At 61.4% G+C, this 49,554-nt stretch carries 48 protein-coding genes and 1 pseudogene; 20 read left to right on the forward strand and 29 right to left on the reverse strand.

Annotated features, from left to right (window positions below; all coding sequences use genetic code 11):
* Nucleotides 1-520: pseudogene (locus WA943_RS06915) on the forward strand (ferritin-like domain-containing protein); the annotation flags it as partial.
* Between the two features lie 91 nt (nucleotides 521-611).
* Here WA943_RS06915 and WA943_RS06920 read toward each other — a convergent pair.
* The 9 genes from WA943_RS06920 to WA943_RS06960 all read right to left on the reverse strand — a co-directional run bounded on the left by WA943_RS06920 (nucleotide 612) and on the right by WA943_RS06960 (nucleotide 9,704).
* Nucleotides 612-1,382, reverse strand: coding sequence for an ABC transporter ATP-binding protein (locus WA943_RS06920; RefSeq protein ID WP_424469127.1), 771 nt, complete (start codon nucleotides 1,380-1,382; stop codon nucleotides 612-614).
* Entirely contained in the window at nucleotides 1,382-2,383 is a 1,002-nt protein-coding gene (locus tag WA943_RS06925; RefSeq protein WP_424469128.1) for a FecCD family ABC transporter permease, read from the reverse strand. The genes WA943_RS06920 and WA943_RS06925 overlap by 1 nt, the downstream gene beginning before the upstream one ends.
* Nucleotides 2,383-3,243: an ABC transporter substrate-binding protein gene (locus WA943_RS06930; protein WP_424469129.1), complete on the reverse strand. Its 861-nt coding sequence runs from the start codon at nucleotides 3,241-3,243 to the stop codon at nucleotides 2,383-2,385. The genes WA943_RS06925 and WA943_RS06930 overlap by 1 nt, the downstream gene beginning before the upstream one ends.
* A gap of 57 nt (nucleotides 3,244-3,300) precedes the next feature.
* Nucleotides 3,301-4,614 (reverse strand): MFS transporter, encoded by a 1,314-nt coding sequence (locus WA943_RS06935; protein WP_424469130.1) that lies wholly within the window; start codon nucleotides 4,612-4,614, stop codon nucleotides 3,301-3,303.
* A 66-nt stretch (nucleotides 4,615-4,680) separates the two neighbouring features.
* A complete protein-coding gene (locus WA943_RS06940; RefSeq protein ID WP_424469131.1) occupies nucleotides 4,681-5,646 on the reverse strand; it encodes a hypothetical protein in 966 nt (321 codons plus the stop codon).
* 40 nt (nucleotides 5,647-5,686) lie between these two features.
* Nucleotides 5,687-6,121 carry an EamA family transporter gene (locus tag WA943_RS06945; protein WP_424469132.1) on the reverse strand — a complete coding sequence of 145 codons (435 nt, stop codon included), beginning with the start codon at nucleotides 6,119-6,121 and terminating at the stop codon, nucleotides 5,687-5,689.
* 25 nt (nucleotides 6,122-6,146) lie between these two features.
* Entirely contained in the window at nucleotides 6,147-6,671 is a 525-nt protein-coding gene (locus WA943_RS06950) for a hypothetical protein (protein ID WP_424469133.1), read from the reverse strand.
* Nucleotides 6,672-6,697: 26 nt separating this feature from the next.
* The gene (locus WA943_RS06955) at nucleotides 6,698-7,660 is read right to left on the reverse strand and encodes a ribonucleotide-diphosphate reductase subunit beta (protein ID WP_424469134.1); all 963 of its coding nucleotides are present in this window, start codon (nucleotides 7,658-7,660) and stop codon (nucleotides 6,698-6,700) included.
* 43 nt (nucleotides 7,661-7,703) lie between these two features.
* Entirely contained in the window at nucleotides 7,704-9,704 is a 2,001-nt protein-coding gene (locus WA943_RS06960; RefSeq protein ID WP_424469135.1) for a ribonucleoside-diphosphate reductase subunit alpha, read from the reverse strand.
* A 343-nt stretch (nucleotides 9,705-10,047) separates the two neighbouring features.
* On the opposite strand from WA943_RS06960, the gene pip reads away from it, so the two are divergent.
* A complete protein-coding gene (gene pip / locus WA943_RS06965) occupies nucleotides 10,048-11,013 on the forward strand; it encodes a prolyl aminopeptidase (protein ID WP_424469136.1) in 966 nt (321 codons plus the stop codon).
* Between the two features lie 14 nt (nucleotides 11,014-11,027).
* On the forward strand, nucleotides 11,028-11,744 hold the full coding sequence (locus tag WA943_RS06970; protein ID WP_424469137.1) for a type 1 glutamine amidotransferase: 717 nt from the start codon (nucleotides 11,028-11,030) through the stop codon (nucleotides 11,742-11,744).
* A gap of 54 nt (nucleotides 11,745-11,798) precedes the next feature.
* On the opposite strand, the gene WA943_RS06975 is transcribed toward WA943_RS06970, so the two are convergent.
* On the reverse strand, nucleotides 11,799-12,569 hold the full coding sequence (locus tag WA943_RS06975; protein WP_424469138.1) for an SDR family NAD(P)-dependent oxidoreductase: 771 nt from the start codon (nucleotides 12,567-12,569) through the stop codon (nucleotides 11,799-11,801).
* Between the two features lie 39 nt (nucleotides 12,570-12,608).
* On the reverse strand, nucleotides 12,609-14,435 hold the full coding sequence (locus tag WA943_RS06980) for a potassium/proton antiporter (RefSeq protein WP_424469139.1): 1,827 nt from the start codon (nucleotides 14,433-14,435) through the stop codon (nucleotides 12,609-12,611).
* A 219-nt stretch (nucleotides 14,436-14,654) separates the two neighbouring features.
* Here WA943_RS06980 and WA943_RS06985 point away from each other — a divergent pair, with 219 nt between their 5' ends.
* Nucleotides 14,655-15,863 carry an acyl-CoA dehydrogenase family protein gene (locus tag WA943_RS06985; RefSeq protein WP_424469140.1) on the forward strand — a complete coding sequence of 403 codons (1,209 nt, stop codon included), beginning with the start codon at nucleotides 14,655-14,657 and terminating at the stop codon, nucleotides 15,861-15,863.
* 144 nt (nucleotides 15,864-16,007) lie between these two features.
* The gene (locus WA943_RS06990; protein WP_424469141.1) at nucleotides 16,008-17,210 is read left to right on the forward strand and encodes an acyl-CoA dehydrogenase family protein; all 1,203 of its coding nucleotides are present in this window, start codon (nucleotides 16,008-16,010) and stop codon (nucleotides 17,208-17,210) included.
* A 130-nt stretch (nucleotides 17,211-17,340) separates the two neighbouring features.
* Here the strand turns inward: WA943_RS06990 and WA943_RS06995 are convergent, their stop codons facing one another.
* Together WA943_RS06995 and WA943_RS07000 are read right to left on the reverse strand one after the other, a co-directional pair.
* The gene (locus tag WA943_RS06995; RefSeq protein ID WP_424469142.1) at nucleotides 17,341-17,781 is read right to left on the reverse strand and encodes a MaoC/PaaZ C-terminal domain-containing protein; all 441 of its coding nucleotides are present in this window, start codon (nucleotides 17,779-17,781) and stop codon (nucleotides 17,341-17,343) included.
* Between the two features lie 189 nt (nucleotides 17,782-17,970).
* Complete coding sequence (locus WA943_RS07000; protein ID WP_424469143.1) at nucleotides 17,971-19,173, reverse strand: acetyl-CoA C-acyltransferase; 1,203 nt, start codon at nucleotides 19,171-19,173, stop codon at nucleotides 17,971-17,973.
* Between the two features lie 297 nt (nucleotides 19,174-19,470).
* Here WA943_RS07000 and WA943_RS07005 point away from each other — a divergent pair, with 297 nt between their 5' ends.
* The 3 genes from WA943_RS07005 to WA943_RS07015 are packed head-to-tail and all read left to right on the forward strand — an operon-like array spanning nucleotide 19,471 to nucleotide 20,812.
* Nucleotides 19,471-19,899: a PaaI family thioesterase gene (locus WA943_RS07005; protein ID WP_424469144.1), complete on the forward strand. Its 429-nt coding sequence runs from the start codon at nucleotides 19,471-19,473 to the stop codon at nucleotides 19,897-19,899.
* On the forward strand, nucleotides 19,896-20,363 hold the full coding sequence (locus WA943_RS07010) for a PaaI family thioesterase (protein WP_424469145.1): 468 nt from the start codon (nucleotides 19,896-19,898) through the stop codon (nucleotides 20,361-20,363). The genes WA943_RS07005 and WA943_RS07010 overlap by 4 nt, the downstream gene beginning before the upstream one ends.
* 35 nt (nucleotides 20,364-20,398) lie before the next feature.
* A complete protein-coding gene (locus tag WA943_RS07015) occupies nucleotides 20,399-20,812 on the forward strand; it encodes a GFA family protein (RefSeq protein WP_424469146.1) in 414 nt (137 codons plus the stop codon).
* 57 nt (nucleotides 20,813-20,869) lie between these two features.
* Here the strand turns inward: WA943_RS07015 and WA943_RS07020 are convergent, their stop codons facing one another.
* The gene (locus WA943_RS07020) at nucleotides 20,870-21,736 is read right to left on the reverse strand and encodes a crotonase/enoyl-CoA hydratase family protein (protein WP_424469147.1); all 867 of its coding nucleotides are present in this window, start codon (nucleotides 21,734-21,736) and stop codon (nucleotides 20,870-20,872) included.
* Nucleotides 21,737-21,852: 116 nt separating this feature from the next.
* Between WA943_RS07020 and WA943_RS07025 the strand changes: the two genes are divergently transcribed.
* The 4 genes from WA943_RS07025 to WA943_RS07040 all read left to right on the forward strand — a co-directional run bounded on the left by WA943_RS07025 (nucleotide 21,853) and on the right by WA943_RS07040 (nucleotide 24,961).
* Nucleotides 21,853-22,710, forward strand: coding sequence for a MaoC/PaaZ C-terminal domain-containing protein (locus WA943_RS07025; protein ID WP_424469148.1), 858 nt, complete (start codon nucleotides 21,853-21,855; stop codon nucleotides 22,708-22,710).
* A gap of 66 nt (nucleotides 22,711-22,776) precedes the next feature.
* Entirely contained in the window at nucleotides 22,777-23,226 is a 450-nt protein-coding gene (locus WA943_RS07030; protein WP_424469149.1) for a hypothetical protein, read from the forward strand.
* Nucleotides 23,227-23,310: 84 nt separating this feature from the next.
* A complete protein-coding gene (locus WA943_RS07035; RefSeq protein WP_424469150.1) occupies nucleotides 23,311-24,351 on the forward strand; it encodes a GlxA family transcriptional regulator in 1,041 nt (346 codons plus the stop codon).
* Nucleotides 24,341-24,961 carry a DJ-1/PfpI family protein gene (locus tag WA943_RS07040; RefSeq protein WP_424469151.1) on the forward strand — a complete coding sequence of 207 codons (621 nt, stop codon included), beginning with the start codon at nucleotides 24,341-24,343 and terminating at the stop codon, nucleotides 24,959-24,961. The genes WA943_RS07035 and WA943_RS07040 overlap by 11 nt, the downstream gene beginning before the upstream one ends.
* Nucleotides 24,962-24,981: 20 nt before the next feature.
* On the opposite strand, the gene WA943_RS07045 is transcribed toward WA943_RS07040, so the two are convergent.
* Nucleotides 24,982-25,524: a 2'-5' RNA ligase family protein gene (locus tag WA943_RS07045; RefSeq protein ID WP_424469152.1), complete on the reverse strand. Its 543-nt coding sequence runs from the start codon at nucleotides 25,522-25,524 to the stop codon at nucleotides 24,982-24,984.
* Between the two features lie 88 nt (nucleotides 25,525-25,612).
* Between WA943_RS07045 and WA943_RS07050 the strand changes: the two genes are divergently transcribed.
* Genes WA943_RS07050 through WA943_RS07065 form a run of 4 tightly spaced genes read left to right on the forward strand, consistent with a single transcriptional unit; the run spans nucleotide 25,613 to nucleotide 29,385 of the window.
* The gene (locus WA943_RS07050; protein WP_424469153.1) at nucleotides 25,613-26,590 is read left to right on the forward strand and encodes an alpha/beta hydrolase; all 978 of its coding nucleotides are present in this window, start codon (nucleotides 25,613-25,615) and stop codon (nucleotides 26,588-26,590) included.
* The gene (locus WA943_RS07055; RefSeq protein WP_424469154.1) at nucleotides 26,587-27,528 is read left to right on the forward strand and encodes a thioesterase family protein; all 942 of its coding nucleotides are present in this window, start codon (nucleotides 26,587-26,589) and stop codon (nucleotides 27,526-27,528) included. The genes WA943_RS07050 and WA943_RS07055 overlap by 4 nt, the downstream gene beginning before the upstream one ends.
* Nucleotides 27,525-28,427, forward strand: a complete 903-nt coding sequence (locus tag WA943_RS07060; protein WP_424469155.1) for an acyl-CoA thioesterase — start codon at nucleotides 27,525-27,527, stop codon at nucleotides 28,425-28,427. Before WA943_RS07055 ends, WA943_RS07060 begins: the two co-directional genes overlap by 4 nt.
* Nucleotides 28,428-28,464: 37 nt before the next feature.
* The gene (locus tag WA943_RS07065; RefSeq protein ID WP_424469156.1) at nucleotides 28,465-29,385 is read left to right on the forward strand and encodes an acyl-CoA thioesterase; all 921 of its coding nucleotides are present in this window, start codon (nucleotides 28,465-28,467) and stop codon (nucleotides 29,383-29,385) included.
* Nucleotides 29,386-29,428: 43 nt separating this feature from the next.
* On the opposite strand, the gene WA943_RS07070 is transcribed toward WA943_RS07065, so the two are convergent.
* Complete coding sequence (locus tag WA943_RS07070; protein WP_424469157.1) at nucleotides 29,429-29,677, reverse strand: hypothetical protein; 249 nt, start codon at nucleotides 29,675-29,677, stop codon at nucleotides 29,429-29,431.
* Between the two features lie 65 nt (nucleotides 29,678-29,742).
* Between WA943_RS07070 and WA943_RS07075 the strand changes: the two genes are divergently transcribed.
* Nucleotides 29,743-30,906 (forward strand): acyl-CoA dehydrogenase family protein, encoded by a 1,164-nt coding sequence (locus WA943_RS07075; RefSeq protein WP_424469158.1) that lies wholly within the window; start codon nucleotides 29,743-29,745, stop codon nucleotides 30,904-30,906.
* Here the strand turns inward: WA943_RS07075 and WA943_RS07080 are convergent.
* The 3 genes from WA943_RS07080 to WA943_RS07090 are packed head-to-tail and all read right to left on the reverse strand — an operon-like array spanning nucleotide 30,903 to nucleotide 33,819.
* Complete coding sequence (locus WA943_RS07080) at nucleotides 30,903-31,820, reverse strand: alpha/beta fold hydrolase (protein ID WP_424469159.1); 918 nt, start codon at nucleotides 31,818-31,820, stop codon at nucleotides 30,903-30,905. The two genes, WA943_RS07075 and WA943_RS07080, sit on opposite strands and share 4 nt — an antisense overlap.
* An 11-nt stretch (nucleotides 31,821-31,831) precedes the next feature.
* Complete coding sequence (locus WA943_RS07085; RefSeq protein ID WP_424469160.1) at nucleotides 31,832-33,007, reverse strand: alpha/beta hydrolase; 1,176 nt, start codon at nucleotides 33,005-33,007, stop codon at nucleotides 31,832-31,834.
* Nucleotides 33,007-33,819 carry an enoyl-CoA hydratase/isomerase family protein gene (locus WA943_RS07090; protein ID WP_424469161.1) on the reverse strand — a complete coding sequence of 271 codons (813 nt, stop codon included), beginning with the start codon at nucleotides 33,817-33,819 and terminating at the stop codon, nucleotides 33,007-33,009. Before WA943_RS07090 ends, WA943_RS07085 begins: the two co-directional genes overlap by 1 nt.
* 149 nt (nucleotides 33,820-33,968) lie before the next feature.
* On the opposite strand from WA943_RS07090, the gene WA943_RS07095 reads away from it, so the two are divergent.
* On the forward strand, nucleotides 33,969-34,757 hold the full coding sequence (locus WA943_RS07095; protein ID WP_424469162.1) for an SDR family NAD(P)-dependent oxidoreductase: 789 nt from the start codon (nucleotides 33,969-33,971) through the stop codon (nucleotides 34,755-34,757).
* Nucleotides 34,758-34,887: 130 nt separating this feature from the next.
* Here WA943_RS07095 and WA943_RS07100 read toward each other — a convergent pair whose 3' ends face one another.
* The 10 genes from WA943_RS07100 to WA943_RS07145 form a co-directional block, all read right to left on the reverse strand.
* A complete protein-coding gene (locus tag WA943_RS07100) occupies nucleotides 34,888-35,994 on the reverse strand; it encodes a glutathione S-transferase family protein (RefSeq protein ID WP_424469163.1) in 1,107 nt (368 codons plus the stop codon).
* Nucleotides 35,995-36,153: 159 nt separating this feature from the next.
* Nucleotides 36,154-36,579 (reverse strand): alternative ribosome rescue aminoacyl-tRNA hydrolase ArfB, encoded by a 426-nt coding sequence (arfB, locus tag WA943_RS07105; protein ID WP_424469164.1) that lies wholly within the window; start codon nucleotides 36,577-36,579, stop codon nucleotides 36,154-36,156.
* Nucleotides 36,580-36,586: 7 nt separating this feature from the next.
* The gene (locus WA943_RS07110; protein ID WP_424469165.1) at nucleotides 36,587-37,177 is read right to left on the reverse strand and encodes a hypothetical protein; all 591 of its coding nucleotides are present in this window, start codon (nucleotides 37,175-37,177) and stop codon (nucleotides 36,587-36,589) included.
* A gap of 129 nt (nucleotides 37,178-37,306) precedes the next feature.
* A complete protein-coding gene (locus WA943_RS07115; protein WP_424469166.1) occupies nucleotides 37,307-39,553 on the reverse strand; it encodes a 3-hydroxyacyl-CoA dehydrogenase NAD-binding domain-containing protein in 2,247 nt (748 codons plus the stop codon).
* Between the two features lie 7 nt (nucleotides 39,554-39,560).
* Entirely contained in the window at nucleotides 39,561-40,766 is a 1,206-nt protein-coding gene (locus WA943_RS07120) for an acetyl-CoA C-acetyltransferase (RefSeq protein WP_424469167.1), read from the reverse strand.
* A gap of 131 nt (nucleotides 40,767-40,897) precedes the next feature.
* Nucleotides 40,898-42,055: an acyl-CoA dehydrogenase family protein gene (locus WA943_RS07125; RefSeq protein ID WP_424469168.1), complete on the reverse strand. Its 1,158-nt coding sequence runs from the start codon at nucleotides 42,053-42,055 to the stop codon at nucleotides 40,898-40,900.
* Between the two features lie 76 nt (nucleotides 42,056-42,131).
* Complete coding sequence (locus WA943_RS07130) at nucleotides 42,132-43,919, reverse strand: acyl-CoA dehydrogenase C-terminal domain-containing protein (protein ID WP_424469169.1); 1,788 nt, start codon at nucleotides 43,917-43,919, stop codon at nucleotides 42,132-42,134.
* A 30-nt stretch (nucleotides 43,920-43,949) separates the two neighbouring features.
* Nucleotides 43,950-44,492, reverse strand: coding sequence for a MerR family transcriptional regulator (locus tag WA943_RS07135; protein ID WP_424469170.1), 543 nt, complete (start codon nucleotides 44,490-44,492; stop codon nucleotides 43,950-43,952).
* A gap of 190 nt (nucleotides 44,493-44,682) precedes the next feature.
* A complete protein-coding gene (locus tag WA943_RS07140; RefSeq protein ID WP_424469171.1) occupies nucleotides 44,683-45,681 on the reverse strand; it encodes a hypothetical protein in 999 nt (332 codons plus the stop codon).
* Entirely contained in the window at nucleotides 45,656-47,143 is a 1,488-nt protein-coding gene (locus WA943_RS07145; protein WP_424469172.1) for an MBOAT family O-acyltransferase, read from the reverse strand. Before WA943_RS07145 ends, WA943_RS07140 begins: the two co-directional genes overlap by 26 nt.
* Nucleotides 47,144-47,289: 146 nt before the next feature.
* Here WA943_RS07145 and WA943_RS07150 point away from each other — a divergent pair, with 146 nt between their 5' ends.
* Complete coding sequence (locus WA943_RS07150; protein ID WP_424469173.1) at nucleotides 47,290-47,847, forward strand: CAP domain-containing protein; 558 nt, start codon at nucleotides 47,290-47,292, stop codon at nucleotides 47,845-47,847.
* A gap of 241 nt (nucleotides 47,848-48,088) precedes the next feature.
* On the forward strand, nucleotides 48,089-49,554 hold a 1,466-nt coding region (locus WA943_RS07155; RefSeq protein WP_424469174.1), incomplete at its 3' end, for a hypothetical protein.

Raw genomic sequence — 49,554 nt, forward strand, 5'->3', positions numbered from 1 at the left:
GCTCTACACCCATTCGAACGATCCGCTGCTGAAGCATCTCTGCCAGCTCGTGATGACGGACGAAGCCTTCCATCACAAGTTCGGCAAGATCTGGGCCGACCGCACGATCCCCAAGCTCAACGAGGAAGAGCGCAACCTGATCGAAGACTGGGCGGCGACGTGCTTCCAGACGCTTCTCTTCAATCTCGGTTCGCCTGAGCAGAAGAAATATATGTATGCCCGCTTCGGCCTCAACTGGCAGGAAGTTCAGGACGAGCTCATCAAGGCGCGCACCAATGAAGTGCGCCGCAAGGCGATGGCGAGCAGCACGAATATTTTCCGCGTGCTCATCAAGACGTTGCTCAAGGGCGGCATCATCACCGAACGCACCAAGGCCTTCTACGCCGTCTATGTCGATATGGACGAGTTGAAGGGCGAAGGCGACGAGATGGTCGGCGACGCGATTGCCGAGGAAGGCATCGAATATCTGAAGACGGTGAACTTCGGCCAGAAGGTCGGGAACTACGTCGCGGCTGAATAGTCCGCAATCGGATAAATGATACGTGATGGCCGGGCTTGACCCGGCCATTTTCGTTTCAAGCCCGCGCATGACGGAATGGGCGGCTGAAGACTTACTCAGTGCGCGCGTAAGGCTGCACCTGAAAATCTGCGCCCTCGCCGCTCACCTTCGCTTCAACGCGATAGACCGCGCGGAGGTTTTCGGGCGTCAGCACGTCGCGCGGCGCGCCGTCTGCGTGGATGCGGCCTTCATTCAACAGGACGAGCCTGTCGCAATAATGCGCGGCCAGTGAAAGGTCGTGGAGGACGGCGACGACCATGCGGGTTTTGCCCGCATAGGCACGCAAGACTTCCATGACGCCGATCTGGTGATAGGGATCGAGCGAGGATACCGGCTCGTCAACGAGGAGAAGCGGCGCTTCAACGGCCAGCGCACGAGCGAGCAGCACACGGGCGCGTTCGCCGCCAGACAGAGTCAGCACATCGCGGCTGCGGAATTTTTCTACATCGGCAAGATGCAATGCACGCTCTATCGCATCTTCGTCGGCTGGTCGCGGCGCGCGAAACGGCTCGAGATGCGGCAGGCGGCCAAGCGCCACGAGCCGTTCGACCGTGAGCGGCCAATGGCTTTCGGCACCTTGCGCGAGATAGGCAAGCATGCGCGCGCGGGCACGCGTTTCCATGTCGCCAATCGCGACACCGTCGAGCGTGATCACTCCCTCGAAGGGAATGAGGTTTGCAATGGCGCGCACCAGCGTCGTCTTGCCGACGCCATTCGGGCCGATCAAGCCGATGAAGCCGGGGCTTTCGAGATCGAGCGACAGGCCGTGCAAAATGCGCGCGCCACCAAGCGAGGCTTGAAGATCGGAGACTTGCAGGCGCATCAGTTTGCCTCCCGCCTTGTGCGCAGGATCAGCCACAAGAAGAACGGCGCGCCGATCAGCGAGGTGACGACGCCGAGTTTCGGCTCGGGGCCGATGGTCGGCAGGCGCACGAGAAGGTCGGCGGCGAGGACGAGGGCCGCGCCTGCAAGCGCGCTCGGCAACAGCAATCGCCCCGGCTGATGGCCGACCAATGGCCGCACGAGATGCGGCACGACGAGGCCGACAAAGCCGATGACGCCAGTGACGGAAACGGCGGCGCCGACCGCGAGGCCCGTGCCGAGGATCGAGCGAAGCTTCAGCGACGACTGGTCAAAGCCGAGGCTCGCTGCCGTGTCCTCGCCCAGCGTGAGCGCATCGAGCGCGCGCGCGGTCGATGCAACGAGCACGAGGCCGACCGCGATGAAGGGCGCGGAAAACCAGACCTGATCCATGCTGCGATCAGTGAAGGAGCCAAGCAGCCAGAAGATGATTTCGTAAACGGCGTAAGGCGATGCGGCGAGGCTGAGCGCGAGCGAGGTCAGCGCCGAGGCGAAGGCGGAAATGGCAACGCCTGCCAGAATGATCGTGACGATGGATGGGTTCTTGCCTGCCAGCATGTAAAGCAGGCCGAGGCTGAGCAGCGCGCCCGCAACGCCGCCGAGCGGCACCATCATGGCCGAGCCTGCCGCCCAGCCGAAATAGAAAACCAGCACCGCGCCCAAAGCCGCGCCGCTCGACGCACCGATGAGACCGGGCTCTGCAAGCGGGTTGCGCAGCAAGCCTTGAAGCCCAGCGCCGGTGAGGCCGAGCGTCGCGCCGACGATGAGGCCGAGCAGCGCGCGCGGCAGACGCACCTCTTCAAGGATCAGCCAGGCAAGCGAGCGGTCGATCTCGTCAATGGCGCGCAGTTTCGTGAACAGCAATTCGCCGCCGCGACCGACATAGATGGAGGAGACGAAGAAGATCGCCGCGAGCGCCGCGAGCCCGAGATTGACGAGGAGATAATTCGGCAGACGACGCATCAATGTGTCCCCGCAACGTCGAAAGCGTCGCGAGCAGCGGCGAGCCGATCCGCAATCTCGGTGACGAAAGGCGTGCCGCATGTCCAGAGCTTTGCGGGCAGGTCGATGGCGCGCGCATATTTTGCGACATAGACGCGAAGGGCGGGATGCTCCAGCACTTCATGCGCAAGCGATGGTTCATGCGCGCGATAAATGCCCACGGCAACGAAATCGGGCCGCTTGTCGATCAGTTCTTCAATGGTGAGGTTGACGAAACCGCCGCTGGACGATGCCTTCACGACATTTTCAAAACCGGCATGAGTCAGCAACTCGCCGAGGATTGTGTTTGCCGCCGCCGCACCGCCGAGGTCCTGATAGATGACCGCGCGCGGCGCATGCGCAAGGCTTGGGCGCGCCGATGCCGCAAGACGCGCATCGAAGCGGGCGATCCATGCCTCGCCCTTCTCGATCTGTCCAAGCGCTGCGGCGACGCGGCGGATATTGTCGCGGATCTCGTCAAAGCTTTCGCCCTCGCTCACCTGCACCACGGGCACATGGGCGCGCGCGAGCAGGCTCAGCGTGAAGGGCGAGGAATAACGATGCGCAAGAACGAGGTCCGGCTTGTAGCTCAGGATTTCCTCTGCCGTCGCATTATTGAGCGGCAGATTGCGCGCGAGATCGGCGACGGGCGAATCCTCGGGATCGGCGGCGACACGGAAGACGGATTTGACCGTGCCGGGTTCGGCCAGTTCGAGCGCCAGCACATCCGAACAGAGATTGATCGAGACGACGCGCTGCGGGTGGCGCGTTTCCGCCTGCGCCCCGCTTGCGAAGATCAGCGACATGAGGGCCAGAAGGCCTGTCTTCAAAGCCGCATTCATCTTTCGCTCTCGGTGGGGGCTGGTCGAGCGCAGTCTAGGCGGCACCCGACCATGCGTCTAGTCGGCAGCAAGCCGGACGCGCCGCGCGCTGCGCGCAAGCAGGGCGCGCATCACGATCGTGAGGCCTGCTGCCGCAATAAGCGCGACGGCGAGCGCGAGGATGCCTGCTGTGTAACTCTGCGTCGCCTGCTTGACCCAGCCGACGACATAAGGACCGACAAAGCCGCCGAGATTGCCGGTCGCGTTGATGAGCGCGATGCCGCCCGCCGCCGCCGTACCGGCCAGGAAGGTCGGCGGAATTGCCCAGAAGGGCACGATCGAGACATAGACGCCAATTGCCGCCACGCCGAGCGAGGTGATGACGAGAAGCGGCGAGCCGAACCATGCGCCGCCGATGAAGCCCGCAGCGCCGACGAGACAGGCGATGACGGTGTGCCAGATGCGCTCCTGCGCGCGGTCGCTCGACCAGCCCCAAAGCGGCATGGCGACGGCGGCGAAGGCATAGACGAGCGCAACGATCCAGCCGACCTGAATATTGGTGAAGCCCATCTGCTTGATCATCTGCGGCAACCAGAAGCTGATGCCATAAAGGCCAATGACGATGCTGAAATAGATCGCGCACATCAGCAGCACGCGGGCGTCTTTCAGCGCGGGCCAGAGCGTGTGCTTCGCATCGACATGCGTGTTGGCGCGATCACGCGCGAGGCAATCGGCGATGAGCGCCTTCTCGTCATCGGAAAGCCACCGCGCTTTTTTAGGGCCGTCAGGCAGCAACCAGAGCACGGCAAAGCCCAGAACGAGCGCGGGCACCGCCTCGATGACGAACATCCATTGCCACCCCTTCAGGCCCATATGTCCGTCAAAGCCGAGCAGCCATGAGGAAACCGGCGCGCCGATGACGCTCGCGAGCGGAATGGCGATGAAATAGGAACCATAGAGTTTCGCGCGCAAGTCGGCGGGAAACCAGTAGGTGAGATAGAGGATCATGCCCGGCGCGAAGCCTGCTTCCGCCGCGCCGAGAAGAAAGCGCAGGATGTAGAAGCTCATCGGCGTCGAGACGAAGGCCATGGCGCCGGAGATCAGGCCCCATGTCACCATGATGCGGCAGATCCAGATGCGCGCGCCGATCTTCTCGATGACGACGTTCGAGGGCACTTCGAAGATAAAATAACCGATGAAGAAAATGCCAACGCCCCAGCCGAAAACTTCAGGCGTGAAACCGAGATCGGCATTCATGGTCAGTGCGGCAAAGCCGACATTCACACGGTCGAGAAAGCTCACCATATAGAGCAGGATCATCAGCGGAATGATCCGCCGCGCGGCGCGCGAAAAGAGGCGGCGCTCGTCTGGCGTCAGATTTTGTGCGGTCACTTATGCCCTCCCCCGATGGTGGTCGCGACCATAAGGGAGGCCGATGCTCCGGCATAGGGGCCAGATTTATTTCTTCAGCTTCTCAAGGCCCTGCATGACGAGCTTGGGCGAGCGGTCCTCCGTGAACAGACCCCAAAAGGCTTCCTCGGGATGGACGCCCGCGACGGGGTTGAAGTCGGAGGTGCGCCATGGCGCGTCGAAGGCGGAGAAATAGGAAAAGGCCCTTGCCCGCGAAGGCTTGAACTGCGCTTCCAGCGCGCGCCAGAAGGCCGCCTGTTTCTCGGCGTCGTAACCCAGATTCATCGGCCCGGTCGGCAGGCCGGTTTCCTTGATGAGGATCGGGCCGCAATAAGCATCGGCGAGCTTGTCCGTCGCCTTGACCACGAAGTCGGCCCAATTGACCGGGCCGGCGGTCGCAAACCATTTCTCGAAAATCGGGTGGATATTGACCAGCATGAAATCGAGCTGGCCGCGCACGTCGCGCGCATCGCTGTCGAGGAATTGCGCGAAAGGCTCGCTGACTGTGAGCGGCACGTCCGGCACGCGGGCGCGCATCAGCGCCAGATAGGATTGCAGGTTCGCCCAGGTGCCACGCTTGCCGAAAATGATCTCATTGCCGAGCGATATGCCGACGACGAGCTTCGGATGCGCCTTGACGGCGCGGAGTGCGTTTCGCACTTCCTCGGGATCGGCGGGCGTCCAGAGGCCGATGACGACGGCCTTGTAGCCAAGCTCCTGCGCGATGTCGGCGACATGCTCGTTTCCGTCGCGAGCGGAATAGGTCACGAGGCCGTCGAAGTAAGGCCGCAAGGCCTTCAGGTCTTCGCGGATGCTCTCCGCTGTCGCGGACGTGATGTTGCCGTCGATAATCTTCAGGCCGGTCGGGTTGTAGGTGACGAAGCGCGCCGTCGCCATGGCCGTTTCGAGCCGCGCCAATGCGGGCGCGACGGCCTTGCGCGGCGCGCAGGGCTCGGCGGCGAAGGCCGCGCTGGAGATGAAAACCGACAGGAGGACGACGAGAATTTTGCGCATGGGCAAAGACTAGGCGGGTTTTTACGGCCGCGCCAGTGGCTCAAAAGGCGACGAAAAGTGCGCCCATGGCAATGAGGGCGACGCCTGCCCAGTTGAGCGGCGACAGATGCTCGCCAAGGAAGATGACGCCGAATATGGCGACGAGGACGACGCTGAGCTTGTCGATGGGCGCGACCTGCGCCGCATTGCCGATCTTCAGAGCGCGGAAATAGCAGATCCATGATGCGCCAGTCGCGAGGCCGGAGAGCACCAGAAAAATCATTGTGCGAAGCGAAATCGGCTCGGTGTTGCGATATTGGCCGGTGGCATAGAGGATCAGCCCCAGCGTAACGAGAATGACGATGGTGCGGATGAAGGTCGCGAGATCGGAATTTATGTTCTCGACACCGACCTTGGCGAAGATCGCCGTCAGCGCCGCAAAGACCGCCGAGAGCACGGCCCAGAATTGCCAGGAAGACGCGAGGCCAGATGACATGGAGCGGCTCCCTTGAGGCTGCGCGCTAGAACGGCTTCACAATGGCGAGATAGTAAATCGCGGGAATGAAGATGACCACCAGCGGTGTCGAGACTTTGAAGAAAAGCCAGTGGAACCGCATCATGGCCTCGTGTCGCGCCATGTCGCCGCGGTTCCGCAGGCGCGCCTTGTTGCCGCCGAAATGGGAGATGTAATAGTCGATGGCTTCCATGGGGATGAAGATGGCGGCAACGATGACGAGCTTCACCGCAAGCCATGTGAAGCCGTCAAGCGACCAGCCACCCGCGAAAAACATCGCAAGGCCTGTCACCAGCAACAGCGGAAAGGCGACATGCTCAAGGATCGCCCCGCTGTCGAAGCGCTCCATCGCCCAGTCGCGACGCGCAATGCGCTCGGGATCGGCGGGCGCGCGCGACCATGCGTTGAAGACCGGAACGATATAGTCGCGATAGGCAACCGCCGTGCTGAAGGACCACATGGCCACCGAGATGACATGCAGAAACTTCAGCTGGAAGTACCAGGGCTGCAGAACTTCTCCGAACGCTTCCAAGACCTGCCCCTCGAACAGCCTGCCTGTCAGTCGAAGGCTTCGTCCCAGGTGCCTTTGGTCGAGGCCTTGGAGTATTCGGTGGCGCGGTTTTCAAAGAAGTTCGCGTGCTCGATGCCGTTCAGCATCTCGTCCATCCAGGGCAGCGGATTCTTTTCCGTGCGATAGATGGGCTGGAGATTGAGCTGCACCAGACGACGATCGGCGATGTAGCGGATGTAGCGCTTCACATCGTCAGCCGACATGCCCTCGACGCCGCCCATTTCGAAGGCCAGATCGATGAAGGCGTCTTCGTGATGGATGATCGTCTCGCAGGCCTTGTAGATGTCGCGCCGCAGTTCCTCGTTCCAGATTTCCGGATTCTCGTCGATGAAGGTGCGGAAGAGCTTCACGATTGAATTAGTGTGCAGCGTCTCGTCGCGCACCGACCATGTGATGATCTGGCCCATGCCCTTCATCTTGTTGAAGCGCGGGAAGTTCATCAGAATCGCAAACGACGCAAAGAGCTGCACGCCTTCGGTGAAGGCGCCGAAGACAGCGAGCGTCTTGGCAATGTCTGCCTTCGTCTCCATGCCCCATTCGCGCATATAGTCGAACTTGTCCTTCATCTCCTTGTATTTGAGGAAGGCTTCGTATTCGGCTTCGGGAATGCCGATGGTGTCGAGCAGATGCGAATAGGCGGAGATATGCACCGTCTCCATATTGGAGAAGGCGCTGAGCATCATCGCAACTTCCGTCGGCTTGAAGACGCCGGAATAATGCTTCATGTAGCAATTGTTCACTTCGACGTCGGCCTGCACGAAGAAGCGGAAAATCTGCGTCAGCAGATTGCGCTCGCCGGGCGTCAGCTTCTTCGCCCAATCCTTCACGTCATCCGCAAGCGGAACTTCTTCCGGCAGCCAATGAATGCGCTGCTGCGTCAGCCACGCATCATAGGCCCAAGGATAGCGGAAGGGCTTGTAAACGAGACGTTCTTCGAGAAGTGAGGACATGTGTGGCTCCCGTCGCCTGCGTTTTCTTGCTTTATTCGTCGGATTACTGGCAGGCCAGGCACTCGTCATATTCGACGACTTCGCGGCGAGCTTCGACGACGACCTGATCGAGCGTCTTCACTTCAAGCGTTTTGGAGGGCACGAGCGAGATGACTTCGGCCTTTTCAGCGCGCTGGATCGAAAGCGAGCGGCAGTAATAGAGGCTCTTCACGCCCTGCTTCCAGGCTTGCAGATGCAGCTTGTGCAGGTCGCGCTTGTGGACGTCTGCCGCGAGGAAGAGGTTCACCGACTGCGCCTGATCGATCAGCGGCGCGCGGTCGCCCGCATGCTCGATGACCCAGCGCTGGTCGAGTTCAAACGCGGTCTTGAAGACGGCCTTTTCATCATCCGACAGGAAGTCGAGATGCTGAACCGAGCCGCCGCTCGTGACGATGTTCGACCATGTGTCGTCGTCGTTGCGGCCCTTTTCTTCGAGCAGCTTCGTCAGGTGACGATTGCGGACGTTGAAGGAGCCCGACAGCGTCTTGTGCGTGAAGGAGTTCGCGGCAATCGGCTCGATGCCCGGCGAGGTGCCGCCGGTGATGATCGAGATCGAAGCGGTGGGCGCAATCGCCGTCTTGTTCGAGAAGCGCTCATGGAAGCCAAACTGCTTTGCGTCCGGGCAGGCGCCGCGTTCATCGGCAAGCTTGCGCGATGCGGCATCGACGCCTTCCTTGATCGCCTTGAACATGCGCTTGTTCCAGACCTTCGCCATCACGCCCTCGAAGGGGATCATGTTGGCTTGCAGGAAGGAGTGATAGCCCATGACGCCGAGACCGACGGAACGCTCCTGCGCGGCTGCATATTTCGCGCGGCTCATCTCGTCGGGCGCACGATCGATGAAGTCCTGCAGCACGTTGTCGAGGAAGCGCATCGCGTCTTCGATGATGTTCGGATTGTCCTGCCACTCGAAATAGTTCTCGAGGTTGAGTGAGGACAGGCAGCAAACGGCCGTGCGCTGCTCGCCATGCTGGTCGATGCCGGTGGGCAGCGTGATTTCGGCGCAGAGGTTCGAGGTTTTCACTTCGAGGCCCGCGAGCTTGTGATGCTCGGGACGCGCGTTGTTCACGGTGTCCTTGAAGATGATATAGGGCTCGCCCGTTTCGATGCGCGAGGTGAGCATGCGAATCCAGAGCGAACGCGCGGAAACGGTCTTCTGGACGGTCTTGTCCTTGGGGCTCAGCAGCGCCCAGTCGGCATCGGCCTCGACCGCACGCATGAAAGCGTCGGAAACGAGAATGCCGTGATGGAGGTTCAGCGCCTTGCGGTTCGGATCGCCACCGGTCGGGCGGCGCATTTCCATGAATTCTTCGACTTCGGGATGGTCGACCGGCAGGTAGACCGCCGCCGAGCCGCGGCGCAGCGAGCCCTGGCTGATCGCCAGCGTCAGCGAATCCATGACGCGAATGAAGGGAATGATGCCGCTCGTCTTGCCGTTGCCGCCGACCGTTTCGCCGATGGAGCGCAGATTGCCCCAATAGGAGCCGATGCCGCCGCCCTTGGCCGCGAGCCAGACGTTTTCGTTCCAGAGGCCGAGAATACCTTCAAGGCTGTCGCTGGCTTCGTTGAGGAAGCAGGAAATGGGCAGGCCGCGCTGCGTGCCGCCATTCGACAGGACGGGCGTTGCGGGCATGAACCAGAGCTTGGAAATGTAGTCATAGAGGCGCTGGGCGTGGGCCTCGTCGTCGGCATAGAATGACGCGACGCGGGCAAAAAGGTCCTGAAACGATTCGCCGGGCAGCAAATAGCGGTCGCGCAGCGTCGCCTTGCCGAATTCGGTCAGAAGGGCGTCGCGGGCGTGGTCCACCTTCACGCGATAACCATGGGCGACCTGAACCACCTGATCCATCTCGCCAAACGGCATCTCGGGCTCGGCAGTCGTCGCCATGTCGCCGCGCGGGCGATGCGCGCCCGCACGGCTCGGCGCACGCTCGCCCGTGATGATCGCGGAAAGGGTGGCCTCGACTTCGCTCATATCAACCGCTTTCGACGTATCATTCAGCATAGCAATCCCCTCTTGGCCTCAATTTGCGCTCAAACGGCGCGCAAAACCTCTCCGGGCGAAGCAAACACCTTCGCCGCCGCTCTACCCTTCGATAAGGGCAGAATTTATGTATTCGCTGATAACCTCGCTCCCCCGGGAGCCCCAAATCAGTGCGAGGTGTCCAGATATAGTAGAGCGCGGTGGCAGGAGGTCAATACGTTGTGGCCTCGTCAGGAATGTTTTTTTGGTTAATGGCCGCCGGCGCGGGCCTCTGACATAAAAAGATGTGATATTTCAGAGGCTTGATTTTATTTTGTACCCGCGTTCGCCGCCAGCGAAGGCTTGACAAAGGACAATTCACCCCATGTTCGACACAGCCGCCCGCCGCACCTTTTTTCCCGAAATCGAGCCCTTCAATACGGGCACTTTAAAGGTCTCGGCGCTGCATACGATCTATTATGAGGAATGCGGCAACCCACGGGGAAAACCTGTCATCATCGTTCATGGCGGGCCCGGCGGCGGCTCCAATCCGACGATGCGGCGCACGCATGATCCCCTCGCCTACAGAATCATCCTCTTCGATCAGCGCGGCTGCGGGAAGTCGACGCCCCATGCCGAGCTGCGCGAGAACACGACCTGGGATCTCGTCGCCGACATGGAATTGCTGCGCGAGCATCTGAAGATCGAGCGCTGGCAGCTTTGCGGCGGCTCATGGGGCTCGACGCTGGCGCTCGCCTATGCCGAGACGCATCCCGACCGCGTCACCGAAATTATCCTGCGCGGCATCTTTACGCTGCGGAAGCGTGAACTCGACTGGTTCTATCAGGAGGGAACGGACGCGCTGTTTCCCGATGCATGGGAACATTTCGTCGCGCCGATCCCGCAGGCAGAGCGCGGCAATCTGATGGCGGCCTATTACAAGCGGCTGACGGGCGACAATGAGGCTGAAAAGATCGCCTGCGCCAAGGCCTGGAGCATCTGGGAGGGGACGACGCTGTCGCTTTTCTCCGACGCCGAGCGCGTGGCACGGTTTGCGGACGGGCACTTCGCCCTCGCCTTCGCACGGATCGAGTGCCACTACTTCATGAACAAGGGCTGGTTCGAGCCGCAGGATCAGCTGATCCGCAATGCGGGCAAGCTCACGGGCATTCCCGGCGTGATCGCGCAGGGCCGCTATGACGTGGTGACGCCGATGTTCACGGCCTGGGAATTGTCCAAGGCCTGGCCGGACGCCGAGTTGAACATCGTGCCGGATGCGGGCCATACCGCGACGGAGCCGGGCATCGTCGATGTGATGGTGCGGACGAGCGATCGCTTCGCAAAGGTGTGAGCGCGACACCTTCCATGCGCATTCTCTATCTCATCAACGAGGCCAATTCCGGGCCGGGCGTATTGCTGGAAGAAGCAACGCGCCTCGGCGCGAGCGCCGATCTCATCTTTGCGCCGGAGACGCGTGATTTTGCGACGGGGGCGGTGCGCGATGTGCCGGCGACGAGCGAGGGATATGACGGGCTTGTCGCGCTGGGCGGCATCATGGGCGTCTATGACGAAGCCGATCACCCCTTCATCGACAAGACGCGGGCGCTGATGCGGCGCTTCCATGAAGAGCGCAAGCCAGTGATGGGCGTTTGTCTCGGCGCACAGATGCTTGCCAGCGCCTTTGGCGGGCGCGTTTACAAGATGGGCTATGACGAATGGGGTTTCCTGCCTCAGACATGGACGGCCGAGGCGACGGAAGATCCGCTGCTTGGCGACGCCGAACAGGGCCTTGCAATCATGCAGTGGCATGGCGACACCTTCGAGCTGCCCGAAGGTGCGGTGCGGCTTGCGACGCGCGAGACTTGCGCCAATCAGGCGTTTCGTCTCGGCGAGCGGACTTATGGGTTTCAGTTCCATCTCGAAGTGACGCGAGAGACGACAGATTTCTGGACGCAATTGCGCGCGGAAAATTCGGCACTCCCGCTCGATGAGATCAAAGCGGGTTTGAATGCCGAGGCGCTGCCTGCGCAGCAGGCATTTGCGCGGCGCGTCATGGGGCGCTGGATGGCGCTGGCGGAGTAGCCGCCGATCGTCGCCCCGGAACAAATCCGAGGCGACGATCGATTCAAATATCGTTCAGAAATTCACGCGGCTCGTGATCGCGCCGTCGACCAGCATGTTGATGCCTGTGGTGAAGGACGATGCGGGGCTGACGAGGAAGACAGTCGCATTGGCAATATCCTGCGGGGTCGCCATGCGGCGCATGGGATTGCGGGCCATGGTCGCCTTGAACATGTCGGGCATATTCGTTTCGACCATGTGCCAGACGCCGCCCTTGAAATAGACAGTGCCGGGCGAGACGAGATTGACGCGCACATGCTTGCCCGCATGCTCCTTGGACAGGCCCTTCGCCAGATGAATTTGCGCCGCCTTCATTGCGCCATAGGCATTGCCGTTGGTTGTCTCGGCCGCAGAGACGGACGAGATGATGACGACAGCGGCGTCGCCGGATGCCTTGGCGGATTTTTCAAGAAAAGGAAGCGCCGCGTCGAAGGAGCGTTGCGCGCCCATGACGTCAATGTCGAAGCAGCCCTTCCATGCTTCCTCGGTATTGCCGATCGTCAGCGCGCTGGCATTGGCCACGAGAATATCGATGCCGCCGAGCTGGTTGCCTGCATCGGCAATCCACTTCTTGAGCGCCGGACCATCCGCAATATCGACGACACCGCCGACCGCATTGACGCCTTTTGCCTTCAGGGCGGCGACCGTTTCGTTCACCTGATCCTGATTGCGGGCGCAGATCGCCACATCGGCGCCTTCGGCGGCCAGCGTTTCGGCGATGGCGCGGCCGATGCCGCGCGTGCCGCCGGTGACGATTGCCTTCTTGCCCTTAAGTCCGAGATCCATTTGCCTTCTCCCTGAATTGTGCTTTTAGAGAACCTATCGCTAATTCCCCGGCGCGGCGAGATAGAGTTCGCGGATCGAGCGCAAGATATCGGCAATCCGCAAACGGATCAGCTTGACGGTGCTTTGGGGCGGTGGCGGATCGAGATCAAGACCGATTTTCTTCGGCGAGTTTCCATCATCTGTCGCAAGCGCAACAAGCTCGACAGTGCCTGCGCGAATGCGGGCGCCCGCCGCGATCTCGCGTCCGAGGCGTGCATGCATGAGGCTCGACAGCGTCAGATCGCGTTCATGCGGCGTCACGAGAAATCCATAAATATCGGCCACCTCGCCCGCATTGGCATCGGGACCGAGCGTGAAATCGAAAACGCCGACGCCCTTCGCCTTGGTGCGAGGTTTGCGCGCGGCAAAAAGCCGGTCGAGCGTCGGCAGATCGTCAACATCGCTTACAAGCATGACGACATCGCCGGGCTTGAGGCCGTCGGCAGGCTGTGTTTCGCGCATATGCCCGTCGCGCATGACGGAAAGGATTTGCGTAGCCGCCGGAAGCGGCAGACGGCGCAAGCGACGCAACGCCAGTAGGCTCATCGGATCGACCGTATAGGCGACGACGGAACGACCGACGCCTGCAGGCAGATTGAGTTCGGCGCGAGCCCGCGGGCTTGGCCGCGAGGGAAGCTCCAGCCCGGCAAGTCGCGCAATGCGCGGCACCGTCCATCCTTGCGCGATCAGCGAGATCAGCACCACGACATAGGCGACGGCGAAAATCACATGGGCATTGTGAAGGCCGGACATGACCGGGATCATGGCAAGAAAAATCGGCACGGCGCCGCGCAGCCCGACCCAGGAAATGAAGCCGAGTTCCTTGCGCGCAAATTTGAATGGCGTGAGGCAGAGAAAAACCGCGACGGGCCGGGCAATCAGCATCAAAACGGCCGAGATGGCGAGGGCGGGCAGCAGCACCGGCAGAAGCCGCGCGGGCGTGACGAGAAGCCCCATCATCAGAAACAGGCAAATCTGGGAAAGCCAGGCCATGCCGTCTGAAAAACGCGCGATCTCCGCCGTGGCTCGATGGGGATTATTGCCCAGCCGATAGCCGACGAGATAAATCGCCAGAAAGCCGCTCGCGCCGACAGCCTGAGTGGCCGCGAAAACGACGATGGCGAGCGCGCAGGCCAGAATGGGATAAAGCCCCGCGGAAAGTTGCACCCGATTGACGGCGCGCAGCACGATCTGGCCGCCGATAAGGCCGAACAGAACGCCGCCGACAAGTTGCCAGGCGAAATCGCCGGCGAGCAACAGCGGATTATCCATAAAGCCCTGAGCCGTCGCGCCGCTTGTCGCCACCTGAACCAGAATGAGGGTCAGGAAGATCGCCATCGGATCGTTGATGCCGGATTCGACTTCCAGCGTCGCGGCGACACGCTGCTTGAGCCGCAAACCCTTCAGATGCAGCAGCGAAAAGACGGCGGCGGCATCGGTCGAGCCGACAATGGTGCCGAGCAGCATCGCCTCGACCCATTCGAGCTTCAGAAAATAGCGCGCGGCGAGGCCGGTAATAAGCGCCGTGATGATGACGCCTGCCGTCGCAAGCAAAAGTGCCGGCGCGCCAGCCTGTATGAAGGCTTCGCGACGCGTGCGCGAACCGCCGTCGAAAAGGATCAGCGCCAGCGCGACCGAGCCTGCGAGATAGGCGACCTTGAAGTTGCTGAAGTGAATGCCGCCAAGGCCATCTTCGCCCGCCAGCATGCCCAGACCGAGAAACACGAGCAGAACCGGCGCCCCGATGCGGGACGAAAGGACACTGGCAAAAATCGCAAAAGTTATCAGGGCCGCCGCGATCAGAATGATGTGGTTGGCAGATTCCATGAGGGCCAGGCGGCTTGGGATACAAGATGGTTAGGCCGACCGTTCACCCATGAACAGGGCAGGTCGGCAAACAGGATGGACCGGGTTCAGCCCGAGGTTGTACTGTAGAGCATGATCCGGAATGTTGCAGATTTTCTGGGTCTTGTTCCAGATTCAATAGCTGCCCCGCCCGGACGACGAAAAAACAAGAAGCCCGGCGGCACAAAATGGGAGGACGTGATGGATTTGGCTATGCGGCCCGAAGATGTGGCCTTTCGCGATGAAGTGCGAGCGTTCCTGAACGAGAACCTCACCGACGACCTCAAGGCGCATGCGCGCCTGACGCCCGGCATTCTCGCCGATCACGACCTGCGGGTCGAATGGCTGAAGCGGCTTTACAAGCGCGGCTGGTCGGCACCCTCCTGGCCGAAGGAATATGGCGGTACGGGCTGGAACGTCATACAGCGCTTCATCTATGCGTCAGAATGTGCCGCTGCCGGCGCGCCGATCGGCTCCAACATGGGTCTCAGCATGGTCGGACCGACGCTGATGGGCCATGGCCGTCCTGACCAGAAGGCGCATTACCTGCCGCGCATCCTGTCGGGCGAAGACTGGTGGTGCCAGGGCTATTCGGAGCCGGGTTCGGGTTCCGACCTCGCCTCGCTTCAATGCAAGGCCGTCTCCGACGGCGACGACTACATCATTAATGGCACGAAGCTCTGGACGACCGGCGCGCATATCGCCAACAAGATGTTCTGTCTCGTGCGCACCGATCCCAACGCCAAGAAGCAGGAAGGCATTTCCTTCATTCTGATCGACGAGTTCGACGCGCCGGGCATCAAGGTCGAGCCGATCATCACGCTGGCGGGCGACCATGAAGTGAACCAGGTGTTCTTCGACGATGTGCGCGTGCCCAAGGCCAATCGCGTCGGCGCGGAAAACAATGGCTGGACGGTTGCCAAATATCTCCTCGAGTTTGAGCGCGGCGGCGCGGCGCATGGCGCGAACCTCCGCAACTCGCTGAACAAGCTCAAGGTGATTGCCGGCACCGAACATAGCGATGACGGCACGAAGCTCATCGACGATCCAGCTTTCCGCCGCAAGATCGACGAGACCGATGTGGAGGTGACGGCTGTCGAGTTCACCGAGCACCGCATCATGTCGCAGCTTTCCAACGGGCAAAACCCCGGTGCGGCGGCCTCGATCATCAAGCTGCGCGGTGCCGATACGAGCCAGCGCATTACAGAGCTGGCGATGGAAGCGATCGGCTATTATGCCGAGCCGCATGTGCTGGAAGCGCGCAACTGGGGCTCGAACGTGCCGCCGGTTGGCCCCGACCATGCGCTGATGGTCATGCCGAAATATCTGAATACGCGCGCCTCATCGATCTATGGCGGATCGAACGAGGTTCAGCGCGGCATCATGGCGAAGGCGGTGCTGGGGCTTTAAGCCCCGGCCCGTCCGGGCTGCCTCGCCCGATCTTCCGTGGCATGAGGGCCTCGACAGACTGCCTGAAAAGCTGACAGATAAAGCTTCTCGCGGGGCCGCACGGCCTTGACGCAGCGTCGACAAAGAAAAATTGCGGAAGACACAATGGATCTCAATCTCACGCGCGAAGAAGCGACGTTCCGTGACGAAGTGCGGGCCTTTCTCGACGAGAAACTCACGCCCGAACTCAAGGAAGCGGGCAGCCTGACCACCAGCGTTTTCACCGACAAGGAGTGGAACCTGAAGTGGCAGAAAATCCTGCATAAGAAAGGCTGGGTCGCCCCCGCCTGGCCGGTCGAATATGGCGGCACCGGCTGGAACGAGATGCAGAAATATATCTGGGCGTCGGAATGCGCGAGGGCAGGCACGCCGCATCTCTCGCCCATGGGCCTTCGCATGTGCGCGCCCGTGCTGATGAAATACGGCACGCCGGAACAGAAGGCATTTTACCTGCCGCGCATTCTCGCGGGCGAGGATTACTGGTGCCAGGGCTATTCGGAGCCGGGTTCGGGGTCTGATCTTGCGAGCCTCCAATTGCGCGCCGTCAGCGATGGCGACGACTATGTGCTCAACGGATCGAAAATCTGGACGACGCATGCGCATTTCGCCAATCGCATGTTCTGCCTCGTGCGCACGAAATCGGACGGCAAGCCGCAGGAAGGCATCACCTTCATTCTGCTGGAAATGGACACGCCCGGCCTCAAGGTCGAGCCGATCATCACGCTGGCGGGCGAGCATGAAGTGAACCAGGTGTTCTTCGACGATGTGCGTGTGCCGAAAGCAAACCGCGTCGGGCCTGAGAATGAAGGCTGGACGGTGGCGAAGTATCTGCTCGAATTCGAGCGCGGCGGCGCCTATGCGGCAGGGCTTGCGGTCGGCATCGAGAAGATCAAGATGATCGCTGCGGCAGAACGCTCGGATCATGGCGCGCGCCTGATCGACGACCCGGCCTTCCGCGCGAAGGTTTCGGAAGCCGAGATTTCGGTACAGGCCATGGAGATCACCGAGCATTGCGTGATGTCGGCACTGTCGGGCGGCAAGAATCCGGGACCTGCATCCTCCATGCTGAAGACCTGCGGCTCGGAGATGACGCAGAAGATCGATGAGCTGGCGGTCGAGGCCATTGCCTATTACGCCGATGTCGATCAGCACGCGGCGCGCATGCCCGGCTCCAATGTGGAACCGGTCGGCCCGCGCTACGGGCTGACGTCAATGCCGCGCTATCTCAACAATCGCGCCTCCACGATTTACGGCGGCTCGAACGAGATTCAGCGCGGGATCATGGCGAAGCTGGTGCTGGGGCTTTAAGGGCGGTTCCGAGGGCAAGTTACCCCGTTTCGTCATGCCGGACTTGATCCGGCATCCATCTTTGCTTCGCACATCAAGAGAAGATGGACCCCGGCTTTCGCCGGGGTGACAGCAAAGGTTGGCGTGACGGTCAGGGCTTCCTTGCAATCAGCAATGTCGTCGTCTGTGTGAAGACCGTTTCGTCGTTCTGGTTCATCAGAATATGGCGGTTCTTCACCACGCCGCGATCGGGCTTTGACGATGAGGGTTTCGTCTCGATGCATTCGATGACGAGGCACAGCCTGTCGCCGAGCTTTGCGGCTTTGTGGAAGCGCACTTCGTCATAACCCAATGCACCGATGACAGCGGTTTCTTCGGGCAGGCGCGCGGCGAGCCAGAGCACGACGGCCTGCACATGCGTGCCGCAAGCTGTCAGCGTGCCGTAAACGGATTTCGCGGCGGCGGCGCGGTCGATGTGAAAGGGCTGCGGGTCCCATTTTTTGGCGAAGGAGGTGATTTCGTCTTCGCTCATTTCATAGACGGCGTCGATGTCGTGGCGCTCGCCGAGTTTAAAATCGTCGAAGTGGCGCATGGGCTTCCTTTCCGCATTTATACTCAATGTCACCCCGGCCTTGTGCCGGGGTCCAGTGGCGGCTGGTTCAGAGCGCGCGGCTCTGGATCCCGGGACAAGCCCGGGATGACAGTCTTTATTTGTAGATGAGCATATCAAACAAAAAGGCCCGCCGTTTCCGGCGGGCCTTTCCGCATTCAAGTGTTCGGATCAAGCAAATTCAAAGAGACCCGCTGCGCCCATGCCGCCACCGATGCACATGGTGACGACGCCATATTTCAGCTTCTGGCCGGCGGCCTTGCGGCGCTTGGCTTCGAGCAGAATGTGGCCCGTGCAACGCGTGCCGGTCATGCCGAAGGGGTGACCGATGGCGATGGAGCCGCCATTGACGTTGTACTTCTCGGGGTCGATGCCGAGGCGGTCGCGGCTGTAGAGGCACTGGCTCGCGAAGGCTTCGTTCAGCTCCCAAAGGTCGATGTCCTGAACCTTCAGACCATGACGCTCAAGAAGACGCGGCACGGCGAAGACCGGGCCGATGCCCATTTCGTCAGGCTCGCAACCGGCGACAGCGAAACCACGGAACACGCCGAGGATTTCATTGCCGCGCTTTTCGGCTTCCTTGCGTTCCATCATGACGACGGCGGCTGCACCATCGGAAAGCTGCGAGGCGTTGCCTGCGGTGACGAAGTTGCCTTCGCCGCGCACGGGCTTCAGCGAGGCGAGGCCTTCGATGGTCGTGTCCGCACGGTTGCACTCGTCGCGATCGACTGTGTAGTCGACGATCGACTCTTCCTTCGTTTCCTTGTTGACCGTCTTCATCTTGGTTTTCATCGGAACGATTTCATCCGCGAACTTGCCGGCGGCCTGAGCGGCTGCGATCAGCTTCTGGCTGCGGAGCGAGTATTCGTCCTGATATTCGCGGCTGACGTTGTAGCGCTTGGCGACAATATCGGCGGTCTCGATCATCGGCATCCAGAGCGCCGGATAGGTCGAGAGCAGCTTCTCTTCCGTGATGTTCTTGATGTTGGTGCCAGCCATGGAGACGAGCGAGATCGACTCGACGCCCGCGCCAACCATGATCGGCACGCCTTCATTGACGATGCGGCCCGCCGCGATGGCGATGGAGTTGAGGCCCGAGGAGCAGAAGCGGTTCAGCGTCGTGCCCGAGGTCGTGACGGGGCAACCGGCCCAGATCGCCGCGAGACGGCCGGTGTTCATGCCGGTCGCACCTTCGGGATTGCCGCAACCCATGATGACGTCTTCGACTTCACCCGGCTCGATCTTGGCGCGCGCAATGGCGTGCTGGATCGCGTGGCCGCCCATGGCCGCGCCGTGCGTGTTGTTGAAGCCGCCGCGGCCTGCCTTGGCAAGACCGGTACGGGCCGTGGATACGATAACTGCTTCTCTCGACATGGAAGTCCTCCAGGGAGTTTGCGATTTCTGGCTGATCCGGGAGCTTTACGCTCGCTTCTTGTGGCCCGGACTGGCCGCGTTGGGCGCACCTTAACCGCCCGGAGCCGCCTTCGGAAGGGCGAATCTCCAAGCCTCCGCTGCGTTTGCGACAGGGGGATTGATCAGGAATGGACAGGCCTCGCCCGCCCCGCATGGCCCGCGCCCTCGCCAAAGCCTGCTTTTGACCCTTTCCCGGCGCGGCCGGGCGCATTAGACAAGGGGCACCCTGCCCCCCTCCAGTTTCCCAGAGTACGCGTCATGGATCATCAGACCTTCCCGCAAGGCTTCACCCCCATTCAGACCAAGGGCTTCGGCGGCTTTGCCGGGCCGGTCCTGCGCGGCGAGAAGGCCGGAGCGGACCTCTTTCTTTTCGACATTGCCCAGCAGCATCTCAACGGCGACGACCGCTTGCATGGCGGCATGATGATGGGCCTTGTCTCGATCGTCATGGGCGAGGTGGCGGCCTCCGCGGCGGCAGCGGCAAATAATGGCGCCTCCACGCGGCCGCTTTCGGTCAATTGCGACTTCGTCAGCGCGGGCGAGGCGGGCGAGCGCGTGGAAGGCCGCGCGCATGTCACGCGGGCGACGCGCAGCGTGCTCTTCATTACCGGCGAATTGCGCGTCGGCGCGCGCATCCTGATGACGGCAACCGGCGTTTACGCGGTTAAAACGGCGGAGCGCCCATGACCGAAGCGCGCGACGCTACACGGCCGCCGCGTATTCCGCTCGCCTCACCGGTCGAGGTGGCGGCGCCGGAAGGCTTTCAGGCCGTCGAGCTTTTCGATCCTTTCGAAGCCCATATGGGGCCGCTTTTCGAACGGGCCGAGGCGGATGGATCGCGCGTCACCGCGTTTCGCGCCGACGAACGGCATGTGCGCGCGGACGGCACGGTGCATGAAGGCATGATGATGACCTTTGCCGATGCGTTCATGGGCGGCGCGGCATGGCGCGGCTCGGGCGGCAAGCCTTGCGTCACGCTCAGCATGCAAACGAGCTATCTGGACGATGTGCAACTTGGCGAAGTGGTCGAATGCCGCGCCAGGGTGGAGCACAAGACGCGGGCGATCATATTCGTCTCCGCCAATTTTTCGGTCGGCGCAAAGCCCGTAATGACCGCGACAAGCTTGTGGAAAGTGCTCGGCGAGCGCTAGGCTTCCCTCACAGAAATCAGAGGGAGGAGATGCAGATGACAGCACCATTCACAGGCGGATGCCTTTGCGGCGCGGTGCGCTACGAGGTGAGTTCCGAACCTGTCGCTTTCGCCCTTTGCCATTGCCGCGACTGCCAATATGTCTCGGGCGGCGAGCCCGCCTCGGTCGTTGTTGTGCCGCGCGATGCGCTGAAGGTCACCAAGGGCGAGACCAAGGGCTACACATCGCAAGGCGACAGCGGCAAGCATGTGACTCGGCAGTTTTGCGCCAATTGCGGAACGCCGATGTTCAGCGATGTGGAAGCCAATCCCGGCATCTGGGTCGTCAAGGCAGGCACGCTGGACGATCCGAGCTGGCTGAAGCCGGGCCTCGTCTTCTATACCTCGTCGGCACAGCCCTGGGCGCATATGCCGGAAGGCTTGCCGCAATTTGCGAAGGCTGCGGGATAACGCCACCCTCTTTATGTCATCCCGGCCTTGTGCCGGGATGACATTTAGAAAATCTTCTCAGAGCGCGTCGTCGAGCGGCAGAAGATCGTCGAAGTCGGGGTCGCGCTTTTCCGATTTTGCCTTGAAGCTTTCCATCATGTCGTGCGGCTGAAACATGCCAGTCTGCCAGATGGCAATCTGGCGAAGACCATCGGCAATCGAGTGGTCGCGCGCGTAGTTGATCATTTCCTTTGAGCCGTGAACGGCGAGCGGCGAGCGGGCCGCGATCTCGCGCGCAATGCCCATCACCGCTTTCAGCATGTCTTCCTGCGTATCAAAGACGGCGTTGACGAAGCCGCAGGATTTCGCTTCCTCGGCAAAGAGGCGGCGGCCCGTATAGGACAATTCGCGCACGAGGCCCTGCGGCATCAGATGCGGCAAGCGCGGAAAGGTGCCGACGTCGGCCGTCATGCCGATGTTGATTTCCTGAATGCAGAAGAACGCATCCTTGGTCGCATAGCGCATGTCGCAGGCGGAGGCGAAATCGACGCCGCCGCCGATGCAGCCGCCCTGCACCGCCATCAGCACAGGCACGCGCGCTTCATCGAGGCAGCCGAAGGTTTTCTGGAGGCGGAGAATGTTCTTCATCAGATTCGCGCGCAGGCGGCCCGTCTCCTTGCCCTCCTGGCTTTTGCCCGAAGTGAAAACGGAGAGATCCATGCCCGCCGTGAAATGCTTGCCGGTCGAGGAGACGACGATGACGCGGGCGAGCGCATTGTCGTCGATCTCGCGGACGATCTCAGGCAACTCGCGCCAGAAGGCCCGGTTCATCGCGTTGAACTGGTCCGGGCGGTTCAGGGTGATATGCGCGATCTTGTTTGCAATCTCGACGGTGAAGCACTCGTAAGTGCGCTCATCGAGGCGCTTCGTTGACGCTGCGGTCATCTCATATTCCTCCCGGAAGCTGGTTCTTTTAACGAAACATATCACGCTTGCAGAGGCCGGACATTCCGGCTTTGCTATGCGCCAACACGTAAAAACGACGACAAAGGGAGGCTTTCATGGCCATCGACTACGATAAACTCATGGCTTCGAAATCGACGGGCCAGGAATTCACCTATACCGACCGCGAGACGATGCTCTATGCGCTCGGCATCGGCTTTGGCCGCGATCCGATGAACACGAAGGAACTGCCCTTCGTGTATGAAAAAAATCTCAAGACCATTCCGACCATGTCGAGCGTCATCGCCTGGGGCGCTGGCGGGATGCGCGACAGCGGCATCAACTATCTGATGGTCGTGCATGGCGAGCAGAAGCTGACCATGCACAAGCCGCTGCCCATAGCGACGACGATCAGCGTCGACAGCCGCGTCGTCGGCGTGTGGGACAAGGGCAAGGACAAGGGTGCGATCCTCGTTTCCGAAACGGTGATCACCGACAAGAAAAGCGGCGACAAGCTTTGCACCATGCAGGGCACGACATTCGCACGCGGCGATGGCGGCTTTGGCGGCCCGCGCGAGGGCGCGCCGGAACCGCACAAGATGCCGGAGCGCGCTGCCGATCTCACGGTCGAGGTCGATACGCGGCCTGATCAGGCATTGCTCTATCGCCTGTCGGGCGACCGCAACCCGCTTCACTCCGATCCCGATATTGCGAAGGCGGCGGGATTTCCCCGACCCATCCTGCACGGGCTCTGCACTTACGGCTCGTGCTGCCGCGCGATCATCTCATCGCCGGTCGTCGATTACGATCCGACGAAGATTACGGGCTTTGACGTGCGCTTCTCCTCGCCCGTTTTCCCCGGCGAGACGATTGCCGTCGATATCTGGAAGGACGGTAACATCGCGTCGTTCCGCGCCCGCGTGAAGGAACGCGACGTTGTCGTCATCAACAATGGCAAGTGCACGCTCAGCGCATAATCAGGAACGGGCGCCGGACTGTTTCATGTCCGGCGCCTCCTTTGGGCCAGAGAAGTGGGGGAGACAATGAACAAGCGACTGCAAGGACTGTTGATTGCGAACGGCGCGCTGGTGCTGCTCGCGGGATATGCGGCGGGCTTTCCATATGGCTCGATGGTGACGGCGGAGATCTCCGGCATAGCGTCGGGCATCCCCGGCGACATTCGCGGCTGGCATATGGCGCATCTCGAAGGTGTGCTGAACGGCATGCTGCTGATCGCGGCAGCGGCGGCGGCGGGCCAGATCGCCATGAACGACAGGCTGCAAAAGGTCATCTTCTGGGGGCTCGTCATTGCAGGCTGGACCAATGTCGTCGCCTCGACGCTTTCGCCGCTGACGGGCGGACGCGGCACGGGCGCGACTGGACTCGACTGGAACACGTTCAATTTCGTGGTCTTCCTTGTCGGCATTGTCGGGGCGGTTGCGGCGGCGATTGCGCTGCTTATGGCCGGACTTCGCGCACGAAAAGGCGCCTGATCCCCGCCTGATCGCTGGTTTCTGGCAGAATTTGCTTCTTCTTTGGCGTTTCTGCCAGACGCGGCCGCCGCTAGTCTTGGCGCCATGAACAGGACCAGCCACAGCCCCCGCCGCGTGATGATGCTCGGTTACGACGAGGCGCAGATTCTCGACGTGACCGGGCCGCTGCAAATCTTCGCCTCGGTGCTCCTGCCGGACGGCACCCCCGCCTATTCAATCGAACTCGTCGCGCCCAGGGCCGGGCCAGTGCGCACAACCAGCGGGCTCGCGCTCGTTGCCGCCCGAGGCATAGCCGATATCACATCAAGCGACCTTGCGGGCGTGGACACGTTTCTCGTCTCCGGCGGCATGGGTAGCCGCGATCTCGCGCATGACGCGGCATCTCTTTCATTTATTCGCGAAGCCTCCGGACGCGCGCGACGTACCGCATCGATCTGCACCGGCGCCCTGCTCCTTGCCGCCGCCGGGCTTCTCGACGGCAAGCGCGCCACCACGCATTGGGCTTTCGCAGCAAAACTCCGTCGCGACTTTCCATTGATCGAGGTCGATGAGGACGCGATCTATGTCCGCGCCGGGAACCTATGGACATCGGCAGGCGTGACGGCAGGCATGGATCTCGCGCTTGCGCTCGTCGAGGAAGACCTTGGCCGTGAAATAGCGCTGACGATTGCGCGGCATCATGTGATGTATCTGATGCGTCCGGGCGGGCAGTCGCAATTCTCTGCCCAGCTTGCCGCGCAGGCCATCGAAGACGAGCGCATCGCGCGGGTCTGCGTCTATATCATCGAAAACCCGCGCGCCGATCTTTCGGTGCCGCACCTTGCCGAACAAGCACGCATGAGCGAGCGCAATTTCGCGCGGCGTTTTTCAGAAGCCGCCGCCATGACGCCTGCCCTCTTTGTCGAACGCGCGCGGCTCGACGAAGCGCGGCGGCGGCTGACCGAAGGCGCGTTGCCGCTCGAGACCATTGCCTATGATGCGGGTTTTGGCGTTGCCGAGCGCATGCGCCGCGCCTTCATCCGCCATCTCGGCGTAACGCCGCATCGCTACCGCGAACGCTTTCAGACCGCGCGCCGCACACCTGCCGCAGCAACATCCTTTCAGGAGAGACCTCATGTCCCGTGAACGCACCATCGGCATTCTCATTTTCGACGACGCAGAGGAACTCGACTTCGTCGGACCTTATGAAGTCTTCACCATGTCGAACGAGATGTTCGCGCGCTCCGAAAACACGCGGCCCGACAAGGTGCTGCTGATTTCCGAGAATGGGCAGACCGTTACATGCGCCAAGGGCATGCGCGTGGAAGCCCATTGCAGCATCGCCGATGCGCCGAAGCTCGATGTGCTGTTGGTGCCGGGCGGCATGGGCACGCGGCGCGAAGTGAAGAATACGGCGCTGCTTGGCTGGATCGCCAAAGTCGCCGGGACTTGCGAATGGGTGACGAGCGTCTGCACCGGCGCGATGCTGCTCACAGCGGCCGGTCCCGCAAGAGGAAAGCGCGTCACGACGCATTGGGCCTTTTTGCAAACGCTGCGCGAACGCGGCGAGGCGGCCGAAGTGCTGGAAAAGATACGCTATGTGCGCGACGGAAATGTCGTGACGTCTGCCGGCGTTTCAGCGGGCATCGACATGGCGCTATGGCTGACCGGGCAGATGCATGGCGAAGATCACGCGCGGTTTACGCAACTCGGCATGCAATATGATCCCGCCCCGCCCTATGCCGCCGCTGTTTGAGACCTGACGAAAAGCAACCGCTAGGCTTTCCCAAGAGGAAACTGCTTCACCTCGCGCCAGACCGCATCCTGATGCTTGTGAAAAAGCGTGGCGGCTGTCACGCGGGCGCGAAGCGGAAGATGCGCCTTGGCCTCGCCCATGAATTCGCGCTCGATGCGATCGAGGTCCGCCACGGTCGCATTGCGCGTTTTCAGATTTGCGACGGTGAGATGCGGCACGGTGTCAGGATGGGCGCCCGCATAAGGCAGGTGTTCGGGAAAGGCCAATCCCAGCGCGCGCACCAGCGACACAATGGGCGCAGGATTTTGTGGCGCAAGCCAGAGCACCGAGGTTACGGGAAAGCGGCGCGTCTCATGAAAATGCAGATCGAAAGGCGCGCTTTGCGCAAATAAATATGTGAGCGAGGCTTCAGCCTCCTCGTCGATCTCTTCCCTGGCGCGGAAGGGATAGACCAGCGTCACATGGGCGGGCATGCCCTCGGCGGCAGAGGGGTCATGCAGCGTCCGCCATCGCGATACGACATGTTCCACTTCAGGAATTCGCAACACCAGAGCCGTGTTCATATCTGTCGCCTCCTTTCTCACAGATATTAGACGAATGCGCCGAAATCCGGTCTACTTTAGGGCAAAAGAAAACCCCGGAGGCTCTTTCATGACGGCGAAGAACCCGCTCGACCCTGCCCTGTTTCGCCCTGAGGCGATTTCCGAAGAAACCCGCACCATCAACGACTTCATCATCAAAGCCTTCGAGGCTGCGCCGGAATGGTGGGATGTCGGCGCCCAGACCGTGCGCGAGGCACGGGCCCGCGGTGAAGGCGGCTTCCCGCTGCCGCCCAAATCGGCAAGGGCGCGCACCATCCATATCGAGGGCAAGGGCGGCGTGAAGGTGCCGCTGCGGATCATCGCACCGGAGAACCCCAAAGGCGTCTATCTGCATATTCACGGCGGCGGCTGGGTGCTCGGCGCTGCCGACCAGCAGGACCCGATGCTCGAGCGGATCGCGGAGAATGCGGGGCTTGCCTGCGTCAGCGTCGAATATCGCCTCGCGCCGGAGCATCCCTATCCTGCGGCCCCGGATGATTGCGAGGCGGCGGCGGTTTGGCTCGTCAAGAATGCGAAGGCTGAATTCGGCACCGATGTACTAACCATCGGCGGCGAAAGTGCGGGCGGTCATCTTTCTGCCGTGACGCTGCTGCGCATGCGCGACCGGCATGGCTATACGGGCTTCAAGGGCGCGAACCTCGTGTTCGGCGCTTTCGACATGACGATGACGCCAAGCCAGAAAGCCTTTGGCGACGAAAGGCTGGTGCTGCGGACCATCGACATTCAGAAATTCGGCGACGCATTTCTGCCCAATGGCGAAGATCGCCGCGATCCCGATATTTCGCCGCTCTATGCCGATCTCAAAGGCATGCCGCCTGCCCTCTTCACCATCGGCACGCGCGACGCGCTGGTCGACGATACGCTCTTCATGCATGGACGCTGGATTGCGGCGGGCAACGAGGCAGAGCTTGGCGTCTATCCCGGCGGGGCGCATGGCTTTGTCGCCTTCCCCGGCGAGATTTCCCGTGCTGCCAATGCGCAAGCCGATGCGTTTCTGCGCCGCGTGACGGGTCAGTCGCCAGCATGACACTCGGTAGCGACGGTTATTTCGAGAGCTTCCGGGGCGCAGTCAATACCTGGGAATGCGACGACAACGGACATATGAACGTGCAGTTCTATGTCGCACGCGCGTCGGATGGCGCGTTTTTCCTGCGGCATGAGCTGGGCCTTTCGCCCAGCGTCATTCGCGACACGCAGCACACCATGATCGCACTGGAGGAGCATTTCCGCTTCCATCGCGAGCTTCATGCGGGCGACATGATGACGATGCGCTCGCGCCTTATCGACATGCGCGAAAAGACGCTTGTGGTTTATCACGAGCTGCTGAATGCGGGCACGGGCGAAACGGCGGCGACCATGGTTGCCGTCAGCGCCTATTTCAACATGAAGACGCGGAAAGTGGAGCCCTGGCCGCAAAGCGCTCTCGAAAAAGGCCGGGCGCTGATCGGGCCGCTGCCGGACCATGCGGCACCGCGCAGCGTTCAGCGCGAGACGCGCCTTGCCGACCTGACGCTTGAGGAAGCGAGCGCGCGGCGCTTCATCGAGATTTATCGCGGGCCCGTCAGCCCCACGCAATGCGATGATTTCGGCCATATGAACACGCAGTTCTATATTTCGCGCTATTCCGACGGCTCGGGCCATTTATGGCAAGGGATCGGGCTGGAACGAAAGAAGATGCTGGCCGCACGACGCGGAAGCGTGGTGCTGGAACAGAGGCTCAATTATGTACGTGAGGTTCTTTCCGGCGATATTCTGATCATCAAGAGCGCGCTTGTCGAAGTGGGGGCGAAGACGATCCGCATTTGCCACTTCATGTTCAATGCGGAAACCGGGCTTCTCGCGGCGACGAGCGAAGTGACGGCGATCCAGCTCGATCTCGATACGCGTCGCGCGACAAGCTATTCCGATGAAGTGCGCGAGAAATTTTCCACTCAGGTGCGCTCCGTTGCCAAGGTTGCGCCATGAGCGGGATGATCGACACGTTTCGCGGCTATGTCTCGATGCAGGAATGCGACGAGATGGGGCACATGAACATTCAGCACTATATCGGCAAGACGTCCGATGCCTCGTTTCATTTCCGCAATGCGCTCGGGCTTCCCGCGTCGCAGCAGGCAGTGAGCGGCAAGGGCTATGTCGCACTTGAGCATCACATCCGCTTTCATCGCGAGTTGAAGACAAGCGACCTTGTGTCGATCCGCTCCGGCGTCGTCGAGATGCGCGACAAGACGCTGGTGAAATTTCAGGAAATGCGCGAGGTGCTGGACGACCGGCTTGCGGCCACCTTCGTCGTCAATGTCGGCTGCCTCGATCTCGCCACGCGCAGGCTGACGCCGTGGCCTGCGGAGACGCGAGCGAAGGCAGAGGCGCTGATGACCGCGCTTCCCGACTATGCAACGCCGCGCGGGCTTCACCGCGAAACCATCGATCGCGATGTCTCCCTTGCCCGCGCCGATGCAGCGGGAATGATCGAAAGCAATCGCTCGGCCGTGAACCCGTGGGAATGCGACACGAACGGGCATATGAATGCACGCTTCATCATGTCGCGCTTTTCGGATGCGCAGGGACATATGTGGGCGCATGCGGGGCTTGGCCGTCATCAACAGGCGGCAGCGGGGCTTGCGACCGCAACGGTCGAGATGCGGCTTGTCTATTTGCGCGAGCTTATGGCCGGCGAAACGCTTGTTGTACGAACCGGCCTTGTCGAGGCGAGTGCGAAGACGTTGCGCTATCGCCATTGGCTCTTCAACGCCGAGACGGGCGAGCCTGCCTGCGCGGCGGAAGGACTTGGCCTCCTCTTCGACAAGGAAAGCCGCAAAGCCGTCACCATTCCCAACGCCGTCGCAAAGAGATTTGCGCGCGTCTGATATCACCCGACATTCCCACATCGAGTTTGAGGACCACATGGCAGAAATGATCGACGTCGCACGCTCCAGTGTGCAGACATGGCAGGCCGACCAGATGGGGCACATGAATGTGCAGTTCTATCTGGATCAGGCGACGCAGGGACTTGCGGCGCTTGGCGTGCATCTGGGCCTCGGCCCGCGCTTCATCGACGCCGAGCGGGCGCGCCTGATTGCGCGCGATCATCACGTGCGGTTTCTGCGCGAGCAGCGGCCCGGTGCGCCCTTCACCATTCGCGCAGGCATTCTGGCAGTGCAGGATTTCAGCCTGCGCGTCTATCTGGAAATGTGGAACACAGTGTCGGGTGAGGTCGCGGCAACTTTCGCTGCCGATGTCGAATTGATGGACGAGGACAGCCGCGAAACGAAACCGCTCCCCGCCCGCGCAAAGGCGGCGGCAAAAGCGCTTCTGATCGATCTGCCTGCGCATGGCAGCCCACGGGGCTTGCAAATCTATCCGCCGCGCGAAGCACCGACGCTCGCAGAGGCCGAAGCCATGAAGCTCGTCTTCACATGGCAGGGCGAAATCCAGACCACGCAATGCGACGCGCAGGGATTTCTCGTCACACGGCATTTCATGGGCATCGTCTCGGATTCAATTCCGAACCTGCTCGGCCAGACGCGCGGCGACGACCGTTCGCAAAACTCGAAAGTCGGCGGCGCGGCGCTCGAATATAGGTTCCGCTATCACGCCTATCCGAAGGCGGGCGACGTGCTGACGTTGCGAAGCGGGCTGAAGGAAGTCGGGCCGAAGACATATACCTGGTGTCACTGGCTCTTCGATCTGGAAACGGGCAAGTCGGTCGGCACGGCGGAAGCCGTCGCCATCGCACTCGATCTCGAAACGCGCAAGGCCATTCCGATTCCCGAAGAGATGCGGATGCGCCTTGAAGGGCTGGTAGCGCCGGGCCTGGGTGTTTGAGAGCGCCTTGTCTTTCCAGCCTTCTCCCCTTCGGGGGAGAGGGTTAGGCGAGAGGCCTTTGCTGCAAGCGTCGCGCCTTGATGACGAAGCCGCGCTCGCCTGCGATACGCTGGATCGTCTTCATGCCGCGCACGAGCGGATAGAGACGCTCCATATCCTGCGCCGCGCGGGCGACCGCAGTGGCGGCGCGCGTGTCGTTATAGAGCGCCAATAGTTCCGCATCGCTCATGGCGTGGAGCGCCGCTTCCTTGGCCTCGCGATCGGGATCGGATTCGTGGAAGGTCAGAGGCAAGACGGGCTCGAGTTTGTGACACCGGGGTCTCAAGGCTATCCTCATTCAGGAACGAGGGAAACGGCATGTCAGACTTTCTGGATACTGAACTCAACGAGGCCGAGCACGAAATATTGGCCCGCGCCGGCGCCTTTCGCCGCGAAGTCGTCGCGCCGGGTGCGGCCGCTTGGGAGCGCGGCGAAAGCCCGCTCGAAGCTTTGCGCGCGGCAGCCGCGATGGATCTTCTGCGCCTCGAAGTGCCGGAGCCGCTGGGAGGACTCGGGCATCGGTATTTGTTGAAGCTCGCCATTGCCGAGGATATGTCGCAGGCGGATATGGGTTTCACCTTCGCGATGATCAACACGCATAATGTCGCCGCGCGGCTGGCGCAGGCGCCATTGACGGCGCAGCGCAAGACGCAGATCGCCCAGTTGATGAAGGCCGAAATATTCGGCGCCACGGCGCTGAGCGAACCCGGCGCAGGCAGCGACTTTGCAGCGATCAAAACGCGGGCGGAAAAAGTCGATGGCGGCTGGCGGCTCAGCGGCGAAAAAGGCTGGATCACCAATGCAACGATTGCCGATCTTTTCGTGACATATGCGCAAACGGACCCTGCTGCGGGCTGGCGCGGGATTGCCTGTTTTCTCGTCGATGCGCAGCGCGACGGATTCCGGCGCGGCGATGTCTATCCGCTGATGGGCGGCCGCGCCATCGGCGCAGGCGGCTTCACGCTCGACGGGTATATCGCGCCCGATGACGACATGCTCAGCGCGCCGGGCGAGGCGTTCAAGCTCGCAATGAAAAGCGTCAATGGAGCACGGGTCTATGTGGCGGCGATGTGCGCCGGCATGATCGCGGGAAGCCTGGAGACCGCGCTTGCCTATGCCGCAAAGCGCCAGACATTCGGCAAGTCATTGATCGAGCATCAGGGCATCCGCTGGTCGCTTGGCAATGTCGCAACCGATCTTGAGGCTCTGCGCGCGCTAACCGCGAAGGCCGGACGCTTGATTGATGCGGGCGACGACGCCGTGATGCTGGCGGCGCATGCGAAAGAATTTGCAGGCAGAGTGACGCTCTCGCGTATCGGCGACTGCATGCAGGCGATGGGCGCGGCGGGCTTGCGCGATGAACATGGCCTCGGGCGTCACCTCGCCTGCGCCAAGATCGCCGCCTATACGGATGGCTCGACCGAGATCATGCGCGAGCGCATCGGCGCTGGCCTTGTGGCGACTTACGGGCCATCGGCCTAGGTCGTGAGGCGCGCATCCAGCGCAAGGATTTCGCGACGAATGACGTCAGGGAATTCCATCGGAATGAAATGCGATGCCTGGCCCAAGCGAAGCAGCGTCGCTTTCGGATCGCGCTGGCCGAGAAGCTGCGGCGCGGGCGAACGGCAGGTCGAATCCCGGCCCGCATAGATCAGGGTCAGCGGCACTTTGAGTTTTCCAAGCGCCTCCCAGACATTGTGGCCCTGAGCGCGGAAATTCGCCGCTTCCCATGCGGGCGCGCAGGCTAGCTCTATCTGCCCGTCGTTGCGGTGCTTCGTGCCACCTTCAACATAGTCGGCAATCATTTCGTCCGGCCATGTGCGAAACGCGCCACGGCCCTTATAGGCGCCAGCCATTGTCGCGCGGTCGGAGAAGATTGCGCGGCGGCGCTCCGCACCATCGGCAAGCGACATGGGCCCGCCCTTGCGACCCAGCAAACGATAAAACTGCATGGCCAATCTGGCAAAACGCGGCACCATCACCGGATCGACAAGCACAAGGCCACGCACGAGATCGGGGCGCTCGGCCGCGACCATCAGGCTCGTCGTGCCGCCCATCGAATGGCCGCCCAGCAGCACGGGGCCGCCTGCATCTTCAGCAAATCTTTCGACGACGCGAATGAGGTCGTCGCGAAAGACATACCAGTTCTTGTGCGTCGTCGGATCGGCGGGCAGGCTCGTGAAGCCGTGACCGCGTGCATCCCATGCACGAATATGAAAGCGCGTGGCAAGCGGCGACAACAGGTGACGATAGGTCATCGCGTTGAAGCCATTGGCATGAGCAAAGTGAAGCGCGGGCTGCGGGCCCTCACCCTTCCACTCAAGAAAAGACACAGCACCGCCTTCCAGCGCCAGCTCGTGTCGCGTCGGGATCACATCGTTTATTCTCAAACTCACATTGACGGCGCTCAAACGAGTAAACCTTTCTTCGACAGCCAACCGGAAACAATCGCGACGGCTTCCGCCATCTTGTCGGGCTGACCGATATAGTAATGCGTCGCGCCCTTCACCTCGTGAAATTCTTTGCCCGAGTGTTTTACACCAGCGAACAGGCGCGCGGCATGGGAGGGCGTGCAAGCATCATCGGCGCTGTTCTGAACGACCAATACGGGCACGGAAATATCGCCCGCGCATTTCGGCCCGTCAGCGCGGCTTTCCTTATAGGACCATTGCGACAGCCATGCACGAAGCGAGCAGAAGCGCGCAAGGCCAGCGGGCATCATATTGACGATTTTCGGTTCGCCCATGAAGCACCAGTTGGGCCCCTTGCGGTCATTCGGCTCGATCGATGGGTCCATCCAGCGCGGATCGGCCATGGTGCCGTGGACCACGAAGCCGAACTCCTCATTATTGCGACCCTGACGTTTCAGGTCGTTGAGCTTTTCCTTCACCCAGTTGTCGATCTTTTCCGAGCGCGCGATCTGGGCGGCGCGGAAATGCGCGACATAGTCGTCGGTGAATTTCGGCTGGTTGGGATTTTTCGGATCGTAGAGGTCAAGCTCGACGATGCGATCATCGGGGTCCATCTCGTTCCTGATCGACGGGTCGAGCCATTCGGTGAGCGTTATCGCACGGCTGACATGGGCCGCGAGTTGCAGAACCGCATCGGCCTTGGGCAGCTTCGCACCGACGACATCGACAGCATCGCCTGCGGGCGTCGCCGTGATCCATGGCTTCTCAGCCTGCGACTGATAGAACATCGAGAGCGAACCGCCACCGGACCACCCGGCAAGGATCACCTTTTCGAAGCCGAGTTTTTCCTTCGCATAGCGGATGTAGTGACCGAGATCGAGGATCACTTTTTCCATGATGAGCGCGCTGTCATTGTGCGGATAGCGGCTGGCGCAGGTGAGACAGGGAATGCCTGCAGCAGCGAGCGCATTGGGCATCGGCAGCAGGTTCATCGTTCCCGTCGGATGCATGAAGACGAGAACCGTTTTCGAGGTCGAGCCCTTGGGCTTCAGAAACTGGCCCTCCACCACGATCTGGTCGAGCGCGCCCGCATAGGTTTCCTTGAAGGCCGCCTTTTCCTGCCAATGAAGATGAAACGGGATGCGTTCGACTTCGTATTTCGCACCGCTCATTATTGGGCCACCTTCTTGAAATCGGGCTTGCGCTTGTTGAGGAAGGCGTCGACGGCTTCGTGATGCTCGGGCGTCGTCCAGCATTCCTTCAGCGCATCGGTTTCAAGTTTCTGGGCGCGGCTCAGATCGGTCGTGCAGGCATTTTCGGTGAGCAAGACCTTGGTCATGCGGAGCTGGCGCGCCGGATTTTCAGCGATGAGATTTGCGATCTCGAAAGCCTTGTCGAGAAGCTCCGCCTGCGGCACGACATATTCGCAAAGGCCTTTCGCCTTCGCTTCGGTGGCGGGGTAAAGACGCCCTGTCAGCATCATTTCGCTCGCCTGTCCCCAACCCATGCGGCTGACGAGGAAATGCGAGGAGGCAAGCTCCGGTACGATGCCCATCTTGACGAAGACGAGGCCGAATTTCGCTTCTTCCGCCGCGACGATGATGTCGAATGGCAGGATCATGGTCACGCCGATGCCGACGGCGACACCGTTGACGGCGGCGATGAGCGGCTTCGATGAGCGCGTGAGCTTGATCCAATCGACATTGGCGGGCATGCCGCCCGAGCCGCCCGCCGTGTTCTCGCCCGGATCGCGCCCATCGACGCGCGTCTTGAATACCGCATCGACGTCCGCGCCCGCGCAGAAGCCGCGCCCCTGCCCGGTCATCACGATGGCGCCCACGTCGCGGTCGGCATTGGCCGCTTCAATCGCATGGGCGAGTTCGCCCGCCATTTGCGGCGTCCAGGCATTGAGCTTGTCCGGACGATTGAGCGTCAGCAACGTCACCGCGCCGCGTTTTTCGACGATGATTTGTTCATAGCGCATGGAACCCTCCCCAGGGCGGCATTGGTTTCTCGTTGCGCCAAGTCTAGGCCCAGGCGGGAAGCGCCCACAAGTAACAGCGCGCGGCCTTGACGTTGCGTCTGCCTTGCCGTGCTATGCGTGCAACGAAATTGAACCGGGGAATCGGGCACATGGATCTGCAACTCAAAGGGAAAGTCGTTTTCATCGCCGGGGCGAGCAAGGGGATCGGCCTTGGCATGGCGCGCGGCTTTGCAAAGGAAGGCGCGAAAATTGCGCTGACGGGGCGCGGCGAAGCGGCACTCGATGCCGCCCGCGCGCTGCTCGTCGAGGAAGGCGCAAAACCCGCCGACCTTCTCGCCATTGCGGGCGATATGACGTCGTCGGACGTCATCGCCAAGGCGCTGGATACGACGCAGGAAAAACTCGGGCCCATTCATTGCGCCATCGCCAATGTGGGCCTCGGTCGCGCACCGCTTGGCTTTGATGTCAGCGATGCGGATTGGGAGGCCGACGTTCAGCAGAACCTTTACGGCGCGGTCTTTCTGGCGCGCGAGGCGCTGAGGCGCATTCTCGCGCGGCCCGCGTCAGAGCGCGAGGGCGCCAATCTCATTCTGATTTCATCGATCGCGGGCGTTGATGCGCTCGGCACTTCGCTCACCTATGCGGCAACCAAGGCCGGGATCAACCACACGACGAAATCGCTCGCCAAGCTGGTCGGCAAGGACGGCGTACGCGTCAATGCGATTGCGCCGGGCAATATTCTGTTCAAGGACGGAGACTGGGAAAAGCGCGTGAATGAGCGGCCTGATGCCTGGGGACGCTGGATCAATCGCGAAGTGGCGCTGCGGCGTTTCGGCAAGGTTGAAGAAATTGCCGACGCGGCACTGTTTCTTGCGAGCCCGCGCGCGAGCTTCGTCACCGGCGAAATCCTCGTCGTCGATGGCGGGCAGTTGCGGTAAGGCTGCGGCAGTCCCACGAACGCACAGCATCCAATGATGTCACCCCGGGCTTGTCCCGGGGCCCAGTGCCTTGAGGATTGAAGGAAGATGGGTCCCGGGAACAAGTCCCGGGACGACGCGGAGTTCGGATTTACGCCAATGCAATCTTGAAGTTGCGGCGCGTGAGGCGCGGGAAGGATGGAAACTCCATCAACGTCTCGCCGCCCGCCTGCCGCAGAAGATCGGCAGCTCGCAAGCGATCATCCGCTTCGAGATTGGCGATGTAATCCAGCGGGCGCTGAAGCATCCAGAGATCGAAGGGGAAAATCGCGCGGTTTTCCTTCGCATCGCCCAGCGAGAAAACATGCATGCCGATGGCGCGGGGAACTTCGGCTCCCGCTCTGCGGTCTTCCGGATTTTCATCGACCCATTTCTGCAGATGATGCGCGGTCGAAACGAGCACCGGCACCATCTCGCGCATCATGCGCGCAAGCACGGGGATCAGCGTTTCAGGCACTTCGTCGCGGGGAAGGAACTCGCCGCCCTTGGGATGCGGCGGCTTCATCATGCCCTCGACCCAGCGCGCGACATTCGGCGCAATCGATTTCATCAGCGCGCCCGATGCGGGATCGCGATATTGATGCGCATAGAGCGGGCCGATCAGGCCGAAATCGCCGATGGACGGGCGCGTGCCGAATAGAAACTCATAAACCGCGAAATGCTTGTCGAGTTCGCCAAGCAGGCCTTCATAGGATTGCTCGATCGCCGCTTCCGTTTTCGGCGTCACGCCGAGGAAGGGCAAGGCGCCCGCAAAGGGCTTTGAAATCTTGAGACCGGCCGCATGCTGCGTTTCAGCGTCCGCGCCGGGCGCCGACATTTTTCCGAATTCAGCGATGGCGAAATCGTAGTTCCGGTTCCAGCGATAATGCATTGCCGGAATTTTCAGCCATTCATCCGCATAGACTTCGAGGAGAAGCGCGGCGAGGCGCTGCTTGACGGTGGCGGGATAGATCGGCGCTTCGGGGAAGCGGGTTTCCAGCTCGTCGATGATCTCGGTCGAATCCTGAAGCGTCTCGTCTTCCGGCGTGATGACGACAGGGATCACGGGCCAGCCCACGCGCGGCAGGATCACGCTGCGATAGGCGTCCGGCGTGTTCAGGAATTCGGCGAAGGGAATGCGCTTGTAGCGAAGATAGGCGCGAACCTTGCCGGAGTAGTAGCTCGGTTCCGCTCCATAAAGCGTATAGCCCTGCGTCATCTCTTTGCATCCCCCGGCGTCGGCATCGCATAATGATTAATGTCGAACATTATGTGGCGTTGTAAAGGCGGCGGTCTGGCCTGTCCAGCCCGCGCGACTCACCGATGATGAGGGAATCGGTTTTAGCTCTGCGATGCAAGCCGCAGCGCATTTTGGCGCTCAATCGCTGACGTCCGGCCTGCCGCTTCGCATGCGCTTCACATCCGCGCGCTTTGTCTTGCCTTCCAGACGACGCTTCTTCGAGCCGAGCGTCGGGCGGGTCGGCACACGAAATTTCGGGCGCTCCGCCGCCTCTTCAATCAGCGCGACCAGACGGGCTACGGCATCTTTCCGGTTCGCCTCCTGCGTTCGGAAGCGGCTGGCAGTAATGACGATCACGCCATCTTTCGTGAGGCGCGTGCCCGCGATTTTTTCAAGACGCGTGCGCACACGCTCCGGCAGCGAGGCGGCGTTGCGTGCGTCGAAGCGCAGTTGCGCTGCCGTCGAAACCTTGTTGACGTTCTGGCCGCCGGGTCCGCCCGCGCGGATGAAGGTGACGGTGATATCGCTGTCAGAGATCGAAATGGTCGGCGTGACGACGATCATGACGCGCTCACCGCCCCGTCATCCGCGCCGCAGCTTCGCTCACCGTCAGAATGTCGATAAGGAGCGCCTGCTTGCATTCATCGATGCAAACGAGAGCGGCACGGGGACGATTATCCGCGACGTAAAAATATATGTTGTAGCGCATGTCATAAATGATGCTGACCGCATCGAGCTGAAAAACCCGATCGACTTTCGGTGCGGGGCCACCGGCCAGCGCAACCTCGAGAAGCTTCAATGCCCGAAGGCGCTTTGCATCCTTCGCTTCGGTGCCGAACAGCGCCTTGAAGCGGACGCCATAGCGCGGATCATATTGATCGGTTTTCCGCATCGGCGTCGCGCCGGGCGGCAAGGCGAGGATCGATACGGGCTCCTGCCCGCCATGTGCAAACCAGATCGTGCCCTCGATCGGCACAAGGGCTTGCGATTGCGGCGCGCAGACGAGAACCAGCCAGCGGTCGAAAGGCGCGGGCACGGTTTCGACCGTGCCGGACGGCGCATTCGCGCAGAGAAGATCGTCGGGGCTTGGGGCGCGCGCGGCACCGCTGCCTGCAAAAACGAGGCAGGCCACCAAAGCCGCCAGAACATAGCGCATGCGCATAGTCGTTCACCCATCCCAAACTGCCGCGAGTTTAGCAGATGCGCGCAGATGGTGCGGGCTGCGATGACGCCAACTCAAAAAAATGCCCGGGACGATGCCCGGGCATTTTCCGTCGGTCAGAGTGCTTTATCAGGCTGCGGCTTTTTCCGGTGCGAAGCGGGCATAGAAGGTGTCGCCCTTTTCGGCCATGTCGCGCAGCAGCTTGTTCGGCTTGAAGCGCTCGCCATATTTCTGCGCGAGGTTGTCGCAGGTTTCGACGAAGGCTTTCACGCCGACCATGTCGATCAGCGAGAGCGGGCCGCCGGTCCAGGGCGCAAAGCCCCAGCCGATGATCGCGCCGACATCCGCATCGCGCACGTCGGTCACCACGCCCTCTTCAAAGCAGCGGGCCGCTTCGAGCGCCTGAATGTAGAGGAAGCGCTTCTTCAGCTCGTCGACTTCGACGTCTTCGATGTCCTTATGCGTCTTGGCCAGTTCGGCAAGGCCCGTCCACAGCTTCTTCTTGCCGTCGGCGGGATAGTCGTAGAAGCCCTTGCCTGCCTTCTTGCCGACGCGGCCAAGCTCGACGACCATTTTCTCGATGAGCTTGTCGGCGGGACCGGAGACATATTTGTCGCCGAGGTCCTTCTTCGTCTGCTCGCGCACCTTGTAGGCAAGGTCGAGCGAGACTTCGTCATTGAGCGCGAGCGGCGCCATCGGCATGCCGGTCATGCGGCCGACATTTTCGATGATGGCAGGCTTGATGCCTTCGGCCAGCATGGCGAGGCCTTCGCCGACGTAAGTGCCGAAGCAGCGCGAGGTATAGAAGCCGCGGCTGTCGTTGACGACAATCGGCGTCTTCCTGATCTGCTTCACATAGTCCATCGCCTTGGCGAGCGTCTCCTGGCTCGTGCGCTTGCCGACGATGATCTCGACAAGCTGCATCTTGTCGACGGGCGAGAAGAAGTGGATGCCGATGAAGTCTTCCGGCTTCTTCGCCGCTTCGGCAAGGCCGGTGATCGGCAGCGTCGAAGTGTTGGAACCATAGATGCCGCCTGCGGCGATCATCGGCTCGGCCTTCTTCGTCACTTCCGCCTTGATCTCGCGGCTCTCGAACACGGCCTCGATGATGAGGTCCGCGCCCTTGAGGTCATCATAGTTCGTCGTCGGCTTGATGCGGGCGAGAAGCGCGTCGGCTTTCTCTTTCGTCGTCTTGCCGCGCTCGATGGACTTTGCGAGCAGCTTCTCGGAATAGGCCTTGCCCTTTTCGGCATTGGCCTGATCTGTGTCGAGAAGCACGACATCCATGCCGGCCTGCGCCGACACGTAAGCAATGCCCGCGCCCATCATGCCCGCGCCGAGAATGCCGAGCTTCTTCACCGTGAAGGCAGGCACATTGGCGGGACGGCGCGCGCCCTTGCCGAGTTCCTGCATGGATAGGAAGAGCGAGCGGATCATCGCCTTGGAGCGCGGGTCCATCAGCAGCTTCGTGAAGTAGCGCGTCTCGATGCGGAGGCCCGCTTCCATCGGCACCTGCAAGCCTTCATAGACGCAGGACATGATGTATTGCTGCGCCGGGAAGTTGCCATGCGTGGTCTTGTGGAGCGTCGCATTGCCCATGGTGAAGACCGAGCCGCCGTTCCTGTCATGCGGGCCGCCGCCGGGAATGCGATAGCCTTCGCGATCCCAGGGCTGAATGGCAATTGCGTAAACTTCCGGGCCCTTCTTGCCGAGCTTGACCTTCGGCTGGGCGAGACCTTCCTTGAGCCACGCCTTGGCAGCGTCGATAAGTTCTGCAGCGGGCACGACCTTGTGCACGATGCCTGCCTTCAGCGCCTTTTGCGGATCGAGCGCCGTGCCCTGAAGGATCAGCGGAAGTGCCGCCATTGCGCCGATGAGGCGCGGCAAACGTTGCGTGCCGCCACCACCGGGGAGAAGGCCGACCTTGGCTTCGGGCAGGCCGAGCTGGATTTTCGGATTATCGGCAACGACGCGGTAGTGGCAGGCGAGCGTCACTTCCAGACCGCCGCCAAGCGCGACGCCGTTGATCGCAGCCACAATCGGCTTGCCGCAGGTTTCGAGACGGCGCAGCAGCATGTTGAAAGCGAGATTGCCTTCATACATCGCCTTGACGCGATCTTCCTTGGAGCCTGCACCCGAGCCGCCCGCCTGACCGCCCATCATGGAAAGGTCCGCGCCAGCGCAGAAGGCCGCCTTGCCGGAGGTGAGGATCGCGCCCTTGATCTTGTCGTCGGACATGATCGTCTCGATGATCGAAGCGATATCGGCCATCGAGCTTTGCGAGAGCACGTTCATGGAGCGGCCCGGCATGTCCCAGACCGCAAGCGCGATGCCGTCAGCATCGACGTCGAATTTGAAGTTTTCGTAAGTGGTCATGTTCGCCTCACACGCGCTCGATGATGGTGGCCGTGCCCATGCCCGCGCCGACGCAAAGCGTGATGAGGGCCGTGTTCAGATTGCGGCGCTCGAGTTCGTCGAGCACCGTGCCGAGGATCATGCCGCCGGTTGCGCCGAGCGGATGGCCCATGGCAATCGCGCCGCCATTCACGTTCATCTTCTCGTGCGGAATATCGAGCGCCTGCATCATGCGCAGCACGACAGAGGCGAAGGCTTCGTTGAGTTCGTAAAGGTCGATGTCTTCAGGGCGCATGCCGGCCTTCTTCAGGACCTTGCGCGAAACATCCGCCGGGCCCGTCAGCATGATCGACGGCTCCGAGCCGATCGAACCCATGGCGCGAATGCGCGCACGCGGCTTCAGGCCGAGCGCCTTGCCCGTGTCGAGATTGCCGACGAGAACGCCCGACGCGCCATCGACGATGCCGGACGAGTTGCCCGCGTGATGAACGTGGATGATCTCTTCAACTTCGGGATAGCGTTCAAGCGCGACGCCATCGAAAGCGAATTCGCCCATGGCGGCGAAGGACGGCCCAAGCGAGCCGAGCGACTGCATGGTCGCATCGGGGCGCATATGTTCGTCATGGTCGAGGATCGTCAGGCCGTTAATGTCCCGCACGGGAATGACGGAATTCTTGAAGTAGCCGCTCTGCCAGGCATGGGCCGCGCGCTTCTGGCTTTCGACCGCATAGGCGTCAACGTCTGCGCGGGAGAAGCCATATTTCGTCGCAATGAGATCGGCGCCTATGCCTTGCGGGGTGAAGTAGGACTTGAAGGCGACATGCGGGTCGGACGACCATGCGCCGCCCGATGCACCCATGCCGACGCGCGACATGCTCTCGACGCCGCCGCCAATCGCCATGTCGGCCTCGCCGGACATGACTTTCGCCGCCGCCATGTTTGTCGCTTCGAGGCCGGAAGCGCAGAAGCGATTGATCTGCACACCGGCAACCGTCTGCGCATAATCCGCGTTCAGCACCGCGATGCGGGCGATGTCGCCGCCCTGCTCGCCCACCGGATCGACGCAACCGAAGATGACGTCATCGACACGGCTGGTGTCGAGGCCGTTGCGGTCGCGAAGCGCGCGCAACACTTGCGTGCCGAGTTCGAGCGCCGTCACTTCATGCAGCGCGCCGTCTTTCTTGCCCTTGCCGCGCGGTGTGCGCACGGTGTCGTAGACATAAGCGTCGGTCATTTTCGTCTCCCTGAGAGAGTCATCATTTGTGGCTTCCCCTCACCCCGCCCCTCTCCCCGGCGGGAGAGGGAGAAGAACCCGCCCTCGTCCCCTCTCCCTTTTGGGGAGAGGGTCAGGGTGAGGGGCCTTGATTAGAGCGTGCGCGCGATCAGCATTTTCATGATCTCGTTCGTGCCGCCATAGATCTTCTGGATGCGCGCATCCGTGTACATCTGCGCAATCGGGTATTCCATCATGTAGCCATAGCCGCCGAAGAACTGCAGGCAGGTGTCGACGATCTGGCACTGCTTCTCGGTCGTCCACCATTTGGCCATGGCGGCGGTCGTCGGATCGAGCTTGCCGTCGAGCAGCTTCATCGCGCAATCGTCAGTGAAGACGCGGGCGATTGCTGCTTCCGTCTTGCATTCGGCGAGCTTGAACTGCGTGTTCTGGAAATCAAGGATCGACTTGCCGAAGGCCTTGCGGTCCTTCACATAGGCCGCTGTTTCCTCAACCGCGCGTTCCATCGCAACGCAAGCCTGCACGGCGATGATGAGGCGCTCCTGCGGAAGCTGCTGCATGAGCTGGAAGAAGCCCTTGCCTTCTTCCGTGCCGAGCAGGTTCGAGGTCGGCACTTTCACATCGTCGAAGAAAAGCTCCGACGTGTCCTGCGCATGCATGCCGATCTTGTCGAGGTTGCGGCCACGGCGGAAACCTTCGACCTCTTCCGTTTCGACCATGACGAGCGACGTGCCCTTGGCGCCGCCTGCCGGATCGGTTTTCGCGACGACGCAGATCAGCGTCGACTGCTGGCCGTTGGTGATGAAGGTCTTCTGGCCGTTGATGACATATTGATTGCCGACCTTCTTCGCGGTCGTCTTGACGCCCTGAAGATCGGAGCCGGTGCCGGGTTCGGTCATGGCAATGGCGGCAACCATTTCGCCGCTCGCCATTTTCGGCAGCCACTTCTTCTTCTGCTCTTCGGTGCCGTAAGACTGGATGTAATGCGCAACGATGCCCGAATGGACCGAGTTGCCGAAGCCCGCAACGCCCGCGCGGGCCTGCTCCTGCGTGATGACCATTTCGTGAGCGAAGTTGCCGCCGCCGCCGCCATATTCCTCGGAGATCGAGGCGCAGAGAATGCCGGCCTGGCCTGCCTTGTTCCAGGCGTCGCGATCCACATGGCCCTGCTTGTTCCAGCGGTCCGAATGCGGCGCGAATTCCTTTTCATAGAATTTGCGGACTGCGTCCTGAAGAATTTCCAGCTCTTCGTTGAGCCATGGCGACTTGTAGCCCGCGATCAATTCCATCTCTTCTCCGTCTCCCTGATAGGCGCCCGCTTCGGGCTCTTTGTTGTAGGTCAGTGTTCGAGCGTCGCCGAAGCGCTCAGAATTCGTCGGCGGCGAAATCCATCAGCGGCGCAGCGCCCACGCGAATGCGCGCGAGATGCGTCGCCGTTTCCGGCACGACACGCTCAAAATAATAGCGCGCCGTTTTCAGCTTCGTTTCGTAATAGGCATTGTCGCCCTTGCCCTCGGCGATCTTGGCGATCGATGCCTTGGCCATCAGCGCCCACATGTAGCCGACAGCGGTGACGCCGAAGAGGTGGAGATACTCCGCCGAACCCGCGCCCGCATTGTCGGGATTGGCAAGCGCATTCTCCATGAACCACATGGTCGCCGCTTCGAGATCCTTGCGGGCGGAGGCAAGCGCCGCCGCGTATGGTGCGAGCGCTTCATCCTTGTTTGCCGCAATGAAATCGTCGATCAGCTTGAAGAAGGCAAAGACGCCGCGGCCGCCATTTTGTGCGAGCTTGCGACCGACGAGATCGAGCGCCTGAATGCCGTTCGCGCCTTCATAGATCATGGAGATGCGCGCATCGCGGACAAACTGGCTGACGCCATTTTCCTCGATGTAGCCGTGACCGCCATAGACCTGCTGCGCTTCAACGGCATTGGCAAAGCCGCGATCGGTGAGATAGCCCTTCACCACCGGCGTCAGTAGCGCCATCATGTCCTCGCCGGTTTCGCGGATCGCCGCATCGTCAGACGCGTGGGCAAGATCGCCATGAAGCGCCGTCCAGACGAGCAGCGCACGAGCGCCTTCATTGAAGGACTTGGCGTTGAGCAACATGCGGCGCACATCAGGATGCACAAGGATCGGATCGGCCGGCTTGTCGGCCTCCTTCGCGCCCGTCAGCGAACGCCCCTGAAGGCGATCCTTCGCATAGGCCAGCGCGTTCTGGTAGGCGACTTCGGATTGCGAGAGGCCTTGCAGGCCAACGCCGAGGCGCGCTTCGTTCATCATCGTGAACATGGCGCGCATGCCTTTTTCGCGCTCGCCGACGAGCCAGCCCGTCGCCTCGTCATAGTTCAGGACGCAAGTGGCATTGCCGTGAATGCCCATCTTGTGTTCGAGCGCACCGCAAGAAACGCCGTTGCGCGCGCCGAGGCTGCCATCTTCCTTGACGAAGAATTTCGGCACGAGGAAAAGCGATATGCCCTTGATGCCCGCAGGTGCGCCTTCGACGCGCGCAAGCACGAGATGGAGGATATTGTCGGCAAGATCGTGCTCACCGGCGGAAATGAAGATCTTCGTGCCCGTGATCTTGTAGGAACCATCCGCCTGCGGAACAGCCTTGGTGCGCAGCAGGCCCAGATCCGTGCCGCATTGCGGCTCGGTCAGGTTCATCGTGCCGGTCCATTCGCCGGTGACGAGCTTGGGCAGATAGGTCTGCTTCAACTCATCCGAGCCGTGATGCAGCAGCGCCGAATAAGCGCCGTGGCTCAGGCCCGGATACATGCCAAAGGCCATGTTGGCCGACGACACCATTTCGTTGAAGAGGACGCCCAGCGCATTCGGGAGGCCTTGGCCCCCGAATGCCGGATCGGCGACGAGCGAGGGCCATCCGCCCTCGACAAGCGTCTTGTAGGCTTCCTTGAAACCCGGCGGCGTGGTGACGACGCCGTTTTCCAGCTTGCAGCCAACCGTATCGCCGATCTGGTTCAGCGGCTGGAGCACTTCTTCAGCGAGCCTGGCCGCCTCGTCGAGAATCTGATCGACGATATCGAGCGGCGCATCGCGGAAGCCGGGAAGGCTCGCATATTGCGACATGTTGAACGTATCGTTCAGCAGGAAGCGATATTCCCGCACGGGAGCTTTATAGCTGGGCATCGGATAGCCTCGAAGTCAGAGGGACAGGCCTCAAGCGGTTGCAGCGGCCGCCCGGCTTGCAAGCACCGGTTTCGTCGCCGGCTTGGCGCGCTTTTTTGGCTCAGGCAGCGGCTTCGTCATCTCGCTTTCGGCGACCTGGCCCTCAACCTGACTTTCGAGACGCTGGCAGCTTTCCCGCAGGGTCGCAATCTGAAGCTCGATTTCTTCGCGCTGCTTGTCGAGGCTGGCGATGCGGCGGCGGAACTTGTCGATCGCCACCCGGTTCTGCGTCTCGCAGCCGTCATGCAGATCGTAGAGGCTGAGGATTTCCTTGATCTCCGACAGAGCGAGGCCGACGTTTTTGCCGCGCACGATGAGGATCAGGCGCGCGCGGTCGCGCGGATGATAGATGCGGGTCTGGCCCTGACGTTCCGGCGACAGCAGACCCTTGTCCTCATAGAAGCGAATCGCGCGGGTCGTCAGTTCAAATTCCTCGGCGAGCTGCGTGATTGAAAATGTGACGGGCTTGCTGTTGGCATGCGTCGCGTTTGCGAGAGCGGCATTTTCGGTACGCGTTTCCATCTGCTGATCCATGGCCAGTTCCTATTCCCTGTTTCTAGACTTCGGTCTATTTTCTGACTGCGGGCGCTTGTCTACCCGTGGCCCAAGCGTGCGGCCACTAAAATCTTTGGCGGTTTTCCGCCGTTTTCTTATGACAGGCGGGCAGGCTAGTTGACGTTGACGTAAGCGTCAAGGGCTGCACGCTGGGGAAGTGGCGACAGGATCAGTCTTCAGCGCAATTGATCGATATGGGCGTTTCAGTCAGCCTTTTCTCCCGCCAATGCAGGAAAAGCTCGGTCATCCGCCGCATGCCCGTCGCGTTGAGATGGGCAAAATCGGCAAAGCAGGCATCGTCGAATTTCGCCCACTTCGCCGCATCGAAAAGGGGCGCGCCACACCTCTTCAAAACCGCGGCGAGGCGGGTACGCCTGTCCGCATAGGCGGCACGAACATCCTCCCGGTGTTCCCCGATCCATTGCGTCAATGGCGGCATGACGACCGAAAAGGGGATGTTTTTCTCACGAAAAGCGACGCACATGCTCTCAATCTCCCGCATGCAATCCTTGCATTCGACGGAGAAAGGCTGAGGCGGGTTCCAGCGCGACGGATCGCTCTGATCTGGCCGGATGAGGAGGGGTGCCGCGCCCGTTTCGGAGAATTTCAGGCTCGTATAGCGATGCTGGTTTTCGAAACTTCGGGCCCAGCGGGAGCGCATGCGCAATGACTCGTAGAAATCCCGGTGCTCGATATCTGCGAGCCACGCATTGCCCTTCAGATATTCATGGAGCGCTGCGTCCGGTATGGCGAAACGTTCGGCAGGCTCGTCCTTCATCTCGAAGAATTGCGCAACGAGAATGATCTCGCTCGCGCCATAAAGGCGATCGAACTGATCGGCGATCCGCCCTGCCTCCGCCGTGCCCAATCCCCAGACGCCGAGATTTAGAAATGGTCGATCGAGGCTGCTTGCAAGCACGTCCGTATCGACATTGTTCAGCGCCATGCTCGAACCGACCACCAGCCCTATCGGCCCCGACTTCGGAGGATGCTCGCGAAGATAAAGCAGCTTCTGATCGAAGGAGGCATTGCCGGTGAATTGCGGCGCAATCGGACGCACGACGACCCATGCGCAGATCGACAGGACCATCGCAGTGCCGAAGAACCAGAGGAGATAGCGGACTGCCCGCCTCGGGCTCACATCAAAATTGGTAGTAGATGAATTCACTGACCTGCCTGAGCTTCAAGAGACATACGAAAAAGAGGAGGCCGAAGAGCACGCCAGCCTGAGGCGTGGCCGTCCATGCGAGCGCGCGTCTGGAAAGGCTGAAAAAAGCTCCGCCGGATGTTTGCGGGGACGCTTCGCGCGAAAACCCGACAATCTCCTGCGAGTTGGGCAGCAGGAATACGATGAGCAGACCAACGACGATTTTCCACAAGATGTCTCGGTCAAGGCCGGTCGCCGTGAAGCTGCCATTCAGGCTCACGCCATGCATGCCGCAAAGCCCGGCCAGGATCGACATGGCCGTCGCAAAGTCGGGCGCACGAAAGAAGACCCATGCGATGGCGACCGCCAGAAAAGTCAGCGCGCCGTATGCGCATCTTTTCCAGACCGAAGGTGTTTCGTCGGGGAAAACAGCCCGCCATGCATGATTGACGATCAGGTAGCCCCCGTGCAGGGCACCCCAAATGACGAACGTCCAGCCGGCGCCATGCCACAGGCCTCCGAGCAGCATGGTCAAATAGAGGTTTATGTATCGCCGCGTCGGCCCCTTTCGGTTGCCGCCGAGCGGGATGTAAAGGTAGTCGCGCAGAAAGGTCGACAGCGTCATGTGCCAGCGGCGCCAGAAATCGATGATGCTCACGGCCTTGTAGGGCGAGTTGAAATTTAACGGCAGGCGAACGCCGAAAATGAGCGACAAGCCGATCGCCATGTCGCAATAGCCGGAGAAATCGAAATATAGCTGCAGCGTATAGGCCAGCGTACCGGCCCAGGCGTCGTAGAGAAGCGGCGCTTGTGCGCCCGAAAACACCGGATGCACGCCGTCGATCAAGGCATCGGCAAGCAACACCTTCTTGGCGAGACCTATCGCGAAGATCGTCAGTCCAACGGCAATATTCGGCGCCGAAGGCCGGAATGTCGAAGCGGCCTGAAACTGCGGCATGACCGATTTGTGATGAATGATCGGCCCGGCCAGAAGGTGCGGAAAGTAAGTGACAAAAAGCAGGTAGTTGAAGAAGCCGAATTGCTGCGCCTTGCCCTCGGCCGTATCCACCAGATAGGCGATCTGCGTGAACGTATAAAAGGAAATGCCGAGCGGAAGGATCAGATGGATCAGGGACCAATCCGCACCCGTCAGCGCGCTGACGCTGCCGATAAAGAAATCCGCATATTTGTAATAGCCGAGCAGCGCCAGATTGCCCGCAATACCCGCAACCAGCGCAAATTTTGCCGCGCGCGCCTTCGCGGCGATGCGGTAGGCGTCGATTGCAAGACCGGTGCAATAGTTGAAGAGGATCGAGACGACGATCAGCCAGACATAATCGAGCGACCACCAGGCATAAAATGCCAAAGAGGCGAGGCCGAGCCACAAACGCGCATAGTCATGGCTCCAGCGACCGAGCAGGAAAAAAACAAGCACGGTCGGCGGAAGGAAGCCAAACAGAAAGACGTAGGAATTAAAGAGCATCGCGACCCCGAAACCACCAAGTCATGCTGGTGGGCCGACTTCGAACATCGTTCGCTGGTTGCAAGACCTCTTCCCCCCGCTGCAAAGTGGCACAACGTCAAAGCGTTTGTATAGGGAGGCGGTCAACCGTGGGAGAGAGACCAATAATGCGTATGAGAACGCGCCTGATCGCGTCCGCTATGGCGCTCGCCCTTGCCGCCTGCACTTCGGCGGGCTCCAGCATGGCTCCGCCGCCGCCCGCCCGGGTCAATGTCGCCTCCCTGCCTGTCGAGGCGAGCGCGGTGGCGCAGAACGAGGACGAGCTGTCGCGGGCGATCCTTTCGGCGGTCAATATTTACCGCACACAGATCGGGGCGCCGGTGCTTGCGAACGATGCCACCTTGCAGCGCGCCGCCGCCGTTCACAGCGCCGACATGTCGATCCGGGGCTTCTTCGGGCATTACAATCCGGACGGTCAGGGGCCGAAGGAACGTGTGCTGGCGGTATCCTCGTCCTTCAATGGCGACCTCGCCGAGAACCTCGCCATGGTCCAGGGCATGAATGCGAAGACGCCCGACGCTATCGCGCAGGACATGCTCAAGGGCTGGGTCGCAAGCCCGTCGCACCGCAAGAACCTGAAAAATGCCGCCTATACCCGGAGCGGCATCGGCATCGCGCGCAGGGGCGACATGATCTATGCGACCGAGTTGTTTGCCGGTCCATAAGGCCGAAAATCCGCCTTGTGCGGACATACACACCGAATTTCAACACTCATTAACGCCGTATTTACCCTCTTGGGCGTTTCATACTGAAGCAATTTCCGGGCGGATATTCCGTCCCGGGATGCCATTCCGGCCATTGGCCGGCAAAGACGGGCTTTAGACCAAGACATAGCGGGCGTTGCACTTCTTAATACTAGATGATGTGGCCTATACTTATCCAAACGGTTAATGGGCAGTGATTCGTATGAGATCTGGTGTACCTTGGAGCGTTAAGGGCATCGAGCCCGAAGCCCGCGAGGCTGCCAAGCAGGCAGCGCGCCGCGCAGGCGTTACGCTTGGCGCATGGCTCAATCAGGTCATCATGGATGGCGGCACCGATGAAGTCGGCATGCCGAGTGAAGCCATCTCACTGAGACCGACACAGCAAACCCATACACAATCGGTTTTTCCGCAAAGCCCCGCGCAATCGCAGCAGCCCGACCTCGCGCCTGTCGCCGAAGCGGTGCGCGAAATCGTCAGCCGCGTCGAACAGAGCGAAAGACGCAATCAGGACCTCGCGCGACGGCTTGAACAGTCGGTCGGCCAACTGGCAGAGCGGCTCGAACATTCCGAGCGTTTGGCCGAACGCCACGTGGACAGCCCCATGCCGGACCCGCGCACACTCGATCCGCTCGAGCGGAAGATCCAGCAGCTTGCCGAGCGGCTTGAAGAAGCCGAGCGCGGCCGCGGATCGTTCGGGCGCAGGCCTGACGAGAAAGCGCAAATCCAGTCGCTCGAAAAGGCGGTCACCGCCGTTGTCGATCATCTGGATACGGCGGAGCGCCGGACAGATGAATCCCTGCTCGAAATTCGCCGCACGCTGGCCGACATCGCAAGCCGCGTCGATGAGCGCGAGCAGGCGGAAGAACGCGAAGAAGAGCAGGCCCGCGCCCGCGCGCTCGAAACGCATATGCAGACGCTCGCCTCGCGTCTGGAGAAGATGGAAACATCGGTCAGCAGCGTCGGCAGTCAGGCGGTCGAATCCGCGCTGAAGGCTATTGCCGACAAGACCGATGCCGAACAGCACAAGGCGACGATTGCGCAGCTCCAGCGCAGCCTCACCGAAATCACGCTTCGTCTGGAACGCGCCGAGCAGCGCACCGACGAAACGCTGAAGACTTTCGAGATGACCGTGACCGGCATCGCGCGGCGTCTTGAAGACCTCGACACGCCGCGCGAAGCGGACAATACGCATGTCGTCGAACACCGCCTTGAGGAAATGGCGGCGCGTCTGCACCAAACCGAAGAAATGACATTGCAGGCCGCGCAGACGATCGAGCGCGCCATTGCAGGCATGTCGGACAGCATGCATGTCGCCGAGAACCGCTCGCGCGAGACGATCGACGCATTGCACGCCATGTTCGAGCGCATGACCGACCGTCTCGGGCGGATCGAGCGCGAGACGAAGGCGACGCGCAGTTCACTCAATCAGGCTGCCGCCCCCGGCTTGCTGTCGCCGCAGCTTGCGGTCGGCGGAGCACTGGCGGGCGCGGGCTTTGCGCCGGCAGGCCAAGCCTTCCCGATCCCGAATTTCGACGCGCCGTCGCTCAATGCGGCGGGTGGCGGCTATGGCGCCGCCGAGTTCCGCGAGCCGGGCTATGGCGAGAGCTATCGCGACACGCGCGAGGTTTCGCCGCCTCCGCTCGCTCAGGTCTCGCCGGACCATACATT

The organism is Parvibaculum sp. (genome assembly GCF_049651025.1).
Lineage (GTDB): Bacteria > Pseudomonadota > Alphaproteobacteria > Parvibaculales > Parvibaculaceae > Parvibaculum.

What these genes read in the sequence shown, in the direction of transcription:
- WA943_RS06920 (WP_424469127.1), bottom strand. Translation starts at nt 1,382, where the DNA reads ATGCGCCTGCAAGTCTCCGATCTTCAAGCCTCGCTTGGTGGCGCGCGC.
- WA943_RS06925 (WP_424469128.1), bottom strand. Translation starts at nt 2,383, where the DNA reads ATGCGTCGTCTGCCGAATTATCTCCTCGTCAATCTCGGGCTCGCGGCG.
- WA943_RS06930 (WP_424469129.1), bottom strand. Translation starts at nt 3,243, where the DNA reads ATGAATGCGGCTTTGAAGACAGGCCTTCTGGCCCTCATGTCGCTGATC.
- WA943_RS06940 (WP_424469131.1), bottom strand. Translation starts at nt 5,646, where the DNA reads ATGCGCAAAATTCTCGTCGTCCTCCTGTCGGTTTTCATCTCCAGCGCG.
- WA943_RS06945 (WP_424469132.1), bottom strand. Translation starts at nt 6,121, where the DNA reads ATGTCATCTGGCCTCGCGTCTTCCTGGCAATTCTGGGCCGTGCTCTCG.
- WA943_RS06955 (WP_424469134.1), bottom strand. Translation starts at nt 7,660, where the DNA reads ATGTCCTCACTTCTCGAAGAACGTCTCGTTTACAAGCCCTTCCGCTAT.
- WA943_RS06960 (WP_424469135.1), bottom strand. Translation starts at nt 9,704, where the DNA reads ATGCTGAATGATACGTCGAAAGCGGTTGATATGAGCGAAGTCGAGGCC.
- pip (WP_424469136.1), top strand. Translation starts at nt 10,048, where the DNA reads ATGTTCGACACAGCCGCCCGCCGCACCTTTTTTCCCGAAATCGAGCCC.
- WA943_RS06970 (WP_424469137.1), top strand. Translation starts at nt 11,028, where the DNA reads ATGCGCATTCTCTATCTCATCAACGAGGCCAATTCCGGGCCGGGCGTA.
- WA943_RS06975 (WP_424469138.1), bottom strand. Translation starts at nt 12,569, where the DNA reads ATGGATCTCGGACTTAAGGGCAAGAAGGCAATCGTCACCGGCGGCACG.
- WA943_RS06980 (WP_424469139.1), bottom strand. Translation starts at nt 14,435, where the DNA reads ATGGAATCTGCCAACCACATCATTCTGATCGCGGCGGCCCTGATAACT.
- WA943_RS06985 (WP_424469140.1), top strand. Translation starts at nt 14,655, where the DNA reads ATGGATTTGGCTATGCGGCCCGAAGATGTGGCCTTTCGCGATGAAGTG.
- WA943_RS06990 (WP_424469141.1), top strand. Translation starts at nt 16,008, where the DNA reads ATGGATCTCAATCTCACGCGCGAAGAAGCGACGTTCCGTGACGAAGTG.
- WA943_RS06995 (WP_424469142.1), bottom strand. Translation starts at nt 17,781, where the DNA reads ATGCGCCACTTCGACGATTTTAAACTCGGCGAGCGCCACGACATCGAC.
- WA943_RS07000 (WP_424469143.1), bottom strand. Translation starts at nt 19,173, where the DNA reads ATGTCGAGAGAAGCAGTTATCGTATCCACGGCCCGTACCGGTCTTGCC.
- WA943_RS07005 (WP_424469144.1), top strand. Translation starts at nt 19,471, where the DNA reads ATGGATCATCAGACCTTCCCGCAAGGCTTCACCCCCATTCAGACCAAG.
- WA943_RS07010 (WP_424469145.1), top strand. Translation starts at nt 19,896, where the DNA reads ATGACCGAAGCGCGCGACGCTACACGGCCGCCGCGTATTCCGCTCGCC.
- WA943_RS07015 (WP_424469146.1), top strand. Translation starts at nt 20,399, where the DNA reads ATGACAGCACCATTCACAGGCGGATGCCTTTGCGGCGCGGTGCGCTAC.
- WA943_RS07020 (WP_424469147.1), bottom strand. Translation starts at nt 21,736, where the DNA reads ATGACCGCAGCGTCAACGAAGCGCCTCGATGAGCGCACTTACGAGTGC.
- WA943_RS07025 (WP_424469148.1), top strand. Translation starts at nt 21,853, where the DNA reads ATGGCCATCGACTACGATAAACTCATGGCTTCGAAATCGACGGGCCAG.
- WA943_RS07030 (WP_424469149.1), top strand. Translation starts at nt 22,777, where the DNA reads ATGAACAAGCGACTGCAAGGACTGTTGATTGCGAACGGCGCGCTGGTG.
- WA943_RS07035 (WP_424469150.1), top strand. Translation starts at nt 23,311, where the DNA reads ATGAACAGGACCAGCCACAGCCCCCGCCGCGTGATGATGCTCGGTTAC.
- WA943_RS07040 (WP_424469151.1), top strand. Translation starts at nt 24,341, where the DNA reads ATGTCCCGTGAACGCACCATCGGCATTCTCATTTTCGACGACGCAGAG.
- WA943_RS07045 (WP_424469152.1), bottom strand. Translation starts at nt 25,524, where the DNA reads ATGAACACGGCTCTGGTGTTGCGAATTCCTGAAGTGGAACATGTCGTA.
- WA943_RS07050 (WP_424469153.1), top strand. Translation starts at nt 25,613, where the DNA reads ATGACGGCGAAGAACCCGCTCGACCCTGCCCTGTTTCGCCCTGAGGCG.
- WA943_RS07055 (WP_424469154.1), top strand. Translation starts at nt 26,587, where the DNA reads ATGACACTCGGTAGCGACGGTTATTTCGAGAGCTTCCGGGGCGCAGTC.
- WA943_RS07060 (WP_424469155.1), top strand. Translation starts at nt 27,525, where the DNA reads ATGAGCGGGATGATCGACACGTTTCGCGGCTATGTCTCGATGCAGGAA.
- WA943_RS07065 (WP_424469156.1), top strand. Translation starts at nt 28,465, where the DNA reads ATGGCAGAAATGATCGACGTCGCACGCTCCAGTGTGCAGACATGGCAG.
- WA943_RS07075 (WP_424469158.1), top strand. Translation starts at nt 29,743, where the DNA reads ATGTCAGACTTTCTGGATACTGAACTCAACGAGGCCGAGCACGAAATA.
- WA943_RS07085 (WP_424469160.1), bottom strand. Translation starts at nt 33,007, where the DNA reads ATGAGCGGTGCGAAATACGAAGTCGAACGCATCCCGTTTCATCTTCAT.
- WA943_RS07090 (WP_424469161.1), bottom strand. Translation starts at nt 33,819, where the DNA reads ATGCGCTATGAACAAATCATCGTCGAAAAACGCGGCGCGGTGACGTTG.
- WA943_RS07095 (WP_424469162.1), top strand. Translation starts at nt 33,969, where the DNA reads ATGGATCTGCAACTCAAAGGGAAAGTCGTTTTCATCGCCGGGGCGAGC.
- WA943_RS07100 (WP_424469163.1), bottom strand. Translation starts at nt 35,994, where the DNA reads ATGACGCAGGGCTATACGCTTTATGGAGCGGAACCGAGCTACTACTCC.
- arfB (WP_424469164.1), bottom strand. Translation starts at nt 36,579, where the DNA reads ATGATCGTCGTCACGCCGACCATTTCGATCTCTGACAGCGATATCACC.
- WA943_RS07110 (WP_424469165.1), bottom strand. Translation starts at nt 37,177, where the DNA reads ATGCGCATGCGCTATGTTCTGGCGGCTTTGGTGGCCTGCCTCGTTTTT.
- WA943_RS07115 (WP_424469166.1), bottom strand. Translation starts at nt 39,553, where the DNA reads ATGACCACTTACGAAAACTTCAAATTCGACGTCGATGCTGACGGCATC.
- WA943_RS07120 (WP_424469167.1), bottom strand. Translation starts at nt 40,766, where the DNA reads ATGACCGACGCTTATGTCTACGACACCGTGCGCACACCGCGCGGCAAG.
- WA943_RS07125 (WP_424469168.1), bottom strand. Translation starts at nt 42,055, where the DNA reads ATGGAATTGATCGCGGGCTACAAGTCGCCATGGCTCAACGAAGAGCTG.
- WA943_RS07130 (WP_424469169.1), bottom strand. Translation starts at nt 43,919, where the DNA reads ATGCCCAGCTATAAAGCTCCCGTGCGGGAATATCGCTTCCTGCTGAAC.
- WA943_RS07135 (WP_424469170.1), bottom strand. Translation starts at nt 44,492, where the DNA reads ATGGATCAGCAGATGGAAACGCGTACCGAAAATGCCGCTCTCGCAAAC.
- WA943_RS07145 (WP_424469172.1), bottom strand. Translation starts at nt 47,143, where the DNA reads ATGCTCTTTAATTCCTACGTCTTTCTGTTTGGCTTCCTTCCGCCGACC.
- WA943_RS07150 (WP_424469173.1), top strand. Translation starts at nt 47,290, where the DNA reads ATGCGTATGAGAACGCGCCTGATCGCGTCCGCTATGGCGCTCGCCCTT.